At 60.1% G+C, this 57,671-nt stretch carries 33 protein-coding genes (2 of these 33 running past the window's edge); 12 read left to right on the top strand and 21 right to left on the bottom strand.

Going from position 1 to position 57,671, the window contains the following annotated elements; all coding sequences use genetic code 11:
* A protein-coding gene (locus VSP_RS37595) for an RHS repeat-associated core domain-containing protein (RefSeq protein ID WP_232289509.1) crosses the window boundary here: on the bottom strand, positions 1-2,495 show its beginning. The gene continues 9,229 nt to the left of window position 1, outside the view; the window shows 2,495 of its 11,724 coding nt (coding positions 1-2,495); it begins with the start codon at positions 2,493-2,495; its stop codon lies beyond the left edge, outside the window.
* Positions 2,496-3,039: 544 nt separating this feature from the next.
* On the bottom strand, positions 3,040-5,181 hold the full coding sequence (locus VSP_RS26780) for an alpha/beta hydrolase (RefSeq protein ID WP_029190788.1): 2,142 nt from the start codon (positions 5,179-5,181) through the stop codon (positions 3,040-3,042).
* Between the two features lie 143 nt (positions 5,182-5,324).
* Here VSP_RS26780 and VSP_RS26785 point away from each other — a divergent pair, with 143 nt between their 5' ends.
* The 4 genes from VSP_RS26785 (at position 5,325) to VSP_RS26800 (ending at position 10,807) form a co-directional block, all read left to right on the top strand.
* Positions 5,325-6,842 carry a sulfatase family protein gene (locus VSP_RS26785; RefSeq protein WP_009964613.1) on the top strand — a complete coding sequence of 506 codons (1,518 nt, stop codon included), beginning with the start codon at positions 5,325-5,327 and terminating at the stop codon, positions 6,840-6,842.
* A 213-nt stretch (positions 6,843-7,055) separates the two neighbouring features.
* Positions 7,056-8,939 carry a sensor histidine kinase gene (locus VSP_RS26790; RefSeq protein ID WP_198141236.1) on the top strand — a complete coding sequence of 628 codons (1,884 nt, stop codon included), beginning with the start codon at positions 7,056-7,058 and terminating at the stop codon, positions 8,937-8,939.
* A gap of 78 nt (positions 8,940-9,017) precedes the next feature.
* On the top strand, positions 9,018-9,656 hold the full coding sequence (locus VSP_RS26795; protein WP_009964616.1) for a response regulator transcription factor: 639 nt from the start codon (positions 9,018-9,020) through the stop codon (positions 9,654-9,656).
* Positions 9,653-10,807 (top strand): acyltransferase family protein, encoded by a 1,155-nt coding sequence (locus tag VSP_RS26800; RefSeq protein ID WP_009964617.1) that lies wholly within the window; start codon positions 9,653-9,655, stop codon positions 10,805-10,807. The genes VSP_RS26795 and VSP_RS26800 overlap by 4 nt, the downstream gene beginning before the upstream one ends.
* A 294-nt stretch (positions 10,808-11,101) precedes the next feature.
* Here the strand turns inward: VSP_RS26800 and VSP_RS26805 are convergent, their stop codons facing one another.
* Genes VSP_RS26805 through VSP_RS26830 form a run of 6 tightly spaced genes read right to left on the bottom strand, consistent with a single transcriptional unit; the run spans position 11,102 to position 18,523 of the window.
* Positions 11,102-11,791, bottom strand: a complete 690-nt coding sequence (locus VSP_RS26805; RefSeq protein WP_044133672.1) for a molybdopterin-dependent oxidoreductase — start codon at positions 11,789-11,791, stop codon at positions 11,102-11,104.
* Between the two features lie 13 nt (positions 11,792-11,804).
* Positions 11,805-12,776, bottom strand: a complete 972-nt coding sequence (locus VSP_RS26810) for an ABC transporter ATP-binding protein (RefSeq protein ID WP_009964619.1) — start codon at positions 12,774-12,776, stop codon at positions 11,805-11,807.
* Positions 12,773-13,759, bottom strand: coding sequence for an ABC transporter ATP-binding protein (locus VSP_RS26815; RefSeq protein WP_009964620.1), 987 nt, complete (start codon positions 13,757-13,759; stop codon positions 12,773-12,775). Before VSP_RS26815 ends, VSP_RS26810 begins: the two co-directional genes overlap by 4 nt.
* Positions 13,756-15,672 carry an extracellular solute-binding protein gene (locus tag VSP_RS26820; protein WP_198141237.1) on the bottom strand — a complete coding sequence of 639 codons (1,917 nt, stop codon included), beginning with the start codon at positions 15,670-15,672 and terminating at the stop codon, positions 13,756-13,758. Before VSP_RS26820 ends, VSP_RS26815 begins: the two co-directional genes overlap by 4 nt.
* An 8-nt stretch (positions 15,673-15,680) precedes the next feature.
* The gene (locus VSP_RS40110; protein WP_081452746.1) at positions 15,681-17,279 is read right to left on the bottom strand and encodes an ABC transporter permease subunit; all 1,599 of its coding nucleotides are present in this window, start codon (positions 17,277-17,279) and stop codon (positions 15,681-15,683) included.
* The gene (locus VSP_RS26830) at positions 17,276-18,523 is read right to left on the bottom strand and encodes an ABC transporter permease (RefSeq protein ID WP_009964626.1); all 1,248 of its coding nucleotides are present in this window, start codon (positions 18,521-18,523) and stop codon (positions 17,276-17,278) included. Before VSP_RS26830 ends, VSP_RS40110 begins: the two co-directional genes overlap by 4 nt.
* A gap of 210 nt (positions 18,524-18,733) precedes the next feature.
* Between VSP_RS26830 and VSP_RS37605 the strand changes: the two genes are divergently transcribed.
* Genes VSP_RS37605 through VSP_RS26845 form a run of 3 tightly spaced genes read left to right on the top strand, consistent with a single transcriptional unit; the run spans position 18,734 to position 22,305 of the window.
* On the top strand, positions 18,734-20,407 hold the full coding sequence (locus tag VSP_RS37605) for a peptide ABC transporter substrate-binding protein (protein WP_009964627.1): 1,674 nt from the start codon (positions 18,734-18,736) through the stop codon (positions 20,405-20,407).
* A gap of 6 nt (positions 20,408-20,413) precedes the next feature.
* The gene (locus VSP_RS26840) at positions 20,414-21,334 is read left to right on the top strand and encodes an ABC transporter permease (protein WP_009964628.1); all 921 of its coding nucleotides are present in this window, start codon (positions 20,414-20,416) and stop codon (positions 21,332-21,334) included.
* Complete coding sequence (locus VSP_RS26845) at positions 21,331-22,305, top strand: ABC transporter permease (RefSeq protein ID WP_009964629.1); 975 nt, start codon at positions 21,331-21,333, stop codon at positions 22,303-22,305. The genes VSP_RS26840 and VSP_RS26845 overlap by 4 nt, the downstream gene beginning before the upstream one ends.
* A gap of 1 nt (position 22,306) precedes the next feature.
* Here VSP_RS26845 and VSP_RS37610 read toward each other — a convergent pair whose 3' ends face one another.
* Complete coding sequence (locus VSP_RS37610) at positions 22,307-23,236, bottom strand: Gfo/Idh/MocA family protein (protein WP_009964630.1); 930 nt, start codon at positions 23,234-23,236, stop codon at positions 22,307-22,309.
* Complete coding sequence (locus VSP_RS37615; protein ID WP_009964632.1) at positions 23,229-25,856, bottom strand: right-handed parallel beta-helix repeat-containing protein; 2,628 nt, start codon at positions 25,854-25,856, stop codon at positions 23,229-23,231. The genes VSP_RS37610 and VSP_RS37615 overlap by 8 nt, the downstream gene beginning before the upstream one ends.
* A gap of 285 nt (positions 25,857-26,141) precedes the next feature.
* On the opposite strand from VSP_RS37615, the gene VSP_RS26860 reads away from it, so the two are divergent.
* A complete protein-coding gene (locus tag VSP_RS26860; RefSeq protein WP_009964633.1) occupies positions 26,142-27,332 on the top strand; it encodes an acetate kinase in 1,191 nt (396 codons plus the stop codon).
* Between the two features lie 15 nt (positions 27,333-27,347).
* Positions 27,348-29,432, top strand: a complete 2,085-nt coding sequence (gene pta, locus VSP_RS26865; protein ID WP_009964634.1) for a phosphate acetyltransferase — start codon at positions 27,348-27,350, stop codon at positions 29,430-29,432.
* Positions 29,433-29,442: 10 nt separating this feature from the next.
* On the opposite strand, the gene VSP_RS26870 is transcribed toward pta, so the two are convergent.
* The 3 genes from VSP_RS26870 to VSP_RS26880 all read right to left on the bottom strand — a co-directional run bounded on the left by VSP_RS26870 (position 29,443) and on the right by VSP_RS26880 (position 32,277).
* Positions 29,443-29,901, bottom strand: coding sequence for an RES family NAD+ phosphorylase (locus VSP_RS26870; protein WP_009964636.1), 459 nt, complete (start codon positions 29,899-29,901; stop codon positions 29,443-29,445).
* Entirely contained in the window at positions 29,898-30,380 is a 483-nt protein-coding gene (parS, locus tag VSP_RS26875; protein ID WP_009964637.1) for a type II RES/Xre toxin-antitoxin system antitoxin, read from the bottom strand. The genes VSP_RS26870 and parS overlap by 4 nt, the downstream gene beginning before the upstream one ends.
* 61 nt (positions 30,381-30,441) lie before the next feature.
* A complete protein-coding gene (locus tag VSP_RS26880) occupies positions 30,442-32,277 on the bottom strand; it encodes a hypothetical protein (protein WP_009964638.1) in 1,836 nt (611 codons plus the stop codon).
* 336 nt (positions 32,278-32,613) lie between these two features.
* Here VSP_RS26880 and VSP_RS26885 point away from each other — a divergent pair, with 336 nt between their 5' ends.
* On the top strand, positions 32,614-33,267 hold the full coding sequence (locus VSP_RS26885) for a hypothetical protein (RefSeq protein ID WP_009964639.1): 654 nt from the start codon (positions 32,614-32,616) through the stop codon (positions 33,265-33,267).
* Between the two features lie 342 nt (positions 33,268-33,609).
* On the opposite strand, the gene VSP_RS26890 is transcribed toward VSP_RS26885, so the two are convergent.
* Entirely contained in the window at positions 33,610-35,076 is a 1,467-nt protein-coding gene (locus VSP_RS26890) for a DUF1501 domain-containing protein (RefSeq protein WP_009964640.1), read from the bottom strand.
* A 48-nt stretch (positions 35,077-35,124) separates the two neighbouring features.
* Positions 35,125-38,166, bottom strand: coding sequence for a DUF1553 domain-containing protein (locus VSP_RS26895; protein WP_009964641.1), 3,042 nt, complete (start codon positions 38,164-38,166; stop codon positions 35,125-35,127).
* A 177-nt stretch (positions 38,167-38,343) separates the two neighbouring features.
* Between VSP_RS26895 and VSP_RS26900 the strand changes: the two genes are divergently transcribed.
* Together VSP_RS26900 and VSP_RS26905 are read left to right on the top strand one after the other, a co-directional pair.
* On the top strand, positions 38,344-40,269 hold the full coding sequence (locus tag VSP_RS26900) for a glycosyltransferase family 39 protein (RefSeq protein ID WP_009964643.1): 1,926 nt from the start codon (positions 38,344-38,346) through the stop codon (positions 40,267-40,269).
* Between the two features lie 128 nt (positions 40,270-40,397).
* A complete protein-coding gene (locus VSP_RS26905; protein WP_075086585.1) occupies positions 40,398-41,138 on the top strand; it encodes a polysaccharide deacetylase family protein in 741 nt (246 codons plus the stop codon).
* A 166-nt stretch (positions 41,139-41,304) separates the two neighbouring features.
* On the opposite strand, the gene vccD is transcribed toward VSP_RS26905, so the two are convergent.
* The 6 genes from vccD to vccA (VSP_RS26935) form a co-directional block, all read right to left on the bottom strand.
* Positions 41,305-41,967, bottom strand: coding sequence for a Verru_Chthon cassette protein D (gene vccD, locus VSP_RS26910; protein WP_044133675.1), 663 nt, complete (start codon positions 41,965-41,967; stop codon positions 41,305-41,307).
* An 8-nt stretch (positions 41,968-41,975) separates the two neighbouring features.
* Positions 41,976-43,211 carry a Verru_Chthon cassette protein C gene (gene vccC, locus VSP_RS37620; RefSeq protein WP_009964646.1) on the bottom strand — a complete coding sequence of 412 codons (1,236 nt, stop codon included), beginning with the start codon at positions 43,209-43,211 and terminating at the stop codon, positions 41,976-41,978.
* A 57-nt stretch (positions 43,212-43,268) separates the two neighbouring features.
* Complete coding sequence (vccB, locus tag VSP_RS26920; RefSeq protein WP_009964649.1) at positions 43,269-43,790, bottom strand: Verru_Chthon cassette protein B; 522 nt, start codon at positions 43,788-43,790, stop codon at positions 43,269-43,271.
* A 42-nt stretch (positions 43,791-43,832) separates the two neighbouring features.
* The gene (gene vccA, locus VSP_RS26925) at positions 43,833-47,912 is read right to left on the bottom strand and encodes a Verru_Chthon cassette protein A (protein ID WP_009964650.1); all 4,080 of its coding nucleotides are present in this window, start codon (positions 47,910-47,912) and stop codon (positions 43,833-43,835) included.
* Positions 47,913-48,468: 556 nt separating this feature from the next.
* On the bottom strand, positions 48,469-53,658 hold the full coding sequence (locus VSP_RS26930; protein WP_081452748.1) for an autotransporter-associated beta strand repeat-containing protein: 5,190 nt from the start codon (positions 53,656-53,658) through the stop codon (positions 48,469-48,471).
* 239 nt (positions 53,659-53,897) lie between these two features.
* Positions 53,898-57,671, bottom strand: the 3' portion of a protein-coding gene (gene vccA, locus VSP_RS26935; protein WP_009964652.1) for a Verru_Chthon cassette protein A. The gene runs 621 nt beyond the window's last position; 3,774 of the gene's 4,395 nt are visible here — the last part of the coding sequence; its start codon lies off the right edge, out of view; the stop codon is at positions 53,898-53,900.

A 57,671-nucleotide genomic window follows, 5' to 3' on the forward strand; every position in this document is an offset into this window, starting at 1 on the left:
GGCACCACCGTGACGCCATTTTGTTCAAAGTAGTCAGCAGGGTCACTGTTTGAGGCGTACTCCTGAGAGTTCGTGTAACCATCCTTGTCATAGTCGCCTGAGTCGATGGCACTCAGGCTCCCAAAGTGTTGCATCTCCCACCAGTCGGGGAGTCCATCCCCATCTTCGTCCTCATCTCCGTCCTCGATGCCATCCCCATCAGAGTCGGCGACCAGCGGATGGGTCCCAAACTGATACTCCTGAAGGTTGGTCAGGCCGTCTTGATCGAGATCACTCTGGGCATCATGGCTGCCGCGCAGCTTCAGCCCCCCGCTGGGGTATCGCCAGGCTCCGTAGTTGTGTTCCCATGCGTCCGGCATCCCGTCGCCGTCGAGATCTCCGGCGTTCACCCGGACAAAGCGAGGATTGCTCCCGCCGTGTGCGGTTTCCGCCCAGTCCGGAATGCCGTCGCCGTCGTTGTCAGTCACCGGAGGGGTGCTGTATGGGTACAACATTTCAGCCATCAGCACCTGCAAGTCCCCAAACCCGCCTTTGTTGAAAGTATCAGGGTCGAGGGGAGACAGCGCCAGATGTGCCTCCTCATAGTTGAGGACGCCGTCGTTGTCCGCATCCTCCACGGCATCCGCCGGATCATTTTTGTCCAGCAGGAAATAGTCCTCAAAGACATCGGTCATGCCGTCGTTGTCAGCGTCATAGAGGGAGAGGTCCGCCTTGAGGCCAATCCCTGACTGATACTGGGCCAGGTTGTTCATCAGGTTGCCGTCCAGGTCGCCTGTCGCATCGGCGGGATCATTGGGGTTCAATCCGTAGTGGGTCTCAATGAGGTCGGGAATCCCGTCACCGTCCGTGTCCGTCTGGTCCACCAGCTCAAAGTCGGTGTAGAGGTTCCCATGGCCCTGCTGCTGGCTCAGGGAGTGGGCGTTGTTCGGGTTGGTGTGGTAGATGAGCAACTCCTCATAGTCGGTGAGTCCGTCATTGTCCCCGTCAACCGTCCAGTCGCTGGTGTCGTATTGCAGTTCCTGGCGGAGGGTCAACCCGTCGCGGTCGCCATCGTATTCATACGGAGAGATGTCGCTCCAGTTGGGGGCGTGGTCGTTGTCATAGTCCTCCAAGACGTACTCGTACCAGGCAATGCCGTTGATGCTGCTGTAGTTAGTCCAGTCAGCGGGGAAGGGATCACGGCTATTGACAATGCGGTCCCCGTCGGCGTCGCCCAGGACGGCACCGTGCCAGGCGGTGTTGTTGACGCTACTGTAGTTGGTCGCGTCCGAGGGGAATGGGTCGATCCAGTTGGCCGCGCCATCTCCATCGACATCCCCAAGCACATCAGCATACCAGGAAATACCGTTGTGTTCACTGAAGTTGGTCGCGTCCCAGGGGAACGGGTCTGTCCAGTTTACAAACCCATCCCCGTCATCGTCATCGAACAAGGTGTCATACCAGATCGCACCGTTGACGGTGCTGCGATTGACCGGATCCGCCGGGTAGGGATCCCGCCAGTTGTCGACCCCGTCGGCATCCGCATCATCCAATACCTGTCCGTTCCAGTGGGTGTTATTGACACTGCTGTAGTTGGTCGCATCCGAAGGAAACGGATCCTCCCCGTTGAGGAAGCCATCCGCATCTGGATCTGACAGCACATCTCCATACCAAGCGACACCGTTGGCCGTACTGTAGTTGGTCGGGTCGGTAGGGAAAGGGTCCTGCCCATTCGGGATGCCATCGCCATCGGAGTCGCCAGTAGGAAATGGTTCCGGATCCTGCCAGTTGGCAATGCCATCCCCATCCGCATCCCACAGCACCTCTCCATACCAATTGAAGCCGTTGATGCCACTGTAATTCACAGGATCCGAAGGAAAGGGATCCTCGATATCAAAGAGGCCATCGCCATCAGAGTCATTCCCGGTCGCAGGCGGATAGGGGTCATAATCCTGCCAGTTCACAGTGCCGTCAGCATCCGCATCCCCCTGTACGTCCCCATACCAGTAGATGAAGTTGATCGTACTGTAGTTGCTCGCGTCCCCCGGAAAAGGATCATCGAGGTCAGGAATCCCGTCGTAGTCGCTGTCCGCATTGTTGGTGGGGTCTGTGGGAAAGAGATCAAAGGGATTTTTCAACCCATCTCCATCGTAGTCAGAGTAGCTGGCTCCGGGGAAGGCGGGAAGCTGGCCATTGGGGTAGGCAACCCAATAGTTGTTGTAGTATTCATCGTAGTCGCTGACGTAGTCGCCATCGCTGTCCCAGTTGGTGGGCGAAAGCGAGGGGGACACCGGCCCACCGATATGCAACTCGTCACCATCGCTTAATCCGTCAAAGTCAGTGTCATAGACATAGGGGTTGGATCCCGCCACGGCCTCTTCATCGTTGGTGGCCCCATCTGCATCCGCATCCTGGCCCGCCCCGTTCATGGCTACAAGGGTGGAAGCTGCATGGGTCACAGGATCGGTCCACGTGTCGTTGAGCCCATCGGAGTCCGAGTCAGTCCACTGCGACATCAGGGGTTGCCCCGCTCCCATCTGAAGCGCGAACCAAGCCATGAACAGGCCCCCGCGCACCAGTCTGGTCCGCAAGGCTGGGACGTAAAACAAGCTCTGCCGGGACGCGATAATGCGGGAGGGGTTGTTCATAGGGGCTCACCATCTCGTCCAGCAACTTCCCCGCCAATCCTCACTCACCTTTTGGATAGTCAGGAAACATCATCTGTGAATGGCACTTGGCAAAGTGACGCATTCCATATCTTTGAGCGCCTCATTCATTGGATCACCTATTGGGTTCGATGTATCAATGTTCGCTCTATCTTCAATCTCTTTCTTCCACGGCGTTCTCTGCATCCTCTCTGGCAGTGCCTCTCCTGCCGCAACTCCACGCTCAGCCACTCCAGATCCGAGACCGAGGCCCTATGCCTGCGCCAGCCAGGCACTTTTCCGGATGACCGCCAAGGTGACCTCCAGATGGCCTTTCTATTTAGACCATCAACACCCCTGGTTTGATGCGTGACACTTTACCAGCCAAAGAATTATGCACCGCTTCCGCAAGGCCTCACCGGGGCTTGGGAAGATCCCTCAACTGCAGCCCTGCTTTCTTCTCTGCATCCCACGAGAACTTTTCAGTCAGTGCCCGGGGAAATTCCCACGGTGATTTGTCGTCCGCGTAGATGATCACACGGGTTCGCTGGGCCGCCATGGCCGCAGCCTGAGGGAGGTCCAGATACTTCAGCACATTCAGGTAAATCGGACCATCGTGATGGGAGGTGGGAACTTCATGCAGATCCAGACGGGTGATGCCGTCTTCGAAGAGGCTGGCGTACACCGCATTCCCCGCCTGATGGCGGCTGGCCTGGATCCACAGTGGCGTTTGCTTGAGCGCGTCCACGCTGCGCAATCCCCGAATGGCGCAGAGGATATCCCAGACCTGCTGACCTTCCAGGGTCTGCCCCAGCAGGTAGTAGCGACGCAATTGATGCGTGCGAGTCTTCACGTCAGAGGACAGCGCTCTTGGGCCCACTCCGCGAGGGCAGAAGTAGATCATGCCCCACTTCATGCGCGTGAGCATACCCCTCTCCTGATCGAATGCTTTGGCATCGGACTCCGCCGCGGCAACCTTTTCTCCCACGATGGAGGGAAACGCATCTCCAAAGGTGTTTCCAAACTCCTGCCAGCCCTGATCATCCAGCACGTGCAACACCATCAACTGCAGATCCTCTGGTTTGAATGCGGCCCCGTGGAGCAGAAACAAGTCCCCGCCCCCTTGAGGATCACGATCCGACGGAGGGGCGAGTTTCCAGGTGGTCAGGGTGACGTCCTGGTTCGTGGTGACAATAGGTTCAGAGAAATTTGCCGCAGGCTCACCCAGCCCGCTCCAGCCGGCAAAGCACTTGTTCCGCAGGGCCTCCATCCAGCCGGCACGCATCTTGTCCCAGGACGCAGCATCCTCCGGAGCCTTCACCGCATTTGCCAGAGGCACGAACACCTCATCCACACGGGTGTTGATCTGATCGGCAGGCAACTCCCGGAAGACGCGGAGCTTTTCCATGGGAATGCCTTTCACCGCCGGTGCATCCGTGGTGTCCATCAGGCCCGCTCCCTGGAGGTGACGCTTCATCCAGTGGAACTCTCCCGTATTGAGAGGCTGCATGTCCTTATGCGGCCCCTCTGCGATATGCAGGCCGATGTTTTGTTCAGCCCCCAGGGCCTTGTACACCCGCCGGGTGGACTGGTAGATATTGAACACGCCATCAATGGGAAAGATGCCGTCCTTGTCTGTGTTTGTGACCAGCAGAGCCCGCGGGGCGACGAGCGCGGCGAGTTGGTCATAGTCCCAGCGGAAGGTGTTCACAAAATACATGCAGTCGCAGTGCCCGGAGACACAGCCATCTACCACATGATTTCGCAACGTTGTGATGCCCGCCGTGGGGACGGCGCACTTGATCCGCTCATCCAGTGCGGCCACGAACCATGAATAAGCGCCGCCGCCACTCCGCCCGGCCACGCCAAAGCGGGTCTTGTCCACCTCGGGTCGAGTCTCCAGGTAGTCCAGAGCACGGATGCCCGCCCAGGCCTCTACTCCGGCCGGAGTGTACCCCCGGGCCATCCACCACCATTTCCCCAATCGATAGGTGCCATGGTGCTCGCCTGGGATCTCACCCAATTGCACGGTATCGATCATGAGGCAGACGAAGCCATGCTTCGCATACCAGACGCCGTGATGCTCATACCCGGTCTTGTTGCCATAGCTTACGCCGTCCTTCACCATGCTGGAGTGGCCGCAGACGTAGAGCACGGTGGGCAAGGGCTTGTCCACCACCTTGGGCCGGTAAAGGTTCGCCGTGACATACAGCCCGGGCCGGGACTGGTAGTGTAGATTCTCGACAACGACTCCCTCGTGCTCGAACTCACCCGTCTTCGTGGCCTTCAGGTCCGTGCGATGCGCGTGCAGGTCCAGCCCCAGCATCTCCGCCAACTCTGCCCGGCTCTGGTCGCGGAAGGTTTTCCAGTTCTCTTTCCCGACCGGAGCAACGGCTGAAGCATCCTCGATCAACGAGACCTGTCGCTCGAAGTAGGCCGCCAGCCTCACCTCTCCCGCCTTTTCATCCGGCGCGCCTGACAACGATGGGCTCAGCAGGAGGCCACATGCTGCCGCGGTCGTCAGCAAATTCCACGAGAGGAAGGAAGGTGAACGCATGTCTGACCAATCGCCTTCAGGCCGCAAGGTCTTGCGACGGCACCGACATCCGCCTCAAATGTACCGGAACGCGACATTCCATGCAGTGCATTTTGCCGAAACACAAAGGGTGACACTTCGTTCCAGTCAGTCATTCTATGCATATGACGGTTCGCCATCTCCTCCTGACTGCGGCCTTTCTAGGCCTCTCCGCAGCGCTGCCCGCCGCGAAAAAACCCAACATCATCTACATCCTGGCTGACGACGTTGGCTACGGGGACTTGAGCTGCTACGGGGCCACCCGGGTCAACACCCCCAACCTGGACCGTCTGGCAGCGCAGGGCCTCCGCTTTACGGATGGCCACTCCCCCTCCGCCACCTGCACCCCCACCCGGTACGCCACGATCACCGGTCAGTATGCCTGGAGGAAAAAAGGTACCGCGATCCTTCCGGGCGATGCCGCCCTCATCTTCGAGCCAGGGAGCCTCACGCTTCCAGCTCTGATGAAGCAGGCGGGCTACACAACCGGCGTGGTGGGCAAGTGGCACCTGGGGCTCGGCACCGCAGAGCAGAAGGTGGACTGGAACACTGAGATCAAACCCGGCCCCCTTGAAATCGGGTTTGACTACTCTTTCCTCATCCCCGCCACGGGCGACCGCACCCCGTGCGTGTTCGTGGAGAATCATCGGGTGGTCGGTCTGGACCCCGCTGACCCCATCTCCGTGCGCTATGGTGAGAAGATCGGTGATGAACCGACGGGCCGGGAAAACCCCGACCTGCTCAAACTCAAGCCCAGCCATGGGCACGACATGACCATTGTCAACGGCATCAGCCGCATCGGCTACATGACCGGCGGCAAGGCAGCCCGCTGGGTGGATGAAGACATCGCCGACACTATCACGCGCAAGGCGACGGCATTTGTGGAGCAGAACAAGGAGAAGCCCTTTTTCCTCTTCTTCCCCACTCACGACATCCATGTCCCCCGCGTACCCCACCCGCGATTTGTCGGCAAGACCGAGATGGGTGCCCGCGGTGACGCCATCGTCCAGCTCGACTGGTGTGTGGGTGAGGTCCTGGCAACCCTGGAGCGACTCAAGCTCACAGAAAACACCCTGGTTATTTTCTCCAGCGACAATGGACCCGTGGTGGATGACGGCTATCAGGATGCGGCCGTGGCCAAGCTGGGCACCCACACCCCTGCCGGACCTCTGCGCGGTGGCAAGTACAGCAACTTCGAAGGCGGCACCCGTGTGCCTTTCATCGTCCGCTGGCCGGATCGCATCAAGCCGGGCACTTCAGACGCACTCGTCTGCCAGATTGACCTGATGGCCAGCTTCGCCGCACTCACTGGCCAAAGCTTGCCCGCAGAGGCGGCCCCAGACAGCCTCAATCTGCTGCCAGCACTGCTGGGTGAATCCAAGACCGGCCGGGAGTACCTGGTGGAACACGCAAGCCAGCTCTCCCTGCGTCAAGGTACTTGGAAATACATCCCCCCGGGCAAGGGCCCCAAACGGCAGCAGAACACCGGAGTCGAGTCTGGCAAAGATGAAAAGGGCCAGTTGTTCGATCTCTCCCGCGACCTCGGAGAGAAGGTGAATGTCCTGAGCGAACATTCTGACAAAGCTGCGGCGATGGCGGCCAAGCTGGAGGAAATACAGAAGTCTGGCCGCAGCAGGGACTGAGCAGCGGAAATCTTTCTTCCGCAGGGTTGCAGAACGTGATTCACTGGCGGCACGTTCTGCAACGTGATGAATTCCCCCCGGCTCCTGATCACCGCCTGCACGCTAGGGTGCCTCCTCGTGCGAGAGCCGACCTGCGCTCTGGCTCAGGGCACTCCCCCCGTTGTCGCGGAGGAGGCTTCAAGCTGGGCATGGCTGTCCCATCTTGATGGCACGATGAGGCGACTCCATGAGGACATCTCGCTCCTGGAGACACGCCTGGCCACACTGGCCCATCTGCCTGAGGAGCAAACCGGGGAACGCCTGGGCTATCACAGCCGCATTCTTCAAGGTGGAAGAGTGGGAGATCTCTGGGTGCAGGTGGACTTGGGCGCGAGCCGGGAGTTTGATACCGTCGTACTCGTACCGGTCGTGCTTCCGAGGGAATTGGGTGGCATCGCGGGTTATGGATTCCCGCGCCGCTTTCGGGTTGCCGTGGCGGAGACACCTGACATGGCAGATGAGCAGGTGCTGATTGACTCCTCGACCGATCTGCCCAACCCCGGACGGGCTCCGCTTTTGATTCACGCGAAGGATGCGAGAGGGCAACACCTGCGCGTGACGGCCACGGGCCCCACCGGCAGAGTGGGATCAGATGGCCGGATCAACTGGCCCTCCCTGGCACTGGCAGAAGTCATGGTGCTGCATGGAGACCGGAATCTGGCTGCGGGTCGCCGGGTCACGGCCCCCACTTCCCGGGAAGCAGCCCCCGTCTGGTCCCTACAGAATCTCACCGACGGCGAGAGCGTACTGGCTGCCCCGGTGGGCGCAGGCTCCAAAATGCGCAAGGGCTGGCACAGCGAAGCGTACCCAGAGGCCACCACTCCTGTCTCCATCACGCTGGATCTTGGCCAGGTGATGCCGCTGGACGATGTGCGGTTGTTCCCCATGCGATGGGAGGGCTACCCACACTGGCTGGGATTTGGCTTTCCCGTGCGCTACAAGGTGGAGTGTGCCGATGATCCTTCATTCAGCACATCCCGCACCGTGGCCGACTTTACCCGGCATGATGTCCCGAACCCCGGCATGAATGCAGTGACACTGCCGGCCGATGGTTTCCAGGCCCGCATGATCCGGATCACCGCCACCCAGCAATGGGAGCGTTTCACCGACCATGCGTTTGCCCTATCTGAAGTGCAGGTCTATTCCGCAGGTGCCAATGTAGCCCGTCAGGCAACGGTGACCACGACCAGCGTGTACCCCTCCACCCCATGGGCCAACGAAAATCTGGTCGATGGCGATGCCAGCGACAATCCGATCCTGCCCCTGCAGCAGTGGGTGCAGGAACTCCAGGAATCCTCCCGGATGGAGCACGAGTTGAAATCGCTCAAAGACCAGCAGTCCCTGCGCGAGGCCAAATGGAAGCGCGGCCTGCTGAGGGGCGGCATCGGCCTGGTGTTGCTGACCCTGGCGGTACTCAGCACCTCCCTCGTTCGCAACTCCCTGCGTCGGAGGAGGGAGTTGCGCTCCCTGCAACAACGCATCGCCCGCGACCTGCATGATGAGGTAGGCAGCAACCTCGCCGGCATTTCCCTTCTTAGCCGGGAAGCCAGCCAGACGGCGTCCCCTCCGCTGCGTCGCCAGATTCTGGAAGAGGTGTGCCGCGTGGCGGATGAGACGGCCGCCTCCATGCGGGATCTGGTGTGGATGGTCCAACCGGGCATGCCGGGGGATCTGGTGAGCGGCCTGCGGCTCACTGCCGGACGCATGCTTTCCGGCATGAGTGTACAGTTCCACCCTCCGGAGACGGCGCTGCCACCCAGGCTGGAACTGGAGTTCAAGCGCGAGCTCTTCCTCATTTTCAAAGAAACCCTGCAAAACATCGCCCGGCACAGCGGAGCCAAAAGCGTGGTGATTTCCTTTACCCGCGAAGGCCGGCTCTTGGTGGTGCGCATCAAGGATGATGGCAAAGGGCTGCCCAAGGCGGGGGAGAACCCAACCCCTGGCAATGGCCTGGAAAACATGCGACAGCGGGCGCGTTCCCTGAGGGGTGAGGTGCGGTTGATTTCTCCTGAGGACGGTGGCTGTGAAGTCCAGATCCGGGTGCCTTGGCCCGTGTAAGCCAGTGATGAAAGCGGTACCCTGCCCCCCGGACATTCGTGAGTTGCAATTCCCACCTTCCCGAACAAGCCTTCGCCCATGCCCCTGCCCCGCGTCTGGATCGTTGAAGACAATGCCGTGTACCGCGGCGCGGTGGCCCGTGCCCTGACCGCCACCGGGGAGCTCCATTGCGAAGAACAGTTTGGCACGGGCAGGGCTCTCATGCAGGCCATCCAAGAGCGACTCCCCCCTCAGATCGTCCTGCTGGATGCCGGGCTGCCCGATGGCAGCGGCATCGATCTCCTGCCTGCGATGCGTGACCGCGCCCCCGACTGCCGGGTGCTCATGCTCACCGTGTTTGAGGATGCCGCCAAGATCACCCAGGCCATTTGCAACGGAGCCCAGGGTTATCTCCTGAAAAACTCGTCGATCGAGGAAATTATCAGTGGCATCCAGCAATCTCTGAAGGGCGGGGTGCCCATGACCCCATGCATTGCCCACCAGGTGCTGGAGTTGTTTTCCCGCTTCGCCCCGCGGCATGCGGACTACGGCTTGAGCACACGGGAAAGAGAAACACTGGAACTGATGGTGCAGGGATTCATCCGCAAGGAGATCGCCGACCGGCTCAACCTCAGCCTGCACACGGTGGACACCTATCTGCGCGGCGTGTACCGCAAGCTGGAGGTGAACACCCGCACGGGGGCCGTGGCCAAGGCACTGAAGGAGGGCTTGGTTTGACCCGAGCCACCGCACCGAAGCTGGATGAGAGCACCTCGGCGGGGCTTGATCTGCTCAGGGGGCTGCTGGCCGTGCTGGTGCTGCTTTCCCACGCCTTCCGCCAGACGGTGACGCGCAGTGAGTGGGCAATGAGTGACTCTCTTCTGATGCGTGTGCTCCATGCCTCCGTGGGGCAGGGCCTGGTATGGGTCATGGGCTTCTTTGTCATCTCCGGCCTCTGCATCCAGATGAGCATCCGCCACAGTCTGGAGACGGGGACATGGAGTTTCAGCGACTACCTACGTGCCCGGTTCAGCCGTATCTACCCGTTCTTCCTGGTGGGCATCGCCGCATGCCTTCTCGCGGAATGGCTCAACCCCAGACCCGACCAGTTCAGCTGGGGTAAGGTGGCGGGATACTTCTTCATGCTCCAGGGGGTCACCGGCTACACGGAGCACTTTGCCCCCTCATGGAGCCTCACCAACGAATGCCTCTACTACCTGGCGTGGCCTCTGATCCTGACGGCGTGTCGATTTCACTCGGCGCGGGCTTGGTGGGCTGGTATTGCCATCACGTTTCTTGTCACTGGCGGTCTCGTCTTTTGGTGGCTTGCAGAAGGCAAGCCTCGTGGACCAGTGAATGAATCCTGGACCGTCACCGTCCGTTTTCTGGTCTGGCTTGTCGGCGTGGGGCTCTATGAACGCTGGACAGCAATGACAAGTTCGAGGAAATCCGGAAGCGCGGGCAACTGGCTGTTTCCGGCCGTCGTCCTGGCATTTCTTGCGCTCTACACCGCCTTCTGGTTGTACTCCCGCCGGGTCTTCCTTCTGCACGGCCTGGAACTGGTGGCGGGCATTGGGTTTGCGTTCCTGATCCTTCGCCTGCGCGATGCGACCTGGCTGAGAGAACCTCGTTGGAAAAAGCTGGCCCACACCCTCGGCATCTGGAGTTATCCCCTCTACCTCCTGCATCAGCCGGTCATCGGTCTCACTGACCTCCTCTTCAAACCCGGGGCCGTACTCGCAGGCAGCCCCGTCTTGATCTCCGGCCCTGTCTTCATCGCCACGCCTCTGATCGTGTGCTGGCTGCTTGGCGCTCCCCTGGAGCGCCGCCTTCTCTCCTGGCGGAAGTCGTGGCTGAATGCATCAACAACTCCCAAGTCACCGCTTTGAGGTGGTGACGCCAAGTCGTCCAAGGAACGGCGGTGTGTGCTTGCACAACCGCCGAGGGAAAGCGGAGCGGCTGATCGCCAAATATCCACCACCTCTTGTGGGCTTGCTGCGGCCTTCTTACATGGAAACAAGTTTCCTCCAGCAACCACCGGCGGTTGTTACAAGCACAAACCGCTGCTCCTTGGGCTCACTTGCACCCTAAAAAATGACACATGGTTCGACCACTCCGCCTCTCATCCCAGTTCCGTAAATTCTGTTAATTCTGTCTAAAACCACTCCTGCGACGCCTTACCCTCACGGAAGATACGACCTCGCCGTTTCCGCGAACCGGTCGTTCAGCCAGGGGTCTGCCGTGTTGCTATAGCCGCGTTTTTCCCAGTACCCGAGCTGCTCCGCGCTCAGGAACTCGATCTTTCTCACGAACTTGGCACTCTTCCAGGCATAGAGATGCGGGATGACAATCCGTGCTGGCGCGCCGTGTTCCAGAGTGATGGGTTTTCCCTCAAAATGCGTGGCCAGCAGGGCATCGGCATGCGTCCAGTCCTCCACCAGAGTGTTCGTGGTGTACCCGTCATAGCTGGTATAGAAGACGTACTGCGCCCCTTCATGCGGGCGGAGCCGGTCGAGGAGATCTGCCAGCAACACTCCGCTCCAGGCGCAGTCATACTTGCTCCAGGTCGTGACGCAGTGGAAGTCACTGGTACGCTGCGTGAACGGTAAGGCGCTCAACTTGCCCCGCGAGAGCGTCAGGGGCACTTCCACCTCTCCGGTGATTTCCAGCTTCCATTCCTCCAGTTTGACCTTGGGATGGATCCCCAGATCCAGCACCGGAAACCCGGCGGCCAGATGCTGGCCGGGTGGCAACCGGTCCACGGAGCGTTCCGCCAGACGGTGCGCTCCCCGCTCCTGCATCTTCCGCGCCCAGGCCTCTTTGCGTTGCGTGAAGTCAGCAGCCATGTCGGGAGGTCGGGGTGAAGGATTCATGAATTAACAGAGCCTAGTCCATGCAGCAGGGGCACTTCTGCACCCAGTGGCCGGGGGAGACCTCCTCCAGTTTGAGCTCCATGCCCACACTCTGCTCCCACTTGGGATGCTTCATGCGGTGGCCAAAGGCACAGCCCTTGGGTGGATCGATGGGGGAAGGCACGTCTCCCGAGAGAAGGCGGCGGGCGCGACGCTTCGAGGGATCCGGCACCGGGATGGCATCCAGAAGCGCCTTGGTGTAGGCGTGGCGCGGATGGTGATAGAGCTCTTCAGAGGGGGCCATCTCCACGATCTTGCCCAGATACATCACCGCGACCCGGTCGCTCATGTGCTTCACCACGGAGAGCCCATGCGCAATAAAAAGGTAGCTCAACCCCATCTCACGTTGGAGATCCAGCATCAAGTTCAGCACCTGGCTCTGCACGCTGACGTCGAGCGCCGACACCGGCTCATCACAGACAATCAGCTTGGGCTTGAGCGCGATGGCGCGGGCAATGCCGATGCGCTGACGCTGGCCGCCGGAAAACTCGAAGGGGAAACGGTCGGCAGCGGTAGAGGCCAGTCCGACCTTGTCGAGCAGTTCCCCCACCCACTGGCGGCGTTCCGCCGTCGTGCCCTGCTTTTGAATAAGGAAAGGCTCTTCAAGGATGTCGCGCACCGTCAGCCTCGGATTCAGAGACTCCGCAGGGTCCTGGAAGATCATCTGGATGTCGCGGCGGATGGGACGAAGCGCCCGCTGGCTCGCACGCGTGATGTCCTGCCCTTCAAACTGGAGCTTGCCATCGGTGGGCTGATAGAGCCGCACAATGGCCTTCCCGAGTGTCGTCTTCCCGCAACCAGATTCCCCCACCAACCCCAGAGTCTCGCCCTGAGAAACTGAGATGGAAACCCCATCCACGGCCTTGCAGGTCTTCAGAGCACGCATGAGGATTCCCCCGCGCACAGGGAAATGCATTTTCAGATTTTCGACGTTCAGCAGGCTCATGCGACGCAAACGGGGCATTGTTCCACCCAGTGCTGGGGGGAGATTTCAATGAAGGGCGGACGCTGGTTCAAGTGTTCAGGCAGATGGGGGCGTCCCGACCGCTCTGCGAATCGACAGCCTGGAAGCAAGGTCTCGATGGGAGGCACGCTGCCGGGAATCGCCTTGAGCCGCGACTTGGGAGTGGATTCAATCTTGGGGATGCTCTGTAGCAGGCCCTGTGTGTAGGCGTGTCGCGGAGAGGAAAAGAGCTCCGCCACGGGTGCTCGTTCCACCACGCGACCTGCGTACATGACCACCACCTCGTCACAGGTCTCAGCGATCACCCCCAGGTCATGGGTGATCAACAACACGCTCATGCCCATCTCCTTCTGCAGGCTGTTGATCAGATCCAGAATCTGCGCCTGCACCGTGACATCCAGGGCGGTGGTGGGTTCATCAGCGATCAGCAACTTGGGCTTGTGCACGAGGGCCATGGCGATCATCACACGCTGCCGCATGCCGCCAGAGAGCTGATGCGGATACTCCTGAAGCCGGACCTCCGGTGAAGGGATGCGAACCTTCGTCAGCAGTTCAACGGACCGTTGCAGGATCTCCCGTGAGCTGCACTTCTGATGCAGCAAGATGGCCTCGGCCAGCTGCTTGCCAACCGTCTGCACAGGATTGAGCGCCGTCATGGGTTCCTGGAAGATCATGCTGATCTCCCGTCCACGGAACTTGCGAAGCTCCTCCACGCTCAGCTCCGCGAGATTACGGCCTTCAAACGCGATGGAACCTCCCGCGATCTTGCCATGCGGCTGGGGCAGCAGACGGTTGATGGAGAACGCCGTGACGCTCTTGCCACAGCCAGACTCCCCCACCAGGCCCAGCGTTTTGCCGCGTTCGACCTCAAACCGTACCCCGTCCACGGCAGTCACCCGGCCGGCATCGGTGTCGAACACCGTGACCAGATCCTTCACTTCAAGAATGTTGTCAGCGGCACTCATTGATCTTTGTACTGGTCAAACACGCGCAGCGTTTCTCCGAAGGATTTCCCCGCACGCTTCGCCTCCAGGGTCTCCTCCTTCACATCTTCATCGATCCAATGCACATACGTGTCGAGGGGGAGTTGGCTGTTCTTGAGGTTCCCGTCCTTGGGCCAGCGCACCCATCTCCAATGGCCATAGCGATACCAGGGAGACTCCCAGCCGGGGATCGCAACAGCCTTCGCCTCCACCATTTCCTCAAGGATCCAGCAGAGCCGCTGCATCTCTTCTTCGGTCGGTGCCACACGTTGCTGGTCGATGATCGGATCCATCGACGGATCAGCCGTCATCGTCACGTTGTTGGTGTCCGGCACCACTTTCCTGGTCCCGTCCGGCTGCACTTTCCAGGCGTTGTCGGAATGATAGTACTCCCAGAAACGTGGGTAGGGCGGCTGCGCCGACCATCCCACCAGGCACATCTCGTGATTCTTCTGGTCGATCTTTTTATAGAGCTGGGTGGTATCGAGCGCCTCCACCCCCAGATCCAGCCCTGTTTTCAAGGCCTCCTGCTTCAGCCGCATGGCGATCTGCACCATGGGCCCGATGTTGGGCAGTGACAGGGTGAGACTGAGGCGCTGTCCTTTGTCGTTCACCCGAATCCCATCAGCCCCCCGTTTGGCAAAGCCTGCCTTGGTGAAATACTCCTCCGCCTTGGCGACATCAAACTCCCTGGGCTTGAGCGCCGGATTGGTATAGCGCCCGAATCCTGCAAAGGTGCTCTTCATGCGGTTGGGATCGCCGCGGAAGTCGATTTCAATCACCTTCTTGAAATTAAGCGCATGGTTGATGCCCAGGCGCACATCCAGATTGTCCAAAGGGGGCTTGCTCTGGTTCAGGTAAATACCCCGGGAAATGCGGGGATAGACGCTATAGAAGATCCCGCGCTCGATGTAGCCGTTGTAGATCTCCGGTATCTCCGCCTTGTCGTACCAGTAGCGGGGCAGTCCCATGATGTAAAAGTCGAGCTGGCCCTGGCGGAACATCTCGAACGCCTTGTCCATGTTGGCCACGACCTTGTACTCAATAAAGTCGGGATTGAACCGATAGCGGAAGTTCTTCCGGTCCTTCGCCCACCAGTTCTTCACCCGCGTGAGCGTGACGGACCGGCCTTTCTTGATGCCATCTGGCAGGATGTCATAGGCTCCGGTGGTGGGTGACTTCCTCCACTGATACCGGGCGGGATAGTCGTCGGTGAACTCCTTGTAGAAATGCCGGGGGGACGGAGGGAGATCCGCATACCAGAGCGGATCAGGCTTCAGGTTCGGGATGGTGATCGAGAAGGTATGGTCATCATACTTCGTGATCGCCTTGAACTCCTTGGCGTAAAAGTCGTTGTACCAGGGATCCTGGATGTGCGGGCTCAACATGATGAAGAACGTCATGAAGAAGTCCTCCACCTCCACGGGCACGCCATCGGAGTAAGTCGCGGTCGGGCAGAGCCGGTAGTAGATCGTCTTCTTGTCCGGGGAGATGGCCCACTCGTCAGCAAGCCCCGGTGCCCAGCCCTCGACATTCAAGTGACGCTGCACCAGCGTGATCAGAATGTTGTCGTGGTGTTCGCTGCGGAAAGACCCGTTCGCATCCGGCCCGTTGATCCGGAAAGTTGCAGGAAACGACTCTATGTAGTCGTGAAAAGTCCCTCCCTTCTTCGCGGCAGGATCGCCCATCTCCGGCAGATCGCCGCCGTTTTCCCATTTCAGATCATTCGGGAGATCCGCAGGCGTTTTCCACTGGAAGAAGTCAGGCTTGGACTTCCAGAAAGCCTTGACCTCCTCCGTGTTGTCGTACGGGGGGAAACGGTCGTCCGCATGGGCGGTGAACCCTCCCACGGCAAGGGATGCAGCCAACACGCCCCCCCACAGGGCTTTCCTCATCGCAGACATCATTGATAGGTGGTGAACTTTTTAGGATCGAATGCTTCACGCACGGCCTCACCGACAAAGGTGACCAGCACCAGCACGAAGACCAGTGCGCAGAAGGCCGAGCTCACGATCCAGGGATAGTTGAAATTCTCAGTCCCTTCCTGAAGGAGCCGCCCCCAGCTGGGCTGGTCAGGCGGCAGGCCAAATCCCAGGAAGTCGAGGCCAGCAAGTGAAATGATGATGTCCGGCACCATGAACGGCACCAGGGTGACGAAGACAGCGATGGTGTTCGGCAAGATATGTTTGAACAGAATCCTCCCAGTACCCGCCCCAAGCAGGCGTGTGGCGGCCACGTAGTCGCGCTCTCTCTCACGATAGGTGGCAGTGCGCATGTAGAGCGTGGGACTCACCCATGAGAACAGGCAGATGATCAGCACCAGAATGGAAGTTTGAGGCTGAATCACTGAACTCACGATCAGGACAATGAAGAGGAAGGGCATGGTGGACCAGATTTCAATAATCCGCTGCCCGAAGAGGTCGATCCATCCGCCAAAGAAACCCATGATCCCACCAATCACCACCCCGAGTGTCACGGTAACCACGAGGTAGAAAATCACTACATAGATCGACTGCTGCAAGCCCCCAAACAGTGAGGCGAGTACATCCCCACCGCTGGTATTGGTCCCCAGATAGTGACGATGCTGCAGCGAGGGGGCCATGGGGGGGAACAACTGGGTCTGTAAACCGGTGCCAGCCTCCAGCCCAGCCGCCTTGCCATCAGTGAAATCGCTGTATTCGACCTGCTTGCCTTGCTCAAACTTGCCTTTTTCCACTTGTTCCCCGCCGGGGTTCCAGCCACGCATGTCTCCATGTCGGAGGCCTTTGCGATAGGTCCACTCCTGACGCGGTTGGGTGGGCTTGGAGGGATACACGCTGTAGGCGCGACCATCAAACGGCTGGGCAGCTCCGCGGCGAAAGATGACACCGCCACGGTCCTCCAGTTCCTCCACCACCTCGGGCGCATCCAGATGAGCACCATACGGTACGGGCGGCATGAGCACCCAGTTGGAGCCGCCTTTTTCTTCGGCAAGCTTCTTCTTGAGCGCCCGGTATTCCGTCTCGCTATCATAGGGCAGCCCAAAAGTGCTACCAGGGATCAGAGGCGATACGAACGGGAAATAGTACTTCCCATTGTAGTGCACGACCAGTGCCCGTTTGCCTACGATCAGGTTGTCCAGACACGCGACAAACACGAGGGCCAGCAAGATCATCCACGCCACATACCCTCGACGGATCGAGCGGAACCGCTGCATCTTTTTCCTGGTCAGCGGATTAAACTGCCACTGCGGGGCATGCCTAAACAGAAAGTGGAGGCTCACCGCCGTCAATAGGGCCAGCAAGATCCATGAGACCACCCCGGCAAAGCCCACTGGGTTGGCCGTCCATGCCCCTTTGGCCCCGCAGAGCCGGGCCACGGCGAAGATCACCTCCGTCAGTTCCTCACCTGCCAGTTGCGGCAGCTTGAAAAACGGCACTCGAAGGCCTGCCCACTGAAAGGCTGCCGAGCCCAGAGCCCAGCACAGCAGGGCGGTTCCTAGTTTGCGTGGAGATAAACTCATCGGAAACGAATGCGCGGGTCCGCCAGCGCCACGAAGAAGTCAGACAGAATGTTTCCCAGCAGGGTGAGCGAGGCGGAAACCACCAACACCCCCATCACCAGCGGATAGTCCCGGTCCGTGATGGCCTGGATGCTCAACATCCCAAATCCATTGATGTCAAAGATGCGCTCAATCAGGATGGAGCCTCCCACAAACACGGTGACCACCTGCCCCAGGGTGGTGGCCAGAGGAATGAGCGAGTTTCGCAGGGCATGCCCCAACACGGCACCCCGGAAGGTCGCCCCCTTGGCAATCGCGGTTCTCACGTAATCTGCCGCGAGGTTGTCCATGAGGTTGTTTTTCACCAGCATCGTCATGAAGGCGAACCCGCCCACCATGTAGCAGATCAGCGGCAGCACGGCATGGTGAATGAGGTCCCAGGCCTTTCCAGGCACGCTCAGCTGGCTGAAGTTGTCACTGACAAATCCGCCCGTGGGGAACCAGCCCATCCTGGCTGCCAGGTAAACCACCAGGAGACTTCCCAGCACAAATCCAGGAACGGCATACCCGATGAAAATGATGACCGAAGTGGCATTGTCCAGCACCGTGCGATGTTTGATCGCCTTGATCACCCCCAGCGGAATGCAAACGGCGTAGGTCAGCATGAAAGTGACCAGTCCGTAAAAAAGCGAGACCGGCATTCGCTCTTTGATCATGTCCCACACCCGGTCGTTGTACCGCGTGGAAACTCCCAGATTCCCCTGTAGAAGACCGTTGAATTTGTTTCGGAAGACGGTCACCCGCTGCTTTTCGGCCTCAGCCTTGGTCTTCCAGCCGGACACATCAGACCCACTCAACACCCCCTTTCGGTCAACGGTCGCCTCCGTCACCTTGAAGGCATTGGTGGCGGTCCACTGGTCCCGGGGCAGCAGGGTCTTGAGGGTGATCTTGGCCTCCGCCTGCCCCTCTTCGAACTTGATGTATTGCTTCTCCACCTCCTGGGGGGTGACCCCCAGCCAGATCAGGTAGGCAGCAAAGAAAGGCTTGTCGAAACCATAGTAGGCGGCGAGCTGCTCCTTCTGCTCCTCGCTGAGGGAGCCCCCCGCGTCCTTCATGCTGCGCTCCGAGGCCAGAGCCATGGCCTGTCTCATCCGGGCTTCCAGCGGCCCTCCGGGAACAATCCGGGTGATAAAGAACACGGCGAGCGTCGCCCCGAGCAAAGTCGGGATGATGAGGAGAAGGCGGCGAATGAAATAGTCCCTCATGTTCAGTCAATCAAAACGCTTCGTACAGAACGCACGGCCGCACAAGTTTTTCATCTTCAACATCCGCCAGATCGAGGTTGAGAAATCTGTCCGGTCCGGATGTTCATCCTCGCGGGGGTGGGACGTGTTTTCCTGCATGAATCCGCCTAAAAGACTGCATTTTAACCTCCACGCTTTACTGCCCGCTCAACCCTCCTAGAATGCGCGCCCATGAAGTGGACCACCCGCCTCCTGGTACTTGCCGTGTTCGTCGGCGGGCTGGTGTGCTTTCACATCGTCCGCTCCAACAGGCCTTTAAGGGTGAATGAGGCCACCAAGGAGGACACGCTGCTGCTGGGAAACGCCACAGAGCTGAGCACCTTGGATCTTCAGGTTGCCACAGGCCAGCCCGAGCACATGGTCTTTGCAGCCCTCTTTGAAGGTCTCGTCGCCCCCGACCCAGCAAATCCCGACAAACCCGCTCCGGGTGCCGCATCCTCCTGGGAGACCAAGGACTCCATCCACTGGACCTTCCACCTCCGGCCCAATGGGAAATGGAGCGACGGAACACCCCTCACCGCCCACGACTTTGTCTGGTCCTACCAGCGCATTCTGAACCCCGCCCTCGCCGCGCAATATGCGTCGATGCTCTATCCCTTGAAGAATGCGGAGGAGTTCAACAAGGGAACTCTGAAAGACTTCTCCCAGGTGGGGATAAAAGCGATCGACAACCACACGCTGGAACTGACCCTCGTCGGTCCCATGCCCTACCTCTTGGGCATGATGAAGCACTATTCCTGGTTCCCCGTCCCCCGGCACGTGATCGAGAAGTTCGGAAGCGTAACGGACCGGGCCAATCGATGGACCAAGGCCGGCAACTTGGTAGGCAACGGCCCCTTCGCACTGACGGAATGGCGATTCACCCATTCATTGACCGTGGTTAAGAACCCCTACTATTGGGATGCAGCCGTCGTTCGGCTGAAGAAGATCGTCTTTGTCCCTATTGCCAGCGACACCACCGAAGAACGTGCGTTTCGGGACGGCCAGATTCACTCCACTTTCACGCTGCCCAACCCGCTCATCCAGGAGTATGCAAAGAACCGCAGGGACGTGCTCACCAGCGAGCCCATCCTGAGCGTTTACTTCTACCGTATCAACACCACCCGGGAGATGCTGAAAGATGTCCGGGTTCGCAAGGCCCTCAGCCTGGCCATCGATCGCGACGGCATCATCAACAACATCCTGCGCGCTGGCCAAAAGCCCTCGCTGGGCCTGACCCCGTATCCGGAAAGCCTCGACTACCCGCAGGCCCCCAAGTCGATCCGCTTTGATCCCGTCGAGGCCAAACGACTGATGGCTGAAGCAGGCTATCCCGATGGCAAGGGTTTCCCGAAGTTCGACATCCTCATCAACACTCACGAAGCCCACCGTGTGATCGCGGAAGCCGTGCAGGAGATGTGGCGCAAAAATCTGGGCATCAACGTGGGCATCTACAACCAGGACTGGGGGGTTTACCTGGAATCGCAACGCCAGATGAACTACGCCGTATGCCGTGCAGCGTGGGGTGGGGACTACCCGGATCCGCTGACCTTCCTCTCGATGTGGAAGACTGGCGACGGCAACAACGAGACTGGCTGGAGCAACGCCAAGTTTGATGATCTCATCAACCAGTCCAACCAGGAGGCCGACGCCACCAAACGCCTGAATTTGCTGGGGCAGGCGGAAACCATCCTGCTGGATGAGATGCCCATCATCCCCTTCTACTGGTATGTGCAGGTGTACGCCTCGCGACCAGAGCTCAAAGGCCGTATGCCAAGTGTCCTACAGCACCGCGCCTACAAGGGCTGGTACCTTGACCACTCCGTCCTCAAACAGCCAGCGACTGTTGCCGCCCCTGCCCCCTGACATCGCATGATCCGGTTCCTTCTCAGCCGCTTTCTGCAAGGCATCGTCGTTATCCTGGCGGTCTTCGTCATCACCTTTGTCCTGCAGAAGCTTTCGCCGACCAGTCCCTTTAACGGGGAGCGCAATGTGCCGGAAGAAGTGCGCAAGACTCTGGAGTCCTACTATGGCTACGACAAACCCTGGCTGGTCCAGATGTGGCTGCATATTAAGGCCTTCGCCACTTTCAACCCACCCGACTGCGTCAAGTCACCCGGCCGCGGCGTTGGCGAGGTGATTTCACAGGCCTTTCCTGTGTCCGTCGCATTGGCGGTTCCTGCACTGCTAATCGCCTTGGCCATAGGCATTCCACTGGGCGCGATTGCCGCTTTGCGTCCCAACACATTTGACGACCACTGGGCAACGGCAACGGCAACCTTGGGCATCTGCATCCCCAGCTTTGTCCTTGGCCCCCTGATTGCGATGATCTTCGGGCTCTATCTGCGCTGGTTCAATGTGGCTGGCTGGCACGATTCAGCAGACTGGGTCTTGCCCTCGCTCACCTTGGGGCTCATCTACAGCGGCTATGTGGCGCGGCTCACCCGCGGCGGACTTCGCGAAACGCTTGCTCAAGACTTCATCCGTACGGCCCGCGCGAAGGGGGCAAGTGAACCCGTGGTGGTCATACGCCACGCCTTGAAGCTGGCCTGCCTGCCGTTGCTGAATTTCCTCGGTCCCACGGCCGCAGGGCTGCTCACGGGCTCCATGGTTACGGAGACTGTCTTTCAGATCCCCGGCCTCGGCCAGCACTTCATCAGTTCAGCAATCAACCGGGACGATACGCTGGCTGTCGGGATTACCCTCCTCTTCGCTGTGCTCATCCTCGTCTTCAACATGCTGGTGGACATCATCCAGGCAGCGCTCAACCCGCGAATCGGACTGAAGTCATGACCCTGGCTCCTCCCGCGCCTCCCAAGGCCCTCATCGAATCTCCCTGGCGCACAGCAAGGCGGCGGTTGTTCAGCAATGCGCGCTCTGTGACCGGCCTCGCTTTTCTCACTCTGCTCTTTGCCTTCTGCATCATCGGTCCGGCCCTTTCTCCCTACAAACAGACCGAGCAGAATCTGGACAACAAGACGGCCGCTCCCAACGCCAGTCACTGGATGGGCACCGATCCCTTGGGCCGGGACGTGATGACCCGCACCATGTATGGAGGTCGCGTCACGCTGCTGGTAGGGTTTGTGGCGACGGGCGTCGCCGTGGCCATTGGCGTCCTCTATGGCATGGTATCAGGCCTGGTGGGGGGGCGCACAGACTCCGCGATGATGCGGGTGGTGGACATTCTTTATGCCTTCCCCTTCCTGAACTTTGTGATCATTCTCACCGCGGTTCTGGGAACTCACCCTTTCCTGGTGGGAGCTGAGGCCTGGGTCCTGGACAAGCTCTCCGTGATCCCTGCGCTGAAGGGAGCCGCTACGGATCTCGGCTTCAATGCCAGTTTCCTTCTGCTCTTCGCGGCCATTGGTGCGGTGGAGTGGCTGACCATGGCTCGTGTGGTCAGAGCCCAGGTGCTTTCACTCAAAAACCAGGAGTTCATCACTGCTGCCCGAAGCTACGGCGCTGGCACTGGCCGCATCCTTCTGCGGCATTTGCTTCCGAACGTCATCGGACCAGTGATCGTGTACGCCAGCCTCACCGTGCCCGGAGTGATGCTGCTGGAGGCCACGCTCAGTTTCCTCGGTCTCGGCATTCAGCCGCCCGCTTCGTCGTGGGGCGTGCTCATCAATGACGGTGCGCAGCGCATGGACACCGCCCCCTGGTTGTTGCTCTTCCCTGGCGTATTTTTCTCCCTGACTCTGCTCTCGCTGAACTTCGTGGGCGATGGATTGCGCGACGCCCTGGATCCCCGGAGCATCCGCTAGTCTAAATCCGCCAGCGCTCGCCGCGCACTTCATTGAGCTCTACCCGGGCCCCGCCACGACGTTTGCTCTCGTCTGCGGCTGCCATGAAAGCGTAGATCTCCAGGGTCTCAGCTTCAGACACCGGAGCCACACCCGAGCCAAAGAAGGCAATGATCTGTCTCAGCAGCGGCGTGTAGTCCCCGGCATCCTGTTGCTCCACCACCGCCGCGTCGCCGAACTTGATCACTTTGTACTCTGCGGGCCAGCGATGGAGCGCATGCAGAGTGCCCACCTTTTCATCCTTCCACAACCCGGTCACCACGGACAGATGAGGCGTGGTGGTGCGTTGCACACTCTGACAACCAGTGCCCAGCACCGTGAACAACGCCTCGGTGGGATGGATGCCGTAAAAGAACAGGTCCGGATGGGTGGGCTCGATCGGGGCCGGCCCATAAGAGACCGCTCCCCGGACAACTCCTGCATCGGCTGCGACCAGAGATTGGATGCCAGGATACCAACGCAAGGCGGAGCAGCTGAAGAGCGGGGTGCCCGTTTCCGCAGCCAGTTCATAAATGCGCTCCGCCTCCGTCAAACTGCCCGCCACAGGCTTGTCCAGGAACACCGGCAATCCCGCCCGCAATACGGGTGCCACCTGCTCGGGGTGGGCCCGGCCATCCAGGCTGCACAGCAGGACCGCGTCACATCGTTCCAGCAGGGCTTCGCTGCTCCCGACCATCTCCACACCATGGCGGGTCTTTAATTCCTCCACGAACCCGGCCGCCCGGGTCTGGCTCCAGGGCATGTCCGGGCTCACCGTGGGATGGGCGGCCACCACCCGGGCCCCGGCCACATGGCCGGGGTGCCCCGCATCATTCAGGCGGGCAGTGAACTCGATCGCGTGCGACGTATCGCAGCCGATGATGCCGATGCGAAGTTCGCGGGGATCACTCATTGTGGATGTCCAGATCGTCCAGGCTGAAGGAGGTGGCCACATTGGCGTCGCTCACGAACACCATGCTCTCGAGCTGTTGGAGGTCCGGGTTCTTGAATGCCAGCTCCTTAAACTCTTTACGGGTCCCATCCGGCAAGGTCACGGTCAGATCCCATTTCGCCGTACTGGACTCGCCCAGGGCGGCACGGATCTCAATCCCCATCCATTGGGCGGGTTCAAGCTTTAACAGCTCCTTGCCAGCCACCTTGAGCGAGCCTTTGCGAATCTCGAGGCTCGGACCTGCCCGATAGGGGGCATTCTTGTCCCTCCACTCATGGGTGAACTCAGCCTCCGGCTCCAGCCAGAGATTGAACCCGACCGTGGTGGTGCCCGTTTTGTGATTCAGATCAAAGGAGAGATGCGGCTGGTAACGCTGGGTGAGCCCGGGGGCATCCTGAAACTTCAGGCTGCGCTTGCCGCTCTTTGCGTGATCTTCGCTGACCAGGATGGTGCCCCCCTTCTCATCCGTGCTGACGCGGCCATTCCACATGGTCTTGCCCACCGGAGTGCTCTCAAAGTCATCGTGCAGGGTGAACTTGGGCAGCTCTTCGCGCTCCAGTTCCAGAGGCTTCAGACTGGCGGCGAGTTGTTTCCAGGCATCGTCACCCGTGACGCCAGCCTGGCTGTAGTCAAAGGGCTTGAAGCCCATGGTCAGCGCAGGTGACTCCGGCTTCAGATGGAAGTCGCTCTTCGCCACATCCACAAAGACCGGGTCAGCGATCTTTGACCCCCGGTCATAGCCCTGCTTCTGCCACGCGGCGAAGTCCCCACCCCCGAAGTCGATCGGGCGCTTGGAGGCGTCCCAATACAGGTTCTGTTCCATGCGCACCTTCGGGCTCTTCCACTGGCCGTAGAGGAGAAGGCCGCTGTCGAAGTACACGATGTTGTTCTGGTAGCTGAAGGAGAGATGCTCCTCCGTCCGGGACCGCTGAATCTGAGCCTCCTCGCCAAAGGCGAAGATGTTGTTCCGGATGATGTTGTCCTTCCCGTAGTGCTGGTGGAAGCCCGCGTGGCGGGTGTGATGCACGAGGTTGTTCTCCATGAGCACCCCGGAGCTCCCCTCGTCAGTGTACAGCCCCCAGCCGCCGTAGCGATAGCCGTTCACATGATGGGCGTGGTTGTTGGACACGGTGGTGCCGGAGGCAGGTCCGAGGAGGTACACCGCGCCCATATCGCTCAACACCCCATAGCCCAGGTGGTGAATGTGGTTGAACTCAATCTTGTTGTGGTGGGCCACGCTCTCCGCATAGCCCCATACCCAGCCAGCTGAAACGCCGCTGTAGAAGAAGTCGCCAATGTCGTTGTGGGTGATGGTGTTCTCGCCGCTGTGCGTGATGAAGACCCCCACGCTGCCCATGAAATAACGCCCCCCGGTGTGGATGATGTTGTTGTGCACCGTGATGTGGTGGGTGCGTCCCCGAGGATCCGGGTCCAGCGGCACATCGCCAATCCGCACGCCTCCCGCCCCCATATCGTGCAGATAGGAGCGGGTGATGGCGCTTTCAGTGCACCCCTTGCGAAACCAGATCGCGTAGATCCCGGTGTGGGCGATTTCGCATGATTCAAACGTGACGTTCTTCACGCCGTCCAGCATCACTGCCCCTGGAATCTTGGAATCCGCCTGGGAGTCAATGTGCCCATCCTTACCCAGCTCGAAGCGGCTGTGCTTGAACGCCAGGCCTTTGAAATGCAAGTGCTGGACAAACTCGCCTTTTTCTGGCGCTCCCTGAATCTGGATCAACTGGTCGGCCACCGGAGCCACGGCATCCACTTTGCCCAGTTCCTCGCCTGGCAACGGCTTGTAGAAGAGCTTCCCTGACCGGTCCAGAAACCACTCCCCGGGAGCGTCCAGCGCCGATTTCATGTTCTCCAGGAAATAACGCTGCCGGGTCTCATAGACCAGGAAGGGCCAGCGCGAGCCGGCGGTGAACTGGACATAACCTGCCTCAGGTTTCAGGAAAGCCACCCGGTGGCGGGCGATCTGCCAGGTCTGGAACACCACCACTTCGGCGTCCTTGAGCTCATGCTGCCCCAGCTTGCCCAACGGAGCGAGGTCATCCACCTCCGCATAGAAGGCAGTGAACTCCGGCTTGCCCATGGGTGGTGCCCCTTCTGGAGCCTCCAGTGCGGGACGCGTGGCGTGGAAGTAGCGGGTGTTGGGAGTCCTGGCCCGGGTGGCACGCCGGCCATTGATCCAGAGGTCCTGGAAGTACCACTTCCCTTCTTTCACCTCTGGGATCTCGGCCACCCAGATGCCATTGCCCGCATCCTGCCACCCAGTGATGCCCCTCCCCCCGCTGATGACCGCTTTGCCGCCGCCCTCATAAGTGACTGGTGATTCGGCAGTGCCACCGTCCTCAGGACCGAAGGTCACCGGGTGGGTAATGGGATACGTGCCGGGCGCTAATCGCACGGTGACCGGCTCCGCTTTTCCCTTGCCCTCACCCACCCGCCAGCTCCGCACCGCATCCCGAGCCTGCTCCAGCGTCTTCACCGGTCCAGCCGGACTGACCTGAACCTCCAGCGCGAGGAGGGAGGAAACACTGGCACTGAGGGCACAAAGCGCGACGAACGATCTCATGTCTCCACCATGAGTCAGGGTCGGGCGGTGCACAACCGCCGAAGCAGGGTGGGCAAATCAGGGCGATCCAACCGCGGTTCGACTTCCCCCCCCTTTTTATGCACCCTGCGACCGTGTCGTATCTGCAGACGAACACCCCTCGCAGCGGAACCGTATAGAAGGATGGCAGGCACAGCACTTCACAGAATCGTCACCACATGCCCCTTCTGCCTCCAGCCATCCCGTCAATGGTCTGCGTGCGATTCTGGCACACCGTCGCTCGCTGCTCCTCTGCCCTCTGCTTCTATGGATTCGCCCAATATCCTCGTCATCAACTGCGGCAGTTCTTCGCTCAAGTTCGCCGTGATCTGGCCTGTCTCCGGCAAAGTGTTGAGCCAGGGTCTGGCAGAGAGACTGGGCTCCCAGGAGGCACGGCTGATCTGGACGGCAACGGATGGCGAGAAGCACACCAAGCTCCTGCCCAAGGCCGACCATGAAGAAGCACTCGACTTCATCTTGTCAGGGCTGAGGGGCCTTGCGCTGGGGGCGGTAGGACATCGCGTCGTGCATGGAGGGGAACAGTTCTCCGACAGTGTCCGGCTCAATACAGACACCCTCGTCGGCATCGAGGCCTGCAATGAATTGGCGCCTCTGCACAATCCGGCCAACGTCACCGGTATTCGCGCGGCGATGGAGCGTTTCCCTGAGCTGCCCCACATCGCCGTCTTCGACACCTCTTTCCACCAGACGATGCCGACGCATGCCTACCTCTATGCGGTGCCGTACGAATTGTACGAGAAGCACCGGATCCGGCGCTACGGTTTCCATGGCACGAGTCACCGCTATGTCGCGGGTGAGGCCTCCACCCGCCTGGGCCGGCTGCCGACGGAGCTTCAGCTCATCACCGCCCATCTGGGAAATGGTTGCAGCGCCTGTGCGGTGAAGCATGGTCGCAGCGTGGATACCACCATGGGCTTCACGCCCCTGGAAGGACTGGTCATGGGCACCCGCAGCGGGGATGTGGACCCCAATCTCCACCAGTACCTGGCCGAACACACCGGACGCACGTTGCAGGAAATTACGGACCTCTTGAATCGTGAAAGCGGTCTGCTGGGTCTGTCGGGATTGAGCAATGACATGCGCACCCTGGTGGCCGCCAGCGAACAGGGCGACACCCACGCCCACCTGGCAATCGAAGTGTTTTGCTACCGGCTAGCCAAGGGCATCCTGGGCCTTTGTGCTTCGCTTGATCACGTCAACACCCTGGTCTTCACAGGCGGGATTGGCGAGAATTCCGCACCCGTGCGCGCCCGTACACTGGCGCATCTGGGCCTCCTGAAGGCGCGGATTGACCATGATCTCAATGCTCAACACGGCTCTGCGGTCGCCGGACGCATCACCACCACGGACTCAGGACTCCTGGCCATGGTGGTGCCGACGAATGAAGAACTCGTGATTGCCCGCGAAGCGGACCGGCTTCGTCTGGTAGAAACTTGATCCCCCTCCAACTGCATGCCCCACACTCTCTACCTTGCCCCCAGCGGCAGCAGCGCCGGCCTCACGACCATCGCCCTCGGCCTGGTTCGCTCCCTTGACATTCACGGCGTGAAGGTGGCGTTCTGCAAACCCATTGGCCAGTCCACCAGCCAGGACAAGGGGCCGGAGCGCTCCACACACTTCGTGCGGGAGGCAACTCACCTGCTGCCATCGACTCCCATTCCGCTGGACCAGGCAGAGAGGTTGATCACGACCGGTCGAATGGATGAACTGCTCGAGCGGGTGATCGAAAACTATCACGCCTCTGCGGCGGATGCGGATGTGGTGATCGTCGAAGGTCTGGTCCACACCGCCGAGACGCCTCAGGCCGATGAACTCAATCTTCAACTGGTCAAGACCTTGAGCGCTGAAGTCATCCTGGTGGGCTCCCTCGGATACGTACCGTTGGATGAGTTCGAATCGCGCATGGAGTACACCTCCAGGAAGTTTGGCGACTCCGTCGTGGGCTGCATCATCAATCGCGTTCCAGACGCCGTTGACCAGTCGCTCAAGGAACTGGGGATGAGCTTCGCCTTGCGCAGCCGCTTGTTCCATAGCAGCGGATTCCACCTCATCGGCGCGGTGCCGGAGAAGGCAGAACTTGCCTCTTGTCGGGCCGTGGATATGGCCCGCTATCTGAACGCCACCGTTCTGCATGAGGGGGAATTGAAAACGCGGCGGGTGCGCCGTTTCACCATGCTGGCGCGGACGGTGCCCAACATGCTGGACACCTTTTTGCCGGGCTCCGTGCTGATCACGCCTTCGGACCGCAGTGACGTCATCGTCGCCACCTGCATGGCCACGCTCAACGACATTCCCATCGCCGCCCTGCTGCTGACCGGTGACATGGAGGTGCCTCCGGCCATCTTTGACCTCTGCCGGGCCGGGCTTGCCACCGGTCTGCCCATTCTCCAGGTGCCCACGAACAGCTGGCACACTGCCACCGCACTCACCCGCATGAGCGCTGAGGTACCAGTGGATGACATCGAGAGGGTGCAGCAGAGCATGGACTACGTGGCGAGCTACATTGACAGTGAATGGATCGCCTCTCATGCCGCCATTCCGGTGGAGGCTCGCATGTCGCCGGCCGCATTCTGTTTCCGTCTCACGGAGCGAGCCCGCCAGACATCCCGCCGCATCATCCTTCCAGAAGGCAATGAGCCCCGCACCATCCGCGCAGCGGTCATCTGCGCCCAGCGTGGCATTGCCCGCTGTGTCCTCATTGGTTCCCCCGAGGAGATCCGCCGTGTCGCCCGGGGCCAGGAGGTCGAACTTCCCCCACAGGTGGAGATCCTCGATCCCGTGCCGCTGCGGCAAAACTACATCGCTCCCCTGGTGGAGATGCGCAAAGCAAAAGGGTTGACTCCTGAAGCTGCCGCGGAGCTGCTGGAGGACAACGTGTGGCTGGGCACAGTCATGCTTGCCCTGGGCCAGGTGGACGGTCTTGTGTCTGGAGCAGTTCATTCCACGGCCAACACCATCCGCCCGGCGCTCCAGATCATCAAGACCCGCCCTGGAGCAAAGGTCGTTTCCTCGATCTTCTTCATGTGTCTTCCCGATCAGGTGCTGGTCTATGGCGACTGCGCGGTTAACCCGGACCCGGATGCGGAGACTCTGGCGGACATCGCCATTCAGAGCGCCGATTCCGCGGCGACCTTCGGCCTTCCGGTTCGCGTGGCCATGATCAGCTACTCCACGGGAGAGTCCGGCAGCGGAGTGGACGTTGAAAAGGTCCGCGAGGCCACGCAGATCGCGCGGAGCAAGCGCCCTGACTTGATGCTGGACGGCCCGCTCCAGTATGACGCTGCCGCCGTGGCTGAAGTGGCGGCCTCGAAGGCACCAGACAGCCCGGTCGCTGGCAAGGCGACCGTCTTCATCTTCCCGGACCTCAACACGGGGAACACCACCTACAAGGCCGTGCAGCGCAGTGCCAGTGTCGTGAGCATCGGCCCCATGCTGCAAGGGATGCGCCGGCCGGTCAACGACCTCTCCCGGGGAGCCCTGGTGGAGGACATCGTGTACACCATTGCCCTCACCTCCATCCAGGCAGGTCAGATCTGAGAAGCCAGCGTCACTGCAACCGGGGATCGACGGGGAAGTCAATCGGACCTTGAACCTCAATCTTTTTGAAGTCGAGATGCGCCGGGTTCAGGAGATAATTTCGCTCGCCGGGAACAATCACACTGGGCAGGGCCAGCACGGCGGAATCACCTGCCGCCACCCATTCATCGCCCACCTTCTGGCTCGCCACGGGCGCGGGCGATTCGGCCCAGTTCGCGGGAAGATCAGCCAGCTCCAGCACCTTGACCATGGCAGCGGGGAACTTGATGTGGAACGCCACCAGCTTGAAGGATACGGCGGGATTGACGTGCACCAGATTTTCCAGGAGCGCCAGGGACTGGGAGGCACTCCCATAGACCAGCCGGATGCCCGGTGAGTTCCACCGGCCACCCGCGATCGCCGCCCCTTCACCGGTGAAGGCGGTGGCGGCGTGCCGGCGTTTGCAGATGCGCCAGGCCTCCAGCATCATGCGTACACGCCGTGCTCAATGCGGGTGAGAAGAGCCTCCACCTCCCGGGCCCCCACTTCCGTGCGGGCGTAGTCCAGCGGGATGGCCCCGCCTAGCCCCGTCTGAGGCGCATTCAGCCACTGGCGGGCGGCATCTTGGGACTCCAACACTTCAACGGCCTTGCCCATGAGCCGGGCAAAACGCACCACCCGGTCCGATTCCTCAGGATCCAACCTCCCCTGAACCTTCCGGCGGCTCAGGGTCGCCTTGGCGATGCCAAGCGTACCTGCCAGCTTGTCCAGGCTCACGCCGAGCCCTTCCTGAAGAGCAGTCAGTTCCTTGAAGGCAAGACCTTTGACGATAGACGCAATCAGCTCACCCGAGGTGGGCCAATGGGTGGCAGCCGAGGGGACCATATAGGTGGCCACGACGTCCGAGATAACCACGGGCCCCTGTTCCGGTGTCGTCCGGTATTTCACCTTGCTCGCCCCCTCTCTCATTTGAGGTTAAAAATAACCTCATTTGATTCCATTTCAAGTTTTTTTCACCAGCTTGCATCACTCAGTACTCCTTGGGTTCAATCACGTAAAGAGCCAGCGTAGCTTGAAAGGCATCGCTTATTTTCATACGCTTGATCTCATGTCCTGCCCCCCAGGAGTCGGTGAAAATGAGTTCTCCCTTCTCCGCGTTGATGCCAAGGATGAGCCGCATGTGCCCACCACCCGCTTGCAACGAGATTTGCGGCACTTCTGGATAGATCCCCAACTGCAAGGCCCACAGGAGGGGCACCCCTTTGCTGGTGTAGTCCTGGATCGACTTCTGGAACTTTGCCTGATTTACATCGATGAGACGGGTTCCCGAGGGAACTCCAAGCCCTCCGCCGCGCAGACGATAGGCCAGAGGTTTGAAGTTGACCTTGAACCTTGAGTCAATCTTTTTCAACGCCTCCTCCATGGCCATGGGGCTGGTCCCGCGGTCGGCATCACTGCCAGCAATTTGAGCCATTTCATGCTGGTCACAGGGAATGCCTAGATAGCCAAACAAGCGCTGACAGGATGCGACCACGCAGTAGCCCTTGGCCCCCTGGTCCACCATCGGAACATTGCTCACATAGGTATCTCCATTGCTCTCCCGCTTCACAAATCGCGGGAGCTCAGAGCGGCCCAGCGATGTCTTCCGGATGGTGTGCCCACTCTCCTGGAGGAACGCGGCTTTCTGGCCCGGGGCTGCAAGCTTGATACGGAGGAATTCCGGTTCGGCAGGGCCGGTCAGAGCCTCAGTGTTGTATTCCAGCGCCGCCAGTCCGCCCGGTGAATTCCACATCCAGCCACTGATCTTGATGGCGGTTTGCGCAGTGGGCTTCCGCTCCGTGGGGCGGACCGCCAGCATTTTCCCCATCGCGACACCCGCAGTCTTGTAGCGCTGCTCAAACTCCGGGCGCTTCAAGCCGCCGCTGTCACCACGGTTGTAGAGGGAGACAGAGACCTTGGCGGCCTTGCCGTCCACAAACTCTACCACCGCTTCTTCCACGGGGACCGTGCCGTTGAAGAGAGAGATGTCCACCTCCACATTGCCATAGGGTCGGCGGGTAAAGCGCACCCCCGACTTGTCTGCCGTGAGCCATTGATAATAGGGCGGCTCCTGCATCCCGCTGAGAGCGAACTTCTTCTCAACGGCATCAGCGGTCAGATTCCAGAGGTCTGGCATGCTGAGCATGGAGTCCAGATTCAGAAAGAACTGGAGCTTCCCATCCTCCCCTACGGGCATGCCGTCGTTGGAATAGAGCGCCGCCAGGCTTCCCGGGTTCACGGTGGCAGAAGCGATCGAGAACCTCAGCAAGCCACTGGAACTGGAATAATCGAGGCAGGCCACCCCGCGCTCCCCTTTCCACACCAAGCACTCCGCCTTGCTCTCCGCCACCGTCCCGAAATCCCGCTTGAGAGGAGCCGCCGGCACTCCCAAAAGGGTGCTCAACTGTTGTTCACAGGTCTGTTTCAGCGATTTCAGATCCCCGCTGGGGGAACTGCCCGGTGCATTGACGAGGATCTGAGTCCGGATCGCCTTGCCTTCGCGGAACTCCACAATGGCGCGTTCCACCGGAACCTTCTGTTCGAAAAGGCTCAAATCCACCCCCACATTCTCAAACGGACGGGGGGAGAACACGGCCAGATCCCGCGCCCCCTGGCTGCGTCCCTGCCAGTTGATGTAGGGGTTCGACCGGAAGCCCTCCGCCGGGAATTTGCCGGTCAGATTGTCTTGAGATAATTGCCAGACCTCCGGGATCACCAGCAATGGAGCCAGATCGAGTTTTAGTTGAAACTCCCGGGACGAGCCTTGGGCCGCCCCTTTTTGGGGAGCAATTCCAAGCAGGATGGCCGCCAGCAGCGGCAGGGTCATTTTCAATCCACGCATTTGATCATCTATTTACCTCACCTCCGCAGTGAAGAGCAAGCACGGATGTCTGCCCCGAACTTCCCGCCACGGGCTTTTCCTGGCACCAAAATCCACTCGGGCGGGCTTCCAGCAGGACAACGTTCATTCTCAGACGCTATCGAGCAATTTTATCGGTGCCAAGGACATCGGCATCTGGTAGAACCTCGCTGTACCACCAGCCCTGGACGACAGCTCCTTCTGGCGATTGGGCGTAATCAGGCAGGCATCCCGGCCAGATTAGGTGGAGAGGGCTGTACCGAGCCAGCCCCCTTCTCCGGAAACTCTTTCGCCCGCCTTCCCATGATCCCTCTCGTGTCCGATCCCGCAAAACGCGACATCCCAATCTCGGCCAATCCCTCGTCACACAAAGTCGAAGATCCTCGCGAAACTCAGGAGGTCCTCTGGGAACAAATGCGGGTCCGCACCGAGTCAGCGCCCGGAGGCTGGCGGGAACTTGCCCCGGAACAACGCATCAGCCGGGATGGATTTAAACCTTTGGTGGCCCGGAGCATTTCTCCAGACTCTGCCTCAATCTCAGCGTCAAAGGTCGAAACCGAGGCAGCCCTGAAGGCGGCGGAACGCTACCACATGGAGCTCAAAGACGAGTCCGCGCGGATCGAAGACATGCTCCTGCACCTCAATGATCTGGAGGGTCACCTCCACGCCCTGCATGCCAGCAATGACACGTCAGAAGAACTGAGCATCCTCATCTCTTACGTCCGGCTCGAGAAGGCTCTCGTGCAGGGTCAGGAACAGCTAGTTGCCGACATCGCCCCTGAACGCCAGGGCATCCCCGTCCTGAGCGCCAGGGCCAGAGTGGACATCACTCGCACGGCACCGCTGGTGAAGGCCCAACCATCGTCAGATGACGGCCATTCGTCCAAAGATCCCAACGACGGGAAGGAAGGCGACGAGGAATCCTTACGCGTCAAGTCCGCCACGGAGAAGAAGTAGGGGGCGACGCTGTCCAATCGACAAGACTCCACGCCGGCCTGCGATGAAGCCGGTGAGCTGCACCTGGTCTCCAGTCGATCCATTCAACAGAGCTCACGTCAGACGAGTTTGCAGCCTGTCTGGAGCGATTCCCGAGCTGGATCGATGGAAGCCATGCCACAGCAGATTTGTCTGCAAAGACTTCAGCATCCAGCTGCCCCCCGCAGGCCAACCCACAGCCCGCCCCCGCGTCACTGAAAAAGTTGGTGCAAACGGCCAGCCGTGCCATGGGAGAGGCACCGGGGGCACTGCCAACACACACCCGAAGAGGGTGGCAGCGGAGAAAGCGACCGAACTCCCGACCTATGCGAGGATTCCCTTCACAATGTTCCCTGCCACATCCGTGAGCCGGAAATCCCGGCCCTGGAAACGGTAGGTGAGCCGCTCGTGATCAATGCCCAGCAAGTGAAGCATGGTGGCATGGAAGTCATGCACCGTCACGGGATCGCGGGCGACCTCATATCCGAGGTCGTCCGTCTCTCCGTAAGTGATGCCCCCTTTGATGCCGCCGCCGGCCATCCAGAAGGTGAAGCACTCCCGGTGGTGATCGCGTCCGTAGCTCTTGCTCTTGGTGCTGAAGCTGCCTTGGGAGTAGCTGGTGCGGCCAAACTCCCCACCCCACACGACCAGCGTGTCCTTCAGCATGTCCCTCTGCTTCAGATCCTTGATGAGCGCGGCGCAGGGCTGGTCGATCTCCTTGGTGGAGACAGGGTAGTTCATGGGCAGGCCGCCGTGGTGGTCCCAGCCCGGATGGTAGAGCTGGATGAACTTGACGTTCTTCTCCGCGAGGCGGCGGGCAAGAATGCAGTTCGAGGCAAAACTCCCCGGTGTCTTCGCATCCGGACCGTACATCTGAAAGACCGATTCCGGCTCCTTGCTGAAGTCCGTGGCATCCGGCACGGAAGCCTGCATGCGGAAGGCCATCTCATACTGCTCAATGCGGGCGGTGATCTCCGCATCCGGCCGGGAGACGAACTGCCGCTCATGCATGGCCTTTAGCGTGTCCAGCATCTTGCGGGTGGCCCCGCGGGCGATCCCCTCGGGTTCGCTCAAATAAAGCACGGCGTCTTTCCCGGCGCGAAACTGCACCCCCTGGTACTGCGTGGGCAGAAAGCCCGCATCCCATAGACGGTAGCTCAGAGGCTGGTCCACCGGCCGGCGGGAGATGAGGACGATGAAGCCCGGGAGGTCACGATTGTCCGTGCCCAACCCGTACTGGAGCCAGGAGCCGATGCTGGGACGGCCCGGAAGCGGGGCTCCCGTCTGCATGAAGGTCAGCGCCGGGTCGTGGTTCACGGCCTCCGACGTCATGCTCTTGATGAAGCAGAGGTCATCCACCACTTTCGCAGTTTCAGGAAACATCTCAGAAACCCATGCGCCGCTCTGGCCGTGCTGCTTGAACTCAAAAGCAGACGGCACCAGCGGGAAAGACGTCTGGGAGCCAGCCATGCCAGGTGGGCGTTTCCCCTTCAAGTAGGAGTCCGGCAGCCCCTCCCCCTGCCGCTTCATCAGCTCAGGACGGTAGTCAAAACTGTCGAGCTGCGAGGGGCCGCCGCTCATGAAGAGGAAGATCACCCGCTTGGCCTTTGGCGCAAAGTGAGGCAGTCCGGGAAGCCCCCCCTCTGAGACAGCCGATGGCGATGGCGCAGCCCCGGCCTGCCCCTGTTGAAGCATGTCCGCCAATGCCAGTCCACCAAATCCCAGACCCATACGGCTCAGCATGTCCCGGCGGGTCAGTCCGAAAGCAGAAGTGCGCTGTTGGCAAAACATGAGTAGCGATAGGGGGGAGAAAATTAGAAACGCTGAGGCAGACGTGTGTCAGGGCTTCATGACGCACTCGTCCATGGCCAGGAGCGCCCGAGTGACCAGCGTGGTGGCAGCGACTTCGACCGCTGACAGTTTGTCATCCACGGCGGCCTCACCGTTCTTGCGGCGCAGATTGTCCGCATCCGCAGGCTGGCTGGCAAAATGTTCGCGCTGCTCTTTAAGCAGACTGGTAAGGAGCTCGACCTGCCAGTCCGCTGCATGGCGGGAAGTCAACAGCCGGTAACCCTTGCGAATCCGTCCAGCATCATCATTCGGAAACTCGCGGACCAGATTCTCCGCCAAGACACGGGCGGACTCCAGGAACTGCGGGTCATTGAACAACACGAGAGCCTGGAGCGGGTTGGCGCTACGGTCACGGCGAGTTTTGCAGAACTCCCGGGTCGGCGCGTCGAAGACGCTCATGGCCGGTGGCGGCAGGGTCCGACGCCAGAAGGTGTAAACGCTGCGACGGAAGAGGTCCGCCCCCTTGCTCTGGGTGTAGCTGTGCTGAGTGCCGGAGTCTTCCCACAGGCCCGCAGGCTGGTAGGGCATGACGGGCGGGCCGAGCAAGCGACGGTTCAGCAGACCACTGACCGCGAGGGCATTGTCACGCAACTGTTCGGCCGTGAGGCGCTGACGCGGCCCACGAGCCAGCAGCTTGTTGTCCGGATCTTCCTTCAGCATCTCCAACCGCTCCGGCAGGGAAGACTGACGATAGGTCGCGCTCATTGCGATGAGCTTGCAGAGCGCCTTGGTATCCCAGCCATTGTCCATGAACCAGAGAGCCAGCCAGTCGAGAAGTTCCGGATGGGTGGGCAGCTGCCCCTGCACCCCGAAGTCCTCACTGGTGCCCACGATGCCACGCCCCATGAACATCTGCCAGACGCGGTTGACGTACACCCGGGAGGTCAGCGGATTGCGCCGATCTACCAGCCACTTGGCCAGGCCCAGGCGGTCCCGTGAAAACTCAGACGGGAATGGGAACACGCTGGAGGGAGTGTCAGGCTCCACACGGTCTCCCTTGGCTTCGAAGTGACCACGGTTGAGCACATAAGTAGGGCGGCGTTCGCCTGGCATTTCACGCATCACCATGATCTCCCGCATGCGGTTGGAGATCTCATTCTCTTCTTCGCGCAGGGCTTTGAGTTCAGCGACCACCTTCTTTGAAGGCGCATCCGTCTCCCGCTGCCACCACTGGAACCACTCATGCAGTTGATTCAACGCCGCAGCACCGGCATCCAGACGCACCTCAACAGGTGAAAGCTCGCAGCCGTACACTTTGAAGTCATCCAACAATGCGGCGGAAAGCGTGACGTCATTGTGCCTGCCCGCAAGGGTCAGGGTGGCGATCTCCACCATGTCTTTGCCCTCGTAAGAGTCGTCGTAAACAATGTCCTTGTAGAGATTGTCACGCACGACCTCCTGGTCCACCGGCTGGCCGTTAACGTAGATACGCATGCCCGAGGCCCGGCTGGAGCCATCATAGGTCACCGCCACATGCGTCCAGAGATTGAGCGGCAAAGGCTTCGTGGACCGCACCCGCACGGCATTCCCAGGCCAAAAGTGGCAGAGGGCGAAGGAGGGCTTGGTATCCTCCAGCAGAAGCTCGTACCCCATGGAGCCTGCATCCAGCCCCGCGCGGCTGTGATGCACCACCACAGCCCGTGCGAGCGGTTTTTCCAGTTTCATCCATACTGAAAACGAGAAGGGATCCGTGCGGGAAAAATCACCGGCATTGGGGATGCTCAAGGAGTTGTCCCCCTGGAAGCGGATCGACTTCCCAACATGCCCGTCCATCAACTTCGTCTTGAGGCGCACTTTGCCCGGCTTGGACTCATCCGCACGGTTGGCCAGCACCTTGTCATCAGTGAGGGTCTCGAAGTCGAGATGAACCTGCGGCTTCACGGGTCGGATGGAGGAGTCCCGGGAGGCGATCCATTGGGCAAACCGGGCACGTGCAGACTCTTGCATGGCCTGGCGCTGCTGCTCCTTAAGGTTGATCTGCAGCTTCAACTCCGCATGACGGCGCTCATCATCGCCCTCATACACAAACATGGACGGAGCCGGAATGTTCGAGGTGTACACCGTGTACAGGCCGCATTCGTCGATGTTGTTGAGGAAGGCGGAGAGACTATAATAATCCTTGGTGCTGATCGGATCATACTTGTGATCATGACAGCGGGCGCACTCCATGGAGAGCCCGAGGAAGGCGATGCCGTTCGTGTGGACACGGTCCGCCACAATGTCCTGACGGAACTCCTCTTCATTGCTGCCCGCCTCATTGGACTGCTGGGGCAGGCGGTTGAAAGCCGTGGCCAAGTACATGTCCTGAGTTGGCGCAGGCAGCATGTCGCCCGCAGTCTGCCAGGTGACGAACTGATCGTAAGGAAGATTGTCATTGAATGCCCGGATGACCCAGTCGCGATACGGCCAGGTGAGGCAGTCGTGATCCTCATGGCGGCCGTAGGTGTCTGCAAAGCGGGAGACGTCCAACCACTCAATCGCCATCCGTTCTCCATAAGCACTGGAAGCGAGGAGACGATCCACCACCTTCTCGTAAGCGTTCGAGGCCGTATCAGCGGCAAACTTGTCCAACTCCTCCAGCGTGGGGGGCAGACCCGTCAGGTCAAAGGTCACCCTGCGGAGCCACTCCTCCCGCTCAGCCGGCTTCGCTTGGGAAATTCCAGCCGCCACCAGAGGCTGCATCACGAAAGCATCGATGGGATTTTCGATGGCGATCTCACGATTGGGAATGTCTGGGACAGGTACCGGCGTGGGCGGGATAAAAGACCAATGCCGCTCATACACGGCTCCTTCAGCGATCCAGCGTTTGAAGAGATCAATCTGGGCGGCCGTCAGCTTCTTGTTCTCCTTCGGGGGCGGCATGACCTCATCCTCATCATGGGTGAGCAGCCTTTCGATGAACAAACTTTCATCTGGCTTGCCGGGCACAATGACCTTGTTCAGAAGGGCATTTTCACGGACATCGAGGCGCAGTTTTGCCTTCCGTTGCTTCTCATCCTGTCCATGGCACTTGAGGCAGTGCTCAGCCATAACCGGCTGAATTTGAAAGTTATAGCTAACCTTCTCCGCAGCGTTGACGGGGAGCAGACCGAGTAACCCGGTCAGGAGAAGCAGAACTGATGGGCGGGGGAGCATCATGAAAACCGGTCCAAAAAATGGCGCTGGACGCTAGCCGTGTCAGGACAAAGTTCAAGCAGCAAGCCTGCCATGCCCCGACTCCGAAGCCTTCTTACACTCACCAACGTTTTTCGCATCATCCTGCTGATCATCTGCGTTCAGGCCATCGGGTATTTACGCGACGAGAAGCCCCCCTGGAAATCCGCCTGGGGACGCCACAAGGCCGAAGGCGTGGATCCCAGCTTCCGGGAGCACGTGGCCACCGGGCTCTGGTACGGAGCTGTGGCCCGCGTGGGCATCGCCGGGGCACTCCTCCTGCTCTCACTGGGCTGGCGGCGGACAATATGTCCCTCAGACGCGCCAAACCTGCTGACGGCAGCCCGGTCTGAGGTTTCGCCATCGCCTTTCGTCTTCTACAGTCTGTTGGGTGCCATCCTGGCGGGGGCCCTGGCCATGCGGGTGCCACGCATGACTCACTCCTTCTGGGGCGATGAAGCCGACGCCATGGCCACTTATGTGCACGGCATGTACAAGCCGCTGAAGAAGAAGGACCGGCAGGGTCCGGTGTACTTTGAGGGGGCCATCTGGCCGCAGACGTTCTTCAGCGCCCGGCATGGTCCGAACAACCACGTCCTCTTCAGCGCGACCAGTCGGCTCTGCCTGGAGGCCTGGCGGAAGGTCACCAATCGGAAAGACACGGAGTTTACGGAGTGGGTGGCTCGCTTGCCAAGCCTGACAGGCGGCCTTGTATCTCTGGCGGGCCTGGCCCTGCTCCTGCGACGCTGGGGCGTGCCTTGGCTCGGCCTGCTGGCCACCCTCTTCATGGCGCTCCATCCATGGCATGTCCGATACTCGGCGGAAGCGCGTGGGTATGCGCTAGCCCTGGCTTTCTACCCCTTTTTGCTGCTTGCACTTTCCCATGCCCTCGACAGGGGCCGCTGGCGCGCTTGGCTGACCTTTGGGCTGCTGGAGTTCCTGATCATGTACTCCTGGGCTGGTATGGCATATGCCATGGCCCTGCTCAATCTGACTGCGCTGGGCATGATGATTTTTCAGGTTGGCCGGGTACAGCAGGTGGTGCGGTGGATCACCGTGAACCTCGCTGCCGCCATGCTCTTCATTTCTCTGTACGCCCCCCATGTGCCGCAGATTGCCGAGGCTCATGAGCGGTTGCAATGGCTCAGAGGCCTGCCCATGGATGCCGTCTGGTTCCACAATCTGGTGGCTGAGTTCTTCACCGGCATCCCCTATCATCTCCAGATCGCCCGCAACCCCGGGGAGATCAGCTGGGAGAGCCTCCTGCAGACCTCACCTGTGCTGACCTATGCCGGCTTTGGCCTCATCATCCTGTCCTTCCTTGCTGGGTTGGTCGGATTGTGGCGATGGCACCGTCAGCGGGCCCTGCTCATTTTCAGCACCTTCGCAGCGGTGGTGCTCTGCACTGTGCATTTCAAGTTTGGGATCAAGGACGAGCTCCGCTCTTGGTATCTCATCTTCGCCCTGCCCGCCACCAGCATCACCGTCGCCTTCGGCCTGTATCTGCTGGGCAGGAGTCTCAGCCGGATCTTTCGTGCGCAGCAAGTTGCCCTCACCGCAGGCGTCACGGTGAGTCTCCTGCTCGTCGCCACAGCCTCGCTGTGGGCCATGAACTGGAGCCAGATGCACCTTCCTTTCGAGGACTACCGCGGGGTGCTCGCCGCCTCGCGCGAGCAGCACGAGAGCTTCTCTCCCAAGTCCACCTCCAACGTGCTCATGTGCTGGCTGTGGCGTTACAGTGCCGTCTATGACCCCCGCGGGGAGATTCAGGTGCGCTCCGGACCGGGCCTCCGGGCGAAGATGGAGGAAATAAAATCCCAGCAAGGCGAGCTCTACATGGTGGTGGGCTTCCGGACCCTGGCAGAGTCATCGAATGCCGAAATCATCGCCATGGTGGAGGACCCGGCGCTCTTCGAGAAGGTGCGCCTCTTCCCCTCCCGGCAATCCATTCAGATGATGGAGCTCTATCGCATGCGATGACGGGAGCCCCCCCTCTTGCGAACCGCAATCCACGGAGGCGAATGCACAACGCCTGCCTTGCAAAGGGATGGACCCGATGGCATGCTGATCTCACAAAGGTGGATTAAGACACTCCGCCTCTTCGCAAGATGATGAAGTCTGCCCGCACAGGTCTGCGGCTCTTGGCCGTCGCGACGGTTCTGGTCGCGACAGCCCTCCATCCGCATCCGCCCATCGATCACGGGTCAACTTCATGGCGCCCCATGGAACATGGCCCCATGGGACGAAACCAGATCGCGTTGACCTTCGACGCCGAAGGGAGCGACGAGGGGATGGCGGACCTGCTGTCCGCCATGCAGCAGGGCAGAGTGTCCGCCACCTTCTTTCTCACCGGCAAGTGGGCCGACGCACACCCAGCATGGGCCACCGCGATTGCGGACAGCTGTCACATCATCGGCAATCACTCGTGGGGACACAAAGATCTGGTCACGATGGAAGAATGGGAGGTGAAGCAGGAGATCGTACGCGTGGAAGACCGCTTCATCAGCCTCTACGGTTCCCAATACCGAAGGTTGTACCGGCTACCATATCCGGTGGACTCTGCGCCGTTGCATGGGCTGGTGAGAAGGCTTGGTTATCACATCGTGGGCTGGTCGATCGACAGCCTGGACGATTCCCCGCCACCGAAATCCGCCGCATTCATCGCGAGCAGGATTCTCCAGCACAGCAACGAGGACCTGGACGGGGCTATCCTTCACTTCACTGTTGGCAAGCGCGACACCATCGAAGCGTTGCCGGTCATCATCAACGCCTTGCGGGAGCGTGGATTTGAGTTCGTGACCATCGCCGACTGGCTCACCGACGCGGATAAGGATACTTCCCAACCTTAACCCGTTTGGATCTGAACATCCGCATGGGGCAGGTTCATTTAAGGAACTGAGTACTGCCACCTCCGGGTTGCGTTCCTTCCAAGCCTGGACGGCGGCGCTCATCGGTTGGGAACGCGATTCGCCACCTCTTTGCACACATACCCAGCGCTTCCATCCAAACAGGTCCTCAGTAGATCGTCGCCCGGGTGTTGAATGGATCGATCAAGACCGCCCGGTAGTTGTCCGCCGGCACCTCCGTGTCCTCTGTAGCGGGCCCATACTCGGCCACAAACACCACTGCCCACGTGCGATTTGCTGCGTTCCATTTCAGGGAGTTGGATCCGTTTGGCCGGACTTCCACCTCGATAAAGCGGTAGTTGTGCCCGATGCCTGCGGTCAGCTCAGGATCCTTGTTGGCATCGGCACTCTGAGTTCCCTTGGTCAAGGCCGCCTGGTTGAAGATGGTGGAGAACTGCTCACTCTCATTGATGATGACCCCGCTGTCCATGCGGTGGAGCTCGGTGACCGCCAGCAATTCACCTTCGTCCGTGCGACGGAGGGTTTGCCAGCTGCGCCACTTCACCTCTGTGCCAGGTTGGGAAGGGTCAGCATGTTCATAGAACCGCAGCACCACCGGGTGATTATTCTTCACGCTTTCCAGGAGCGCATTGTGGACGTCACCCGCGAGGTTGATGGCCTCGGTCTTCAGCTTCTGCGCCATCTGGCTGCCCACAGAACCCATTCCCGTGAGAGCCAGCAAAAGACCGACGATGCCGATGACAACCAGCATTTCAATGAGGGTAAAGGCCTGCCTCCTGGCGGCCCGGATAGCAAGTGGGTGCCGTTTCATAGGGTGATTCATGGGTTCGTCGAAGCCGTGGCGGGAAGGTCCGCGTCTGTGGTCCATTTGGCGGACCGCAGTTCGACCGAGGATGAAAAAATCCGGTAGGCAACCTTGTCGCCTGCCAGCATGGTTTCCAGATTCGCAAGGTCCGTTCTCAGCGTGCCTTCATAGCTGGAAGAGTTGCGGTTGGTCACCGTCCCCACAGACTGGAAGTGGGCGCGCACGTACTCCAGATACTTGGATTCATCTCCACCGCCTTCCAGGTAGTTCCCCCAGCTGGCATCATCCAGAGCGATCAGGGTCACCTCTAGCACCGGCGGCAGTTGATGACGCGAGGCCTGGATAAGCAGCGTACCATTGCGATCCGTCCCGCTGTTCGTAGGGGCGCTCAATTGGAATTCCCGGGAGTCATAAAAATAACTTGGAGCTATGTCGTAGTCACAGGCTGAGCCCACCCCCTGCGTCGGCACCCGGGGGCTGATGATGAGGGCCAGGATGTTGCGGGCCAGCACCCGGGATCCAGTGTTGATGTCGCACGTTACCGGTGGATTGACTGAGCCAATCTTCCCGTCCCGGAACCAGCTGTAGAGGCCGGCAGAAGCCGTTTGGGCTGCCAGCAGGGGCTTGAGGTCTGTGCCCTGGAGAAAGACCGGCAGCGACTCTGAAGGCTGGCGGAACTCCATGAGCGAAAAGTTCTTCCGCTCCGGGTTCCGCCCGGTCGGACCACTGTCATTCCGAAGAAACTCCGGCCTGTCTGGCAGGTCACTGCGGTACTGGACATAGAACCCCCAGCCGTTGAGCAACTCCTCCATGTTGTCATAGGCGGCGCTGGCGCTCGTGCCCCCCACCTCCTGCCCCGCAAACCCCATCGGTGCCTGAAAGAAGACGGCGTGGCCGCAGGTGTCAGTCACCGTCTGCAGCAACCCCTGCCCTCCAGAGGTCTTGTGAGACGGGCCGGTGACGAAATGCAGGTCGGAGTACCGCTGATACCGGGTGGGTGAGGTGGGGTTGTCATAGTCCCACACAGAATTCAGAGTCGCCTGGGAAAGCCGCCTCGTTATTGCCTCGAACGCCACCCTGGCTTCCCGAAACTCCTCCACCCGGTTCCTCGCCCCGGTCCAGATGACCTGGGTCTGGAATACCGTCTGCAACAGCACCCCCATGAGGAGGGCAACCACGGTCATGGACACCAGCAACTCCACCAGCGTGAAGCCACGGCTGCGGGCTCGGGATGAAAAGGAGCGGGACATCGTTCAGTCAGTCAGGGTTCAGGATGGGCCGGGCTCAATCCGGCATGGGAGCAGAAATTAGAGGGACGCGGCGGCCGGGCCGGCCACTTCTGTCTTTTCCATCCGCACCACGGTCACTGCCCGCTTCCAGACCCGGCGGGGATCACTGAAAGGGTCAGTGCGCGGGCTGTCACTGATGGCAACCATTGCCTGCCGGAGGAATCCATTGCGGGCGTTGCCCGGCAGATCCACTCCGGAGACGCTGCCCGTGGTGTCTGGAGAAACCTGCACGGTGTAGATGCTGTTCACTTCATCCACCTTCCCGCCCTGCACGGGGTCGCCGCCGGCGTCGAATTTGTAGGTGATGGCGGACGAGTTGTTCGCCCACTCGTCAAAGTCACGCATCTGAAGATCCTGGGAAATCCAGCGCAGAATGCGAGCGGTGGCCATCTGGTTCGATGAAGCACGCATCTGGTCCATGCCGGTGGGCAGCAGGGAAATCAGCAGCACGACCGTGGTGGCGGCGATGCCGACGGCAAGAACAACTTCAACCAGGCTGAAGCCCCGGCTTCGGCAGGGGCGGTGGGTGATGAGTTTCATAAGTCAGGTTATAGGGGTTCAGTTGGGGTGGATTCAGTCTTCTCAAGGGGCAAACTTGCGGTTCTGGACAACGCGCAGACGGTAGTAGCGGTCCAGGCTGTAGTTCGGGTTGGCAAACTCGGAGGAGCTGGCCATGTCGGGCATGTTCCGGTCGCCCGGGTCGATGTAGCGCTCAAAGATCGAGGACCCGCGCTGCTCTGCGGCCACTTGGTCCTTCTCCTCGTCCCACACGGCAGGCTCCGTGCTGCGGGCCTTGCGCAGGAGCTGCACCTTGTAATGCACCTGGAAGACGTTGGACTTGGTCGTCAGGCGTGGGTAGATGTCGTTGTAGGGGCTCTCACGCGCATTGTCTCCTGTCAGCGTCATCTTGCGCCACCAGAGCACCGAGCTGGAATAGGTGGGTGCCGCAGGAGCATTGGGGTGGTACGTCGCCCCCTTGAGCGCGGAGGGAACCAGGAAGATGTCGCACACTTCAGAGGCCGAGCGAAAGACGTCCCCCGCCTGGAAGCGCATTTCAAAACCGCGCAGCGTTCCCGTGGTGGCATCCAGATTGATGTCATAGCGGAAGTCGTACGGGCACTTGTTGAGTCCTTTGTAGTTGTCCGAATTTCCCAGCGTCTTGTCTGCGGCCAGGTCGGGCGGCAGGGCGGTGATGCGGGTGTTCTTCAACACCGCATGCAGACCGGTGCGACGCTTGATGTAGCGGAAGGGGTAAATCTCCGTGTTCATGTTGATTTTGCCTCCCGTGGAAAAGGGTTCGCTAATGGCACCAGGTTCCGCCACTGGCATCCAGAACCAGTCCAGATACAGATGATCCTTGGGCGAACCGAAACCGAAGTGATCCTGCACCGTCGGGTTCGCGGTAGAACTCGTCTGGCGGGAGGCCGGGTTCGCACAGAACAGAAGTGTCTGCCAGGGACGCGCCGCCTTTACCCCCGTGGGCAGTGCGCCCAACATGACGGGCGAGGAAATCTGGCGGTTGGGAGTAAAATTCGTTCCGGTGTCATCACTATTGTCGTAGCCGTAGGAGTAGTAGCCTCCGCCATTGTACTTGAAACTTGCAAGGATGGGGAATCGGAGGAAGGGACCGTCGCTGAAAATGCCCACCCCCGTTTCCCAGTCTCCCGGGCGGGTGTCAGCGTTCAAGGCCGCCGTCAGCCCCTTCGGAACAATCGGTACAGCGCTCGGCCCATACTTGATACCAGAGACAAGGTAACCGGCACGGGAGATATTGGTGGGGCGAACCGAGTTGTTGCCCACCAGTGCGATGTCATTCTCCGTGGTGTTGCCCTGGGGGTTGTAGCCCACCTGACCAAGGAGGTTCCAGCGATCCTCACGCAGCGAGCAACCATCACGGTCCGCGTAGTTGGAACTGCTCCATTTGGAGTTCTTCGCAAACCAGGTGGCGGGCACCTCAGTGGTGGCGGCCAGCAGGCGGAAATCACCCTTAGAAGGTCCGGCCGGATCAAGCTGGACGGCGCGCACCACGTCTTCCTTGTTGATGAGTGTAAGACGATGATCCTTCCAGTAACCCATGCTGGTGTACAGAGGACTGCCAAACTTGCCCGCCGGGGCGGAGGGATAGTTGTAGTCACTGTTGATAGAGAGCCGGTTGAGGCGCTGGGCGAAGGTCCGCCGCATGCCCCCCTCCAGCGAGGCAGCATCCTTCGCGGTGCTGGTGTTCGCCGCATCAATGCTCGCATCGTCCATCTTCGGCCGGGGGAACACATGGGTGCCTGAAAAGTCCATTGTAAACTTCTGCACAAGCTCGCCCCCGCTCTGTGGGCTGTCAGTCACCGTGCGAAGTTCGATGGTAATCTGGCTGCCGGTAAAAGTCATCTTGGTGGCGTCGTCACCCACGGGAACGGCAATCGCATCAGAGAAGAACGGGTAGTCGTTGCTCTCGTTGATCGACGTTTTCTTCACATTTTTGAATGTGTTAAGCCCGTTCATCATGAGAACCAGGAGGTTCTGATACGCCTGGCAGGGCCCCCACCCTCCTGCAGTGGTATTGGTGCTGAGCCGGGTGGTGGCAGAGTTAAGGAAGCCAAGCGGAGTCGTGGGAGGATTCGAGGTGGAGGACAGGACCGGCCCCAGTCTGAAGCCGTCCATGCCAGTGATCTTGACGCGATATCGTGGAGACAGCTGAGGCTCCCCAGGGGCAAGGCGTAGAAAATTGAGAATCAGGAAGCACTCCACCTTGGTCACGCGATTTTGGGCATCCTTCTCGGTGCCAGTAAAAACCAGCGCGGCTTCCGTCAGCGTGGGGAATCGCCCAAAGCCCTTGTAGGCCTTGCCGTTCAGATTGAGTTGCAGCGGCACCACGTAGTTCTCCCCTGCATCCCCGCCACTCCCCGCATAGTAATATTTGGGGTCCACCGCCTTCGAAACCACGTTGGGAGCAGAGCGCACATAGTCGAATGTCTCGGTGAGAATCTGGTCTGAATCGTCACCATACTTTTGGGCAAAGTTGCCGCCGAACCCCGGGATATTCGTCTGGGCCATCTTTTGGAGATAGCTGACGATCGACCTGTTCCGGGTCATGGTGGACTCGGTGTAGTCCTTGGTCAGATAATGGGCACTGGTGAGCTGCGATGTGCCCGACGTGGTGGAACTGGCACGCTGAAGGTAGAACGGGCGTTTATTGGCCGTCGAGGCAAACGCAATCATGTTGTCCACTGCGTTGCGGTGTGCCGTGTTGAAGTTGATTGGCCAGATGGAAATGCGGGGTTTGTTGAAGAGGTTCACCTCCGGTGCCCGGCTGTGTGCGGTGAGAAAGAACCGGGTCTGGGAAAGCACTTCTGCATTGATCACGCTTTGGCCTGCATTAGACCGGGCCGGATTGAAGATGAGCTCGTCGGTGGAGGCGTAAAAGCGGTCCGAGTCCCGAGGGTTCACCCCACCCGAAGTGCCGCTGGTGGTGATGGCTGTACCGCCACGGGTGCCGCCCATCGCAACACGGGGTGCAAGTTTGTAGTAGGCCTCCAGCTGCGTAGCATACTCAGCCGCCTCCGCGGCAAGGTGCGGAGACTTGTTCATCGGCAACCAGGGGCCAAACACGGCGCTCATGCTGGTACGGGCGGGGTGGCCGGGGTAGCGGGTGAATTCGTCCCTCACCAGCAAGCTCGTGGCGTAGCCGTAGGGAGCCGTGGCCACGGAGTTCAGAGCGGCTGCATTGCCCCGTTCAATGTTGGTGTTGCCGAGGGGGAGGTCCCAGAAGGCCCCTTCACCTGCGGTATTGATGTTCACCTTGCCGGATTCATCATCCGTCCAGAAGGCGATGCGCCCCATGACGGGATTGTCAACAGTGGCTCCGGGAACCGACACCTTCAGGCCATCTGCACCGCTCGCCGTGCCCGCACTCATGGTGCCATCCTGCAGGATGTAAATCCAGCGCACCGGCATGGGCAGTGGATTGCTTGGATTGTTTCCTGATGCCGGAGCCAGCGGCAGCTTCTCCAGACCGGATCCAGAGCTTAGCAACTCAGCGCCCGCGACGCGGCTCTGTCCACCAACCGCTACCGTGTGATCCTTGAAACCCTCTGGATCCACGATTGGATACACAGGCTGAATCCCTTTCCCATTGGTATCGCGGGCAGTATAGACCGGAGCATTGAGATCGGTGAAAAGCGCCTTTTTTTCATGCCATTGATCCGGCAGTTCATCCGTGGGGTTGATGTCGGGTGCCATGCCGCCTGCGGTGGGCTGAACTTCCATTTCAGCTGCTGAGTAGAGTTTATAGGCACGATCCAGTTTCGTGCGGAGCGTGGTCGGATCCACATCCTGACCAAACACGCGGATCATTCCCGGCTGTGAAGCCCAGGTCTTGGTGCTGCCGTTGTTCTCCGTCGCCTTGCGCACCTGGGCGATGACGATGTTAAGCGGCAGGTCTGCCAGCAAGCGGGCCTCCTCCCCCTTTGCGTAAGATCCACTGGCGCGTGTCTCTGTATGCACCATGGAAAGGAACCCCGTCACCAGCAACACCAGCAGGGCGACGACGCTCAATACCATGATCAAAGCGACCCCCGACTGCCGACGGCGGATGCTCCCTGCCTTGACGAAGTTTCTTCCGGCTTCGTAAACCTTTTTTGTCGGCAGAAAAACAAACTCGAAGTTTTTCATTGTGAATCAGTGGGCGTTTCGTTAGTCTCGAAAAAATGCTGAAAATGAAATCAGCAGGCATTCCAAGCGGGGTTAAGTGGGATGAAAGCTAGGAGCATGCCGCCCGTGCCAGACAGGGCGCGGGACAGATTCGCAAATCGCGCAATCGCATTCGCGTATGACGCATCAACCGGGGACCCGAACGGAACCCTCTTCGATTCAAAAAACGCTGTTTTCCCAGGCAAAACTGGCACACAAGATTTTTCAAATAAAGGAAATAACATCTTCACACAAGAGTGGAGGAGGCATCCGCTATACCGGACATCTGAGCCGTAAAACTTCATCTTCGGGTTGTTTCTCATGGGGTCATCCGGTATTCCCGGAGGGCACTGATTGAGTCACCCGATCACACGGGATGCTCTGTCACTAGGCACATGAACCAGCATTCCCAATCCGGGTGAGGCCGGCTTCAGGCAAAATTGAACAATAAAATGCCGTCCTCTGGCGAGCCAGCTGGATTCGCGAAGCGCGCAGGATGATTCTCAAATGATGCATTAGACCTGCTGTTACACGTTGATCACACACAAGTTGTGACGGGTGCCCTTTGCGTATTTACTTTTCGACTTCTGCGGAGCAGGGCCATTCCAGCGGCCAGCGAGAGCATCAGCAAACGCCCCGGTTCGGGAACCACAGTGACAGAGATGACACCGGTCTCTGCGAGCAGGCTGGTGTCCCACTTCAAGCCGTCTGCCAGCGTGGGAAGCTCAAAGTTGCTGAAACTTCCGGTGATGCCGCCTGCGGTGACGTTGGTCCAGTCGATCAATTGCCAGGAGTCCCCTTCATTCCAGTTCAGGGCATCGGCCGAGGCGTCGTTCACCTTCAAGGTGCCGCCAAGTTGCACTGTGCCAGTGGTGTTAAACTTCAGGACATCGCTGTAGAGCTGCCCGTGTTCGCTGCCCAGGGTATCGTCCTCCTGGCCGAAGATGTCAAAGACCAGCACCCCGTTGAAAATGACGGCACCTGTGCCCGTCCCCAGATGGAGACTGAGGTCAGAGGTGAAGAGGTCATCGCCGCTGTTTCCAATACTGAGGGTGCCATTGATGGTGATGTTGGCATTCGTGGTGTTGACCGCGCCGCGTCCGGCGAGAGTCGCTCCAGATGCGATGGTGACCTGCCCCGTGCCGGTGGCACTGCCGGTGAGCGTATTCACCAGAAGCGTGCCGGCGTTGATGTTGGTGCCGCCAGAGTAGCTGTTGGCATCGTTACTAAGCTCCATCGTGCCGGCCCCGCCTTTATTCAGCGATCCCGTACTGGTGATCCTCCCGCTGATTACAAGGTCTGCATCCGAGTCTCCCGTGATATCCTGCACCGTCCAGTTGGCGGCCGACACGTGACTGACAAGAGTGCTGATCACTGAGGCGGTCTCGCTGCTTCCTGTGACCTGCCAGTTGGTGGCGTTGGAGGCTCGAACCTCGTCAATTCCATTCACGCTGCCGCCATTCTGGAGCGTCAGATTGTTGAAGTACTGCTCCTCATTCAGAGTGAGCAGACCGCCGTTGACCACGACGGAGTCCGACATGCTTGATTGGGAGCCGCCCAGGGCGTGCGCGGCGGCCACCACCAGGCCGGCCCCGGCGTTGATGGTGATGGTACCGTTTCCTACCAGACGATTCCCGCCAAAGGTGCCTCCGTTCACAGTGACGATGCCACTATTGACGATGAAACTGGTCGGCAGCAGGATGAAGGAGGAGATGGTCATGTCGCCCCCGCCGTTCTTGATCAGAGTGCCGGCACTATCCGAAGAAAACGCCCGGTCCAACGTGACAAGATCGGAGCGATTATAGACCAGCGTCCCTCCGGCCGAAACGGCGATGGCATTGGTCCCGCCCAGTACTCCGGTTGTGCCTCCCGTCCCAACGATCAATTTGCCCCCACTGACGGTGACCGTGCCAGTGTACGTGTTGGTGCCTGTCAGCACCCAGGTGCCGATGCCCGTCTTGGTCAGGGACGTTGCCCCTGTCCCGTTGTTCCCGATGACTCCTGCAAAGATGTTGTCTCCCGTATTGGTCCCGCCAAGCGTAAAGGTGCGGGCCGTGTCCGTCCCTGACAAGGTGATCGCATCCAGGGGAGAAAGGGTGAGTGTTCCCGCACCTGAGGATTCGATCCCTCCTCCTGCGGTCCCGACCGTAAAAAGACGATCGATGGAAATGCTGGAACTGCCTGCATAACGCAGTACCCCGCCATTGAGCACAAGATTGGTGGCGGCACTGGCTGACATACCGATGGAACTTGCCACTCCACCGTTGGCCAGGACGCTCACCTCCAAAGCGCCGCCTGTCACTGTGGTGATGCCGGTGTACGTATTCACGCCAGTGAGAATTTGCGTCCCCGTGCCGCTCTTGGTCAAGGCCAGCGTGCCAGCATCGAAGGTGTCATTCTCCAGCACTCCCGAGAACGTCCCGGAACCATTGCCAGCCCCCACCGTCAGGGTGCGGGTGGAAACAGCTCCGCGCACCCGACCGTTCCCCGTGAGGGCATTGATGGATTCCGCAGCGTTCAATCGGAGCACGGCAAATTCCTCAAGGTGCACATTGGAGCTGTCGTTGATCCGGTTCCCGGTGTTGATTTGAAGCAGGGTGTAGTTGTCTGTAGTGCCACTTTTGATCACCCAGTTGCCTGCGAATCCGTTGGCGTCCCCGCTCAGGATGACCCGATTGCCTGCCTGCCCTTTACCAACCAGGGTGCTGGTCACGTTGGCCGGTTGGACCATGCCATTTTCCACCGTGATGGTGAGCCCCGCAGCCCCGGTAATGGCACCGGAGAAGGTGGTGTTGTCGTGGGCACCGGAACGGAGGATGACGTCATCGTTCAGAGTGATCGAACCGCTGAAGGCTCCCGACCGCGTCACCACGTTGGCGGTAGAACCCAGCGTGCCAATTACGGCAGTGGTGCCGACAGCCACCGGACCGATGTTGATCGCGTTTGTCATTGTGATGTTTGAGCCGGCCCCTATGGGGTCGATGAAAAGCTCAAGGGCACCGACGGCGGTTGAGCCATCTCCCAAGGTCACCGTCCCCGAACCAAGTGCCGTCGCGCTGAGGGCCACCACCCGCCCCTGGCGAATCAACGTGCCGCCTGTATAGGTGTTCGGCCCTGTGAACGTCGCCGTTGAAGCACCCGATTTGAGAACCGAGGTGATTCCCGAGATGAAGTTCCCCGTGCTGCCCGTAAAGGTGTAGTTCTTGGAGTTGGAATCGATGACCACTGTAGCCGGCCGCAGTTCACCAGTCAGCACGATGTCGGTGGCAGTCCCCGTTTCATCAAAGGTGACCACATCTCCCCAATAGAAGGCATCAGCCTCGGAGGCATTCCACCGGTTGACTCCCCCGCCCACCTGCCATTGGCCACCACTGGTTCCATTCCAAACAAGGGTCTTGGTGTCGAGATCCATCGTGACCGTGCCCAAAGTATCCACCAGACTGAAGGAACGATAGTTTAGCTGCCCGGCAAAAGTCAGATTGCCCAGTCCGGTCAACGTTCCACCATAGGTGAACAAGGTGATCGGTTGCCCCACGACAGTGGCCGGGACGGTGAACTCAAGAGCCACAGTTCCATTAAATGCCACATTGCCTGCTACGCTCAACGATCCTCCAGTGACCGGATTCACCTGAAACACCGTCCCGGCCACACTGCCCATCACAAGGCTTCCAATCGAACCCTCTCCACCGAACACCGCCCCATCTGAGACATTGATGGCGGCCGACTGATGTCCCCCGGTCACAAGCAGGGTGCCAGTAGTGTGGGAGATCGTGCCAGAGTAAGTGCCGGTGCCGGAGAGCACAGTCGTGCCAGCCCCGGTTTTGGAAACCGCTCCTGTGCCAGTGAGTCCAGCTGCAATGGTCTGGGTGCCAGACGCAGCGCTGAAGGTCAACACCCCGCCGCCAGCTGAATCAGACACTTGAATCCGTCCAGCTCCGTCAATCGACATTGATAGAGTCACTTGAAACCCATTGGTATCCACCGTGGAAACAGTGTCTGCGACCGTTGACATGGTGGCAGACCAAGTCGATGCAGCCGTCGCTTTCATGATGCCTCCAGACAGGTAGATAACATCCGTAACATTGCCCGCCGCAGTGCCCCCTGCGCCGATCTCCACCACCCCATTGTTCAGGACCGTCAGGGTGTTCACCGATGCGGCGTCGGGTGAACGGATGTCCAGTTGAATTCCAAACGCCTTCAATGTCGCGGTTCCGGTTCCACCGCCCACGGTCATGGTCCCAAGGCCATCCCACCCCACGTTGATGAATCGGTCCGATCCAGAATTCGCGGAAAGTGCCGTAGCATCCAGTATTCCCCCGGAAAGATTATACACGCTCCCCGGATTGCTGCCATTGGACCAATGCCCCACCCTAAAGCCGCTGCTGCCACTCAAGACGGTCACGAGGCCACCAGTTTGATTGACCGTACCGGAGTTGTTGGAATTCGCGCCGATGTTAAAGAACAAGGTGGTCAACGATGAGCCAGCCCCGATGTTGAGGGTGCCTCGATTGGTGGCCGATTGAAGCCCCATGATCACGGAATTCACCACCACATCCGTGCCGCTCAGCATGTTGACGGTCCCACCAGAAACTTTGAAGGTCCCCAGCGCCGTGCTCGACCCGATGTCCAGATCGAGATTCAACACCGCCGAGGCGTCGGTTGGGTTGTATTCGAGAACCGATCCCGCGGCGCCGAAGATGATGCTCGTGGGGAGGATAGCGGAGGCGCTCGTCACGTCTGTGCGGCGGATGTAGAGACTGGAAGTTCCATTGATGGTGATGGAAGTGGCTTCATTAAGCGACCCCAGATTGCCATTGTTTCCTACAGACAGGGTTCCCCCACTGACGACCACCTCACCTTTCACCGAAGTATTGGTTTCTATGACCAAATTGCCCGCCAGATTGCTGAGGATTCCCGTATAGCCAGCAAGATTGCCGGTCAGGATCAGCCGACCGGTGTCCGTATGGTTCAATGCCCCGTTCCCGCTCAATGTCCCGGAGAGAGTGAGGGTGCTGGAGCCGTAGTTGCGAATCGTCCCGCCGGTTGATCCGACGACAATGTTGTTTGCAAGCGTGAGCGCACCACTGACCGTGTGCAAAATCCCCCCTCCATTAGTCAGAGTGACAGCATTGTTTGCCAGCGAATTGACGGAGGTGACCTCGACCAGGCCACCGGTGATAGCAATCCCCCCCGTGAGTCCACTGTTGTCGCCGCTGAGCACCAGCCGGGCGCTGTTCCCCCCGCCACTGGCAGTGAGGTTCCCGTGAGCATTGATGCTGAGCCCGCCAGTGCCGGTCAAGTTGCTGCCAATAGTCATCACCCTCGAGTTCGTGGTGCCAACCGCAGAGGAGTCGATGATGCCCAACAGGGACCCAAAGGCGATCGTTCCTCCTGTGAGCGTCAGGTTGTTGGCCCAAGTGGCACCAAAGGTGATGGACGTGGGCGCGACCACACTGGTCACCGTGATGCTTGTGTCCGTTGTATTGTTAAACAATGCGGCATTCCCGTTGACCCAGGAAGAAAGCACCGTCCCGCTGTCCACGAACCAGTTGGCATCGCCCGTCGTGCTCCAGTTATTGGTCGCCCCGCCGGTCTGCCAGGTGTAGGTCGCGGCCTTCAGCGGCATGGCGGGATCAGAGGTAAAAAGCAAAGCTGCCAATATTCCCGCAAACTGGAAATATCTTCCTGCATACCGGAAAACGAAGTCACGACTAAGGGATTTCTTCATGCTGGGGGGGCGTCGTGGTGAAAGGGTCAGTTGCCAGCTTGCGCCACGCAGGTCCTCATCCTACCCAGAAAGCAGGAGCAGGACCGAGCATGCTTGGGAGCAAGTTGGAGTGCGGAATGGGGCATCACGACGAGTCCAATGAACGCTATAAGCGTGCCCTGCCCTGCACCTCACGCTTCGCATTGAACGCACTCGCATTCCCGGATCGCGCACGTCGAACAACCCCCACCCCGTTAGGTCTATGGCGAAAACCGACGCTGGGCCACCACCCGGTATCGGTAATAGGAATCAACATTGAACTCCGGCTTCCCGAATCCCGCCGGGCTGGCCAGGTCCGGCATTTCGCGGTCTCCTGGATCGAGGTACCGCTCAAAGGTCGCCGCGCCCCGTTGTTCACCAGCCACCTGATCCAGCGCCTCATCCCAGACATCAGGCCCGGTGCTGCGCGCCTTCTTCAGAAGCTGGACCTTGTAGTGCACCTGGTACACATTCGACTTTGTCGTGAGCCGGGGGTAGATCTGGCCGTACGGTGCCTCACGCGTGTTGTCGCCGGTGAGTTCAAAGGCGTCCACCTTGGCCGGGTCCCCCGTCCACCATTCCATGATCTTGTCTGCATTCATGAGAGCGGTGCGATTGGTGGCTTCCGGAGGATAGGGGATGTAGGGGTCCGGGCACATCTTCGGGATGAGGAAGACGCTACAGATCTCCGAAGCCGAACGAAAAACATCGCCCTGCACGCCAAAACGCCGCTCAAATGCCGCCAGCGTGCCGTCCACGGCGCTCAGGTTGATGTCATAGCGGGACTGGAAAGGTGCCTGATCCCGACCGCCTTTGTAGTTTGAAGCCTTGTTGAACCACGGCCAGCCACCCGGCTTGGCAGGCTGGTCATAGGAGCCACCACTGCCGGGAAGAGCAGCCATCCCCGTGCGCTTCATCACCGCATGCAGGCCCGTACGGCGCTTAATGTAGCGAAACGGCAAGATGTCGTAGTTCATGTTGATCTTTCCCGCCGTGGAAAACGGCTCGCTGATGGGGTAGGGTTCGACCACAGGCATCCAGAAGAAATCCAGCAGCAGATGGTCTGGCGGTGTGGCAAAACCCGTGTGGTCAGACGCCAACCCCCTGTTGGAAGAGGCACTGGAACGACCCGCGGGATTGGGGCAAAAAAGCAACGTCTCCCAAGGCCGGTCCAGATCGGGACTGTCCGGCACCACGCCGGAGGGAAGGGAACCAAACTGCACGGCCGATGCCGTCTGGCGGTTGGGCGAAAAATTGATTCCTCGATCCCCGCTGGCCGTGTTGTGGGAAGAGGTGGCCCGGCCATAGTACCCGCCGGCGTCATTGGAGTAGCCCACCGTGAGGTTGGCCGCGTCCTCATCCGGCTTGTTGACATAGGGACCATCCTCGACGTTTCCAAATCCATTGTCCCAGTCGCCCGCTTTGCCGTCGATTCTGGCGGCGTAGTCCACCCCGCGTGCCACCACCGGCGCAGAGTCCCTGTACATCAGAAACTGGTCACTGTCATCCAGGGGGGCACCACCCAGACCTCTGACCAGGCTCCCGCCGAGGCGGTACGAGGAAATGCGGAAGAACGGATTCGTGGCCACCGTGCCTGCAGGATTGCCGCCGAGCGCGGCCAGGGCCGGCTCTGCCGAGTTTAAGGTGCAGAAGTGGCCGTACCACTGCCAGTCTGATGAATGCCGCAGTCCATGGGCAAAACGCGCCTCGCGGCTCCGGTAGTCGTCCACCCAGTTCACTGCGCCATTGGTCACAGTGTAGCTGCCGCTCCTCCGGAACCAGGTAGCAGGGACCTCCGTCCTGGCCGAGTAGAGGCGGAAGTCCCCTCCCGGCCGGGCGTTGTAGGCGGCCTCCATGGACCGGACGCAGTCCCCCGGACGGATCAGCCAGGCATAGTAGTTGTTGGGGGATTCCGCCAGACGTTTATCCAGATTGAGCTCCCGCGCATCCACGAGGTGGGAGGATGTCACCTTCCCTCCGGCCAACACGGGCGTTCCGTATTTTGTACCCTCGATGTAGGCGTATGGCGCAGGAATCGCAGGAGCGCTGTCAAAGGACATGTGAATGCGTTGAATTTCCTCGCCCCCATCAGGCGTCCGGATGCTGATTTCCAACGCCCCGCCTTGCAAGGGCATGTTCCGCAGGAGGTTGTTGGCCGGAGCGGGCACGGTCAGCGGCGTGGCACTGTGCCAGGCAAAACCGGTGTGAGGGTCGCTCTTGGAAAGGTCCCTTCGTGTGCCTCCAGAGGCCCCCTGAAAGAAAGGCTGGAACATCGCGGAATGCGCTGTGTTGTGGCCCGTGCCCGGACCACTCCCGATGACGGTCTTCAAGACCACCCGCGACACACTCCCAAGTTCCGGGTTGCTGGCGTTGGCCGGAAACGCCAGGGATTGGCCATTCACCTTCACATCACACTTCACATCCACCGCCAGATACGGGCTGGTGGCCGGATTGCCGATCATGGGAGTGAAGAACTCCAGCACCAGGAAGGCCTTCATCTCACTCGCGGCAAAGGCCCATCGGTCAGTGCCTCCGGGCACACTGACTTTCACGTCTGGAACCCCCGGATTGCTTTCTGTGGCTCCAGCGATGGTGGCAGTGGGATAGAAGACCAGGGCGGCTTCTGTGACCGTGATGCAGCGCCCAAACCCTTTGGTCTTGGCCCCCACCCGCAAGGGCACCACCTGGGATTCCCCCGCTGCGAGCACTGGATATCCGGGGAACGCTCTCGGCGGCGCGTAGCAGTAGGTGGTTTCACTTCCCGGCCCACCACTGGGAACCTGCACCGCATAGGTGTTCAGTCCGGAGCGGATGTGATCGACCATTTCCGTAAGGATCTGGTCCCGCCGGCCGCCGGCCTCCTCGTATTTCTCTGTGAACTTGCCACCAAATCCCGGGATCGCATGGGAGGTCAATGCCTGTAAGTAGGCGTAGAGTTCCTGGTTCCGGGAGATGGTCCAGTCCAGGGTGGTGCTGAGGGCGCTGCCGTGCCCCTTCGACGCGTCGGCCTGCCCCTTCTGATGGGACGACAGTCGCTGGAAGTAAAAAGGATGCAGATTCCCCCCATGAGCCGTCCCCGTCTGGGAACAGAACCCAATGAGCTTGTCCAGGATGTTCCGGTCCGCCAGATCCTTTTGCACCGGCCATAAGGCGATTCTTGGCTTGTTGAACAGGTTCACTTCCGGTGCCCGGCTGTGGGCGGTGAGAAGGAAGCGCACCCGGTCCAGCGCCTCATTGCTGAGCGGATTGGCCGTCGGCTGAGCTGCGCGGGAGGCCTGAAAGACCAACTCATCCACACTGGCATACAGACGGTCGCGGTCCGGGGTTGGCACGGCCGGCAGCGCCACCTGGGTGCCGTTCTGCCAGATGTTTACAGGGTTCAGTCCGCCCTCAGTGGGCCCCTGGACAATTCGGGGACTCAGGCGCAGGTAGGTCTCCAGGCCTGCTTTCAGCGCTGTGTAGTTTCCTGGCTCCTTTTTGTTCCCGCTCTGCGGGATGAAGTAGTTGGGCATCCGGGTCTGGTTGATGTACCCCAGCCCAATCCATGGATCCAGCACCGCGCTCAGGCACGTGGTGGCCGGGTGGCCCGGATAGCGGTTAAACTCGTTGCGCACCGGCTGTCGATTGGCAAACAGGTCGGCATCCACCCAGCCCGTGGTTCTGGGAACATCCCAGTACATCCCCTCGGACGCCGTATTGATGTTCACTTTGCAGCTCTCATCATCCGCCCAGAAAGCGATGCGCCCCACCACCCCGTTGTCCACCGTGGCCCCGGTCAGCCGCACCTTTCCGGTGCCCTCATCTTCTCCGGGCAGGATGGCTCCGTTTTGCAGGACATACAGCCAGCGGACCGGCATGGGGAGGGGGTTCGCCCGGTCTCCGGAGGCCAGGGGCAGCCGCTCCAGGCCCGTCCCATTCTTGATGAGCTCCACACCTTCCACCGGTGCGTCCGGATTGGCGGGATTTACGGCGGCATCAAAGGTCCGGGGATCAAC

Source organism: Verrucomicrobium spinosum DSM 4136 = JCM 18804, from assembly GCF_000172155.1.
GTDB classification, from domain to species: domain Bacteria; phylum Verrucomicrobiota; class Verrucomicrobiia; order Verrucomicrobiales; family Verrucomicrobiaceae; genus Verrucomicrobium; species Verrucomicrobium spinosum.

Coding starts and splice junctions, on each gene's coding strand:
- VSP_RS26805 (WP_044133672.1), bottom strand. CDS start 11,791: ATGAATCCTTCACCCCGACCTCCCGACATGGCTGCTGACTTCACGCAA.
- VSP_RS26930 (WP_081452748.1), bottom strand. CDS start 53,658: ATGAAGAAATCCCTTAGTCGTGACTTCGTTTTCCGGTATGCAGGAAGA.
- VSP_RS26780 (WP_029190788.1), bottom strand. CDS start 5,181: ATGCGTTCACCTTCCTTCCTCTCGTGGAATTTGCTGACGACCGCGGCA.
- VSP_RS26860 (WP_009964633.1), top strand. CDS start 26,142: ATGGATTCGCCCAATATCCTCGTCATCAACTGCGGCAGTTCTTCGCTC.
- VSP_RS26905 (WP_075086585.1), top strand. CDS start 40,398: ATGATGAAGTCTGCCCGCACAGGTCTGCGGCTCTTGGCCGTCGCGACG.
- VSP_RS37615 (WP_009964632.1), bottom strand. CDS start 25,856: ATGAGATCGTTCGTCGCGCTTTGTGCCCTCAGTGCCAGTGTTTCCTCC.
- VSP_RS26795 (WP_009964616.1), top strand. CDS start 9,018: ATGCCCCTGCCCCGCGTCTGGATCGTTGAAGACAATGCCGTGTACCGC.
- vccC (WP_009964646.1), bottom strand. CDS start 43,211: ATGTCCCGCTCCTTTTCATCCCGAGCCCGCAGCCGTGGCTTCACGCTG.
- VSP_RS26845 (WP_009964629.1), top strand. CDS start 21,331: ATGACCCTGGCTCCTCCCGCGCCTCCCAAGGCCCTCATCGAATCTCCC.
- VSP_RS26870 (WP_009964636.1), bottom strand. CDS start 29,901: ATGATGCTGGAGGCCTGGCGCATCTGCAAACGCCGGCACGCCGCCACC.
- VSP_RS37610 (WP_009964630.1), bottom strand. CDS start 23,236: ATGAGTGATCCCCGCGAACTTCGCATCGGCATCATCGGCTGCGATACG.
- VSP_RS26895 (WP_009964641.1), bottom strand. CDS start 38,166: ATGGCTGAGCACTGCCTCAAGTGCCATGGACAGGATGAGAAGCAACGG.
- VSP_RS26790 (WP_198141236.1), top strand. CDS start 7,056: ATGAGGCGACTCCATGAGGACATCTCGCTCCTGGAGACACGCCTGGCC.
- VSP_RS26810 (WP_009964619.1), bottom strand. CDS start 12,776: ATGAGCCTGCTGAACGTCGAAAATCTGAAAATGCATTTCCCTGTGCGC.
- vccD (WP_044133675.1), bottom strand. CDS start 41,967: ATGAAACGGCACCCACTTGCTATCCGGGCCGCCAGGAGGCAGGCCTTT.
- vccA (WP_009964650.1), bottom strand. CDS start 47,912: ATGAAAAACTTCGAGTTTGTTTTTCTGCCGACAAAAAAGGTTTACGAA.
- VSP_RS26820 (WP_198141237.1), bottom strand. CDS start 15,672: ATGAGGAAAGCCCTGTGGGGGGGCGTGTTGGCTGCATCCCTTGCCGTG.
- parS (WP_009964637.1), bottom strand. CDS start 30,380: ATGAGAGAGGGGGCGAGCAAGGTGAAATACCGGACGACACCGGAACAG.
- VSP_RS26840 (WP_009964628.1), top strand. CDS start 20,414: ATGATCCGGTTCCTTCTCAGCCGCTTTCTGCAAGGCATCGTCGTTATC.
- pta (WP_009964634.1), top strand. CDS start 27,348: ATGCCCCACACTCTCTACCTTGCCCCCAGCGGCAGCAGCGCCGGCCTC.
- VSP_RS26830 (WP_009964626.1), bottom strand. CDS start 18,523: ATGAGGGACTATTTCATTCGCCGCCTTCTCCTCATCATCCCGACTTTG.
- VSP_RS26890 (WP_009964640.1), bottom strand. CDS start 35,076: ATGTTTTGCCAACAGCGCACTTCTGCTTTCGGACTGACCCGCCGGGAC.
- VSP_RS26900 (WP_009964643.1), top strand. CDS start 38,344: ATGCCCCGACTCCGAAGCCTTCTTACACTCACCAACGTTTTTCGCATC.
- VSP_RS37605 (WP_009964627.1), top strand. CDS start 18,734: ATGAAGTGGACCACCCGCCTCCTGGTACTTGCCGTGTTCGTCGGCGGG.
- vccB (WP_009964649.1), bottom strand. CDS start 43,790: ATGAAACTCATCACCCACCGCCCCTGCCGAAGCCGGGGCTTCAGCCTG.
- VSP_RS26885 (WP_009964639.1), top strand. CDS start 32,614: ATGATCCCTCTCGTGTCCGATCCCGCAAAACGCGACATCCCAATCTCG.
- VSP_RS26880 (WP_009964638.1), bottom strand. CDS start 32,277: ATGACCCTGCCGCTGCTGGCGGCCATCCTGCTTGGAATTGCTCCCCAA.
- VSP_RS40110 (WP_081452746.1), bottom strand. CDS start 17,279: ATGAGTTTATCTCCACGCAAACTAGGAACCGCCCTGCTGTGCTGGGCT.
- VSP_RS26785 (WP_009964613.1), top strand. CDS start 5,325: ATGACGGTTCGCCATCTCCTCCTGACTGCGGCCTTTCTAGGCCTCTCC.
- VSP_RS26815 (WP_009964620.1), bottom strand. CDS start 13,759: ATGAGTGCCGCTGACAACATTCTTGAAGTGAAGGATCTGGTCACGGTG.